The 56,404-nt window shown below is 70.2% G+C and carries 55 protein-coding genes and 1 pseudogene (1 of these 56 cut by a window edge); 39 read left to right on the top strand and 17 right to left on the bottom strand.

All coding sequences use genetic code 11. The features are described from left to right. On the bottom strand, nucleotides 1–7 hold the beginning of the coding sequence (locus tag OKJ99_RS09015) for a cytosine permease (RefSeq protein WP_326015332.1). Its footprint begins 1,439 nt before the window's first position; only the first 7 of its 1,446 coding nucleotides appear in the window; the start codon lies at nucleotides 5–7; its stop codon lies beyond the left edge, outside the window. A gap of 276 nt (nucleotides 8–283) precedes the next feature. Here OKJ99_RS09015 and ftsY point away from each other — a divergent pair, with 276 nt between their 5' ends. Continuing rightward, nucleotides 284–1,510 carry a signal recognition particle-docking protein FtsY gene (ftsY, locus tag OKJ99_RS09010; RefSeq protein ID WP_326015331.1) on the top strand — a complete coding sequence of 409 codons (1,227 nt, stop codon included), beginning with the start codon at nucleotides 284–286 and terminating at the stop codon, nucleotides 1,508–1,510. Between the two features lie 96 nt (nucleotides 1,511–1,606). Here the strand turns inward: ftsY and OKJ99_RS09005 are convergent, their stop codons facing one another. Further along, complete coding sequence (locus OKJ99_RS09005) at nucleotides 1,607–2,272, bottom strand: bifunctional DNA primase/polymerase (RefSeq protein WP_326015330.1); 666 nt, start codon at nucleotides 2,270–2,272, stop codon at nucleotides 1,607–1,609. A gap of 472 nt (nucleotides 2,273–2,744) precedes the next feature. Here OKJ99_RS09005 and nsdA point away from each other — a divergent pair, with 472 nt between their 5' ends. From nsdA to OKJ99_RS08985, 4 genes are all read left to right on the top strand, one after another. Further along, nucleotides 2,745–4,223, top strand: a complete 1,479-nt coding sequence (nsdA, locus tag OKJ99_RS09000; protein WP_326015329.1) for a transcriptional repressor NsdA — start codon at nucleotides 2,745–2,747, stop codon at nucleotides 4,221–4,223. A 330-nt stretch (nucleotides 4,224–4,553) separates the two neighbouring features. Beyond that, nucleotides 4,554–5,912, top strand: a complete 1,359-nt coding sequence (locus OKJ99_RS08995) for an ammonium transporter (protein ID WP_326015328.1) — start codon at nucleotides 4,554–4,556, stop codon at nucleotides 5,910–5,912. After that, nucleotides 5,909–6,247: a P-II family nitrogen regulator gene (locus tag OKJ99_RS08990; RefSeq protein WP_326015327.1), complete on the top strand. Its 339-nt coding sequence runs from the start codon at nucleotides 5,909–5,911 to the stop codon at nucleotides 6,245–6,247. Before OKJ99_RS08995 ends, OKJ99_RS08990 begins: the two co-directional genes overlap by 4 nt. Before the next feature lie 33 nt (nucleotides 6,248–6,280). Beyond that, nucleotides 6,281–8,749, top strand: a complete 2,469-nt coding sequence (locus OKJ99_RS08985) for a [protein-PII] uridylyltransferase (RefSeq protein ID WP_326015326.1) — start codon at nucleotides 6,281–6,283, stop codon at nucleotides 8,747–8,749. A gap of 18 nt (nucleotides 8,750–8,767) precedes the next feature. On the opposite strand, the gene OKJ99_RS08980 is transcribed toward OKJ99_RS08985, so the two are convergent. The 4 genes from OKJ99_RS08980 to OKJ99_RS08965 are packed head-to-tail and all read right to left on the bottom strand — an operon-like array spanning nucleotide 8,768 to nucleotide 12,384. Next, entirely contained in the window at nucleotides 8,768–9,814 is a 1,047-nt protein-coding gene (locus OKJ99_RS08980; protein ID WP_326015325.1) for a glycine betaine ABC transporter substrate-binding protein, read from the bottom strand. Between the two features lie 19 nt (nucleotides 9,815–9,833). Further along, nucleotides 9,834–10,634, bottom strand: a complete 801-nt coding sequence (locus OKJ99_RS08975; RefSeq protein ID WP_326015324.1) for an ABC transporter permease — start codon at nucleotides 10,632–10,634, stop codon at nucleotides 9,834–9,836. Next, nucleotides 10,631–11,740 carry an ABC transporter ATP-binding protein gene (locus OKJ99_RS08970; protein ID WP_326015323.1) on the bottom strand — a complete coding sequence of 370 codons (1,110 nt, stop codon included), beginning with the start codon at nucleotides 11,738–11,740 and terminating at the stop codon, nucleotides 10,631–10,633. The genes OKJ99_RS08975 and OKJ99_RS08970 overlap by 4 nt, the downstream gene beginning before the upstream one ends. Next, nucleotides 11,737–12,384, bottom strand: coding sequence for an ABC transporter permease (locus tag OKJ99_RS08965; RefSeq protein ID WP_326015322.1), 648 nt, complete (start codon nucleotides 12,382–12,384; stop codon nucleotides 11,737–11,739). Before OKJ99_RS08965 ends, OKJ99_RS08970 begins: the two co-directional genes overlap by 4 nt. 377 nt (nucleotides 12,385–12,761) lie before the next feature. On the opposite strand from OKJ99_RS08965, the gene ffh reads away from it, so the two are divergent. After that, nucleotides 12,762–14,321, top strand: coding sequence for a signal recognition particle protein (gene ffh, locus OKJ99_RS08960; protein ID WP_326015321.1), 1,560 nt, complete (start codon nucleotides 12,762–12,764; stop codon nucleotides 14,319–14,321). Nucleotides 14,322–14,491: 170 nt separating this feature from the next. Next, nucleotides 14,492–16,435: an ATP-dependent zinc metalloprotease FtsH gene (ftsH, locus tag OKJ99_RS08955; RefSeq protein ID WP_326015320.1), complete on the top strand. Its 1,944-nt coding sequence runs from the start codon at nucleotides 14,492–14,494 to the stop codon at nucleotides 16,433–16,435. Between the two features lie 63 nt (nucleotides 16,436–16,498). Here the strand turns inward: ftsH and OKJ99_RS08950 are convergent, their stop codons facing one another. Then, nucleotides 16,499–17,362, bottom strand: coding sequence for an SAM-dependent methyltransferase (locus tag OKJ99_RS08950; protein ID WP_326015319.1), 864 nt, complete (start codon nucleotides 17,360–17,362; stop codon nucleotides 16,499–16,501). Between the two features lie 276 nt (nucleotides 17,363–17,638). Between OKJ99_RS08950 and proS the strand changes: the two genes are divergently transcribed. The 15 genes from proS to OKJ99_RS08875 all read left to right on the top strand — a co-directional run bounded on the left by proS (nucleotide 17,639) and on the right by OKJ99_RS08875 (nucleotide 29,250). Beyond that, nucleotides 17,639–19,054 (top strand): proline--tRNA ligase, encoded by a 1,416-nt coding sequence (gene proS, locus OKJ99_RS08945; RefSeq protein WP_326015318.1) that lies wholly within the window; start codon nucleotides 17,639–17,641, stop codon nucleotides 19,052–19,054. Nucleotides 19,055–19,248: 194 nt separating this feature from the next. Further along, nucleotides 19,249–19,845, top strand: a complete 597-nt coding sequence (locus OKJ99_RS08940) for a hypothetical protein (RefSeq protein WP_326015317.1) — start codon at nucleotides 19,249–19,251, stop codon at nucleotides 19,843–19,845. Nucleotides 19,846–20,040: 195 nt separating this feature from the next. Further along, entirely contained in the window at nucleotides 20,041–20,460 is a 420-nt protein-coding gene (gene rpsP / locus OKJ99_RS08935; RefSeq protein WP_326015316.1) for a 30S ribosomal protein S16, read from the top strand. A 2-nt stretch (nucleotides 20,461–20,462) separates the two neighbouring features. Next, complete coding sequence (locus OKJ99_RS08930; protein WP_033321114.1) at nucleotides 20,463–20,702, top strand: RNA-binding protein; 240 nt, start codon at nucleotides 20,463–20,465, stop codon at nucleotides 20,700–20,702. Nucleotides 20,703–20,800: 98 nt separating this feature from the next. Continuing rightward, complete coding sequence (gene rimM / locus OKJ99_RS08925) at nucleotides 20,801–21,379, top strand: ribosome maturation factor RimM (RefSeq protein WP_326015315.1); 579 nt, start codon at nucleotides 20,801–20,803, stop codon at nucleotides 21,377–21,379. Further along, complete coding sequence (gene trmD, locus OKJ99_RS08920) at nucleotides 21,376–22,197, top strand: tRNA (guanosine(37)-N1)-methyltransferase TrmD (RefSeq protein WP_326015314.1); 822 nt, start codon at nucleotides 21,376–21,378, stop codon at nucleotides 22,195–22,197. Before rimM ends, trmD begins: the two co-directional genes overlap by 4 nt. 132 nt (nucleotides 22,198–22,329) lie before the next feature. After that, a complete protein-coding gene (gene rplS / locus OKJ99_RS08915) occupies nucleotides 22,330–22,680 on the top strand; it encodes a 50S ribosomal protein L19 (protein ID WP_326015313.1) in 351 nt (116 codons plus the stop codon). Between the two features lie 78 nt (nucleotides 22,681–22,758). After that, complete coding sequence (lepB, locus tag OKJ99_RS08910; RefSeq protein ID WP_326015312.1) at nucleotides 22,759–23,463, top strand: signal peptidase I; 705 nt, start codon at nucleotides 22,759–22,761, stop codon at nucleotides 23,461–23,463. Then, the gene (gene lepB / locus OKJ99_RS08905) at nucleotides 23,456–24,568 is read left to right on the top strand and encodes a signal peptidase I (RefSeq protein WP_326015311.1); all 1,113 of its coding nucleotides are present in this window, start codon (nucleotides 23,456–23,458) and stop codon (nucleotides 24,566–24,568) included. The genes lepB (OKJ99_RS08910) and lepB (OKJ99_RS08905) overlap by 8 nt, the downstream gene beginning before the upstream one ends. Then, nucleotides 24,465–25,430, top strand: a complete 966-nt coding sequence (lepB, locus tag OKJ99_RS08900) for a signal peptidase I (protein WP_407700664.1) — start codon at nucleotides 24,465–24,467, stop codon at nucleotides 25,428–25,430. Before lepB (OKJ99_RS08905) ends, lepB (OKJ99_RS08900) begins: the two co-directional genes overlap by 104 nt. Nucleotides 25,431–25,523: 93 nt before the next feature. Beyond that, nucleotides 25,524–26,261, top strand: coding sequence for a signal peptidase I (gene lepB / locus OKJ99_RS08895; RefSeq protein ID WP_326015309.1), 738 nt, complete (start codon nucleotides 25,524–25,526; stop codon nucleotides 26,259–26,261). Further along, on the top strand, nucleotides 26,254–26,766 hold the full coding sequence (locus OKJ99_RS08890) for an NUDIX hydrolase (protein ID WP_326015308.1): 513 nt from the start codon (nucleotides 26,254–26,256) through the stop codon (nucleotides 26,764–26,766). Before lepB (OKJ99_RS08895) ends, OKJ99_RS08890 begins: the two co-directional genes overlap by 8 nt. Before the next feature lie 55 nt (nucleotides 26,767–26,821). Next, a complete protein-coding gene (locus OKJ99_RS08885; protein ID WP_008737534.1) occupies nucleotides 26,822–27,130 on the top strand; it encodes a DUF2469 domain-containing protein in 309 nt (102 codons plus the stop codon). A gap of 123 nt (nucleotides 27,131–27,253) precedes the next feature. Next, entirely contained in the window at nucleotides 27,254–27,631 is a 378-nt protein-coding gene (locus OKJ99_RS08880; RefSeq protein ID WP_326015307.1) for a YraN family protein, read from the top strand. Further along, nucleotides 27,631–29,250 carry a YifB family Mg chelatase-like AAA ATPase gene (locus tag OKJ99_RS08875; protein ID WP_326015306.1) on the top strand — a complete coding sequence of 540 codons (1,620 nt, stop codon included), beginning with the start codon at nucleotides 27,631–27,633 and terminating at the stop codon, nucleotides 29,248–29,250. The genes OKJ99_RS08880 and OKJ99_RS08875 overlap by 1 nt, the downstream gene beginning before the upstream one ends. Nucleotides 29,251–29,429: 179 nt before the next feature. Here the strand turns inward: OKJ99_RS08875 and OKJ99_RS08870 are convergent, their stop codons facing one another. Beyond that, on the bottom strand, nucleotides 29,430–29,807 hold the full coding sequence (locus tag OKJ99_RS08870; RefSeq protein WP_326015305.1) for a hypothetical protein: 378 nt from the start codon (nucleotides 29,805–29,807) through the stop codon (nucleotides 29,430–29,432). Nucleotides 29,808–30,053: 246 nt separating this feature from the next. Here OKJ99_RS08870 and dprA point away from each other — a divergent pair, with 246 nt between their 5' ends. The 3 genes from dprA to OKJ99_RS08855 all read left to right on the top strand — a co-directional run bounded on the left by dprA (nucleotide 30,054) and on the right by OKJ99_RS08855 (nucleotide 33,110). Beyond that, a complete protein-coding gene (gene dprA / locus OKJ99_RS08865) occupies nucleotides 30,054–31,220 on the top strand; it encodes a DNA-processing protein DprA (RefSeq protein ID WP_326015304.1) in 1,167 nt (388 codons plus the stop codon). 350 nt (nucleotides 31,221–31,570) lie between these two features. Continuing rightward, nucleotides 31,571–32,413, top strand: a complete 843-nt coding sequence (whiG, locus tag OKJ99_RS08860; RefSeq protein ID WP_326015303.1) for an RNA polymerase sigma factor WhiG — start codon at nucleotides 31,571–31,573, stop codon at nucleotides 32,411–32,413. Between the two features lie 139 nt (nucleotides 32,414–32,552). Beyond that, nucleotides 32,553–33,110 (top strand): TetR/AcrR family transcriptional regulator, encoded by a 558-nt coding sequence (locus OKJ99_RS08855; protein ID WP_326015403.1) that lies wholly within the window; start codon nucleotides 32,553–32,555, stop codon nucleotides 33,108–33,110. A gap of 63 nt (nucleotides 33,111–33,173) precedes the next feature. Here the strand turns inward: OKJ99_RS08855 and OKJ99_RS08850 are convergent. Next, nucleotides 33,174–33,689 (bottom strand): annotated as a pseudogene (locus OKJ99_RS08850) (M23 family metallopeptidase); the annotation flags it as partial. Between the two features lie 287 nt (nucleotides 33,690–33,976). On the opposite strand from OKJ99_RS08850, the gene rpsB reads away from it, so the two are divergent. The 10 genes from rpsB (at nucleotide 33,977) to OKJ99_RS08800 (ending at nucleotide 44,799) form a co-directional block, all read left to right on the top strand. Further along, nucleotides 33,977–34,927, top strand: a complete 951-nt coding sequence (gene rpsB / locus OKJ99_RS08845) for a 30S ribosomal protein S2 (protein ID WP_326015302.1) — start codon at nucleotides 33,977–33,979, stop codon at nucleotides 34,925–34,927. Nucleotides 34,928–35,048: 121 nt separating this feature from the next. After that, nucleotides 35,049–35,885 carry a translation elongation factor Ts gene (gene tsf / locus OKJ99_RS08840; protein WP_326015301.1) on the top strand — a complete coding sequence of 279 codons (837 nt, stop codon included), beginning with the start codon at nucleotides 35,049–35,051 and terminating at the stop codon, nucleotides 35,883–35,885. Nucleotides 35,886–36,055: 170 nt separating this feature from the next. After that, on the top strand, nucleotides 36,056–36,826 hold the full coding sequence (gene pyrH, locus OKJ99_RS08835; protein ID WP_266714648.1) for a UMP kinase: 771 nt from the start codon (nucleotides 36,056–36,058) through the stop codon (nucleotides 36,824–36,826). Between the two features lie 156 nt (nucleotides 36,827–36,982). Then, the gene (gene frr, locus OKJ99_RS08830) at nucleotides 36,983–37,540 is read left to right on the top strand and encodes a ribosome recycling factor (RefSeq protein ID WP_326015300.1); all 558 of its coding nucleotides are present in this window, start codon (nucleotides 36,983–36,985) and stop codon (nucleotides 37,538–37,540) included. Between the two features lie 32 nt (nucleotides 37,541–37,572). Beyond that, nucleotides 37,573–38,769 (top strand): phosphatidate cytidylyltransferase, encoded by a 1,197-nt coding sequence (locus OKJ99_RS08825; protein WP_326015299.1) that lies wholly within the window; start codon nucleotides 37,573–37,575, stop codon nucleotides 38,767–38,769. A gap of 160 nt (nucleotides 38,770–38,929) precedes the next feature. After that, nucleotides 38,930–39,586 (top strand): YceI family protein, encoded by a 657-nt coding sequence (locus tag OKJ99_RS08820; protein ID WP_326015298.1) that lies wholly within the window; start codon nucleotides 38,930–38,932, stop codon nucleotides 39,584–39,586. A 50-nt stretch (nucleotides 39,587–39,636) separates the two neighbouring features. Then, complete coding sequence (gene rlmN / locus OKJ99_RS08815) at nucleotides 39,637–40,743, top strand: 23S rRNA (adenine(2503)-C(2))-methyltransferase RlmN (protein ID WP_326015297.1); 1,107 nt, start codon at nucleotides 39,637–39,639, stop codon at nucleotides 40,741–40,743. A gap of 254 nt (nucleotides 40,744–40,997) precedes the next feature. Further along, a complete protein-coding gene (locus OKJ99_RS08810; protein ID WP_326015296.1) occupies nucleotides 40,998–42,095 on the top strand; it encodes a thiamine ABC transporter substrate-binding protein in 1,098 nt (365 codons plus the stop codon). Beyond that, on the top strand, nucleotides 42,071–43,750 hold the full coding sequence (locus OKJ99_RS08805; protein ID WP_407700662.1) for an ABC transporter permease: 1,680 nt from the start codon (nucleotides 42,071–42,073) through the stop codon (nucleotides 43,748–43,750). The genes OKJ99_RS08810 and OKJ99_RS08805 overlap by 25 nt, the downstream gene beginning before the upstream one ends. Next, on the top strand, nucleotides 43,750–44,799 hold the full coding sequence (locus tag OKJ99_RS08800) for an ABC transporter ATP-binding protein (protein WP_326015295.1): 1,050 nt from the start codon (nucleotides 43,750–43,752) through the stop codon (nucleotides 44,797–44,799). Before OKJ99_RS08805 ends, OKJ99_RS08800 begins: the two co-directional genes overlap by 1 nt. 26 nt (nucleotides 44,800–44,825) lie before the next feature. Here the strand turns inward: OKJ99_RS08800 and OKJ99_RS08795 are convergent, their stop codons facing one another. The 7 genes from OKJ99_RS08795 to OKJ99_RS08765 form a co-directional block, all read right to left on the bottom strand. Then, entirely contained in the window at nucleotides 44,826–45,494 is a 669-nt protein-coding gene (locus OKJ99_RS08795; protein ID WP_326015294.1) for an LAETG motif-containing sortase-dependent surface protein, read from the bottom strand. Nucleotides 45,495–45,660: 166 nt separating this feature from the next. Next, nucleotides 45,661–46,767, bottom strand: coding sequence for an LOG family protein (locus OKJ99_RS08790; RefSeq protein WP_326015293.1), 1,107 nt, complete (start codon nucleotides 46,765–46,767; stop codon nucleotides 45,661–45,663). A gap of 71 nt (nucleotides 46,768–46,838) precedes the next feature. After that, the gene (locus tag OKJ99_RS08785; protein ID WP_326015292.1) at nucleotides 46,839–47,252 is read right to left on the bottom strand and encodes a VOC family protein; all 414 of its coding nucleotides are present in this window, start codon (nucleotides 47,250–47,252) and stop codon (nucleotides 46,839–46,841) included. Between the two features lie 87 nt (nucleotides 47,253–47,339). Beyond that, the gene (locus OKJ99_RS08780; protein WP_326015291.1) at nucleotides 47,340–48,509 is read right to left on the bottom strand and encodes a hypothetical protein; all 1,170 of its coding nucleotides are present in this window, start codon (nucleotides 48,507–48,509) and stop codon (nucleotides 47,340–47,342) included. Then, nucleotides 48,491–49,243 carry an ABC transporter ATP-binding protein gene (locus OKJ99_RS08775; RefSeq protein ID WP_326015290.1) on the bottom strand — a complete coding sequence of 251 codons (753 nt, stop codon included), beginning with the start codon at nucleotides 49,241–49,243 and terminating at the stop codon, nucleotides 48,491–48,493. The genes OKJ99_RS08780 and OKJ99_RS08775 overlap by 19 nt, the downstream gene beginning before the upstream one ends. A 249-nt stretch (nucleotides 49,244–49,492) precedes the next feature. Further along, entirely contained in the window at nucleotides 49,493–50,872 is a 1,380-nt protein-coding gene (locus OKJ99_RS08770; RefSeq protein ID WP_326015289.1) for an aspartate aminotransferase family protein, read from the bottom strand. Further along, complete coding sequence (locus OKJ99_RS08765; RefSeq protein ID WP_326015401.1) at nucleotides 50,857–51,372, bottom strand: Lrp/AsnC family transcriptional regulator; 516 nt, start codon at nucleotides 51,370–51,372, stop codon at nucleotides 50,857–50,859. Before OKJ99_RS08765 ends, OKJ99_RS08770 begins: the two co-directional genes overlap by 16 nt. Before the next feature lie 167 nt (nucleotides 51,373–51,539). Between OKJ99_RS08765 and OKJ99_RS08760 the strand changes: the two genes are divergently transcribed. The 4 genes from OKJ99_RS08760 to OKJ99_RS08745 all read left to right on the top strand — a co-directional run bounded on the left by OKJ99_RS08760 (nucleotide 51,540) and on the right by OKJ99_RS08745 (nucleotide 55,384). Then, on the top strand, nucleotides 51,540–52,991 hold the full coding sequence (locus OKJ99_RS08760) for a gamma-aminobutyraldehyde dehydrogenase (RefSeq protein WP_326015288.1): 1,452 nt from the start codon (nucleotides 51,540–51,542) through the stop codon (nucleotides 52,989–52,991). After that, on the top strand, nucleotides 52,988–53,488 hold the full coding sequence (locus tag OKJ99_RS08755; RefSeq protein WP_326015287.1) for a DUF1990 family protein: 501 nt from the start codon (nucleotides 52,988–52,990) through the stop codon (nucleotides 53,486–53,488). The genes OKJ99_RS08760 and OKJ99_RS08755 overlap by 4 nt, the downstream gene beginning before the upstream one ends. 89 nt (nucleotides 53,489–53,577) lie before the next feature. Beyond that, the gene (locus tag OKJ99_RS08750) at nucleotides 53,578–54,780 is read left to right on the top strand and encodes a polyamine ABC transporter substrate-binding protein (RefSeq protein WP_326015286.1); all 1,203 of its coding nucleotides are present in this window, start codon (nucleotides 53,578–53,580) and stop codon (nucleotides 54,778–54,780) included. A 64-nt stretch (nucleotides 54,781–54,844) separates the two neighbouring features. Continuing rightward, nucleotides 54,845–55,384, top strand: a complete 540-nt coding sequence (locus OKJ99_RS08745) for an HXXEE domain-containing protein (protein ID WP_326015285.1) — start codon at nucleotides 54,845–54,847, stop codon at nucleotides 55,382–55,384. Here the strand turns inward: OKJ99_RS08745 and OKJ99_RS08740 are convergent. Continuing rightward, the coding region (locus OKJ99_RS08740; RefSeq protein WP_326015284.1) for a serine hydrolase domain-containing protein at nucleotides 55,368–56,404 on the bottom strand (1,037 nt) is incomplete at its 5' end. The genes OKJ99_RS08745 and OKJ99_RS08740 overlap by 17 nt on opposite strands.

Here is a 56,404-nt window from a genome sequence, read left to right as displayed (position 1 = left end):
TGCTCATGCGGTGGGGTTCCGTGCCTCTCGCTCGGCTCGGCCGCGGGGGACGGAGAGAGCCGGTGGGGGGTGACGGGCCCGCAGGGCCCTTGTGACGAGTTGTCGCGATGGTCGAGGTGTCGTGATCCGGACGTGGCGTCCTGATCGCGTTGGACTCTACGCGCGTTGATGCGACGACTGCCATCGTACTTTAGTCCGAGTCGAACCCGTCAGAGGCCTTTGTCCTTTGGAGGAAGGCACGAACACGGCTTGGGCGGGGCCCATGACTGATACTGGACGGGTTATGGAAACCGTCATCCTTGCTGTAGTCATCGCCGTGGTCGTGATCGGCGCGCTCGGCGGGCTCGTGATCGGCAGCCGCAAGAAGAAGCAGCTGCCCCCGTCCCCGCCCTCGGCGCCCGACATCACCACCGCCCCGCCCACAGAGCCGCACGTCGGCGACGAGGCCGAGACGCCGCGCGACGAAGCGCGGCGCACGATCGAAGAGGTCGACCTCCCCGCCACCGAACCGGCCGTAGAGGAGGAACCCGAGGCCCCGGCCGCCGAGGCGCCCGCCGCTCCCGAGGTCGAGGTACCGGAGCCCACCGAGGGCCGCCTCGTGCGGCTGCGCGCCCGCCTTTCCCGGTCGCAGAACGCGCTCGGCAAGGGCCTGCTCACCCTCCTGTCCCGCGAGCACCTCGACGAGGACACGTGGGAGGAGATCGAGGACACGCTGCTCACCGCCGACGTCGGCGTGCAGCCCACCCAGGAACTCGTCGACAACCTCCGCGAGCGCGTCAAGGTGCTCGGCACCCGCACGCCGGACGAGCTGCGCGCGCTGCTGCGCGAGGAGCTCCTCAAGCTGCTCGTCCCCGAGTTCGACCGCACCGTGAAGACGGAGGGTCTCACCACCGAGGGGACGACGCCCGGCATCGTGATGGTCGTCGGCGTCAACGGCACCGGTAAGACCACCACCACCGGAAAGCTCGCGCGCGTGCTCGTCGCCGACGGCAAGAGCGTGCTGCTCGGCGCCGCGGACACCTTCCGTGCGGCCGCCGCCGACCAGTTGCAGACGTGGGGCGAGCGCGTCGGTGCGCGCACCGTGCGCGGCCCCGAGGGCGGCGACCCGGCCTCCATCGCCTTCGACTCCGTCAAGGAGGGCATCGAGGAGGGCGCCGACGTCGTCCTGATCGACACCGCCGGCCGGCTGCACACCAAGACCGGGCTGATGGACGAGCTCGGCAAGGTCAAGCGGGTCGTGGAGAAGCACGCTCCGCTCGACGAGGTGCTGCTCGTCCTCGACGCGACGACCGGGCAGAACGGCCTGGTGCAGGCCCGCGTGTTCGCCGAGGTCGTCGACATCACGGGCATCGTGCTGACCAAGCTGGACGGTACGGCCAAGGGCGGCATCGTCATCGCCGTGCAGCGGGAGCTGGGCGTGCCGGTCAAGCTCGTCGGTCTCGGCGAGGGTCCGGACGACCTGGCGCCGTTCGAGCCGGAGGCGTTCGTGGATGCGCTTATCGGCGAGTAGACGCTCCGCTTCGGTGCGGGAGGCCGCGGTCGTGACTGCTCATTTGTGAGCGGGCGCGGCCGCGGCTTTTCTGCGTCCGGAGTCTGAAGACAGCCCCTAGCGGGGCGCTCGGTGTGCCACGTAGGCCAAGGTTCCCAACAGCAGCCTTGCCTGCGGCGGCTGGCTTGCGGTGTCCAGGGACGGCGGGCGCAGCCAGGTCGTCGGGCCGAGGCCGCCGCGGTCCGAGGGCGGGGCCGTGACGTACGAACCGGCGCCCAGCGCGTGCAGGTCGAGGGCGGCGTCGTCCCAGCCCATCCGGTAGAGCAGCGTGGGGAGTTCGGCCGCGGCGCCCGGTGCCACGAAGAAGTGGGCGCGGCCCTGCGGGGTGGCGATGACCGGTCCGAGGGGGAGGCCCATGCGCTCCAGGCGGATCAGGGCGCGGCGCCCCGCGGCCTCCGGTACGTCGATCACGTCGAAGGCCCGGCCGACCGGCAGCAGCACCGCCGCGCCGGGGAACCGGCCCCAGGCCTCGGCCACTTCGTCGAGCGTGGCCCCCGCCGGGACCACCGCGGCCGGGTCGAGGGGATGGGCTCCGGGGGCCGGGCAACCGGCCTTTCCGCAGGAGCACTCGGAGCCGGCGGCGCGGGCGCCGGGCGCCACGTCCCAGCCCCAGAGGCCGGTGAACTCCGCCACCGTGGTGCAGTCCGAAGCGCGGCCGGACGTGCGGCCGCGGCGACGCGTGCCGGTGCGCATCTCGCGCATGCCGCCGATCGTGAAGCCCATGCCCCCTCCAACACATCCTGTGCGCCGGTGGTTACGTGGCGGAATCGGATCGTTACCCGATGCGCACGCCGCTCCGGTCGGACCGGAGCTGATTCGCATTCGGGGTGGTGCGCCCGGTGTTGCGCGCCCCCGCTCACCCTGGTCCGCCTACTTCCGGCTGTCCTATGTCAAGTGAATCGTGTGGGGCCGCTGCTGGGTTCATTCGAAGGGGTGGCGAATGGTGGCGTTTCCGTGTTCGCCCTCGCCGGAGGGGTGATCGTAGGATTACTTTCAGTGCACGGGCCCTGAGGGTACGTGTACTCGTGGGTATGCCGCAGGCAAGTCGGTTTCCTGTTCGAGGAGTGACAACTGCCGGACGGGGAGCCTGGTTTGACGGCATCCTGGTAGGGCTTGCGGGCAAGAGTGCGGAGAACGGCGGTCGACGGGACTTCGCACACAGCGTCATAGGTGACTCAGGGATGGGGGCGTTCCAGTGGGCGGCAGCGGCGGTGGCGTCACGAACGCCGAGAAGCGCCCGAACGAGCTGCTTGGGTCGTGGTTCGTGCGCAGTGGCTGGTCCAAGGGCGAGCTGGCGCGCCAAGTGAACCGACGTGCCCGGCAGTTGGGTGCGAACCACATCTCCACGGACACCTCGCGCGTGCGCCGATGGCTCGACGGGGAGAACCCGCGCGAGCCGATCCCGAGGATCCTCAGCGAGCTGTTCTCCGAGCGCTTCGGCTGCGTCGTCGCCGTCGAGGACCTCGGACTGCGCGCCGCGCACCAGGCGCCCTCGGTGTCCGGCGTCGACCTGCCCTGGACCGGTCCTCAGACCGTGGCGCTCATCGGCGAGTTCTCGCGCAGCGACCTGATGCTCGCGCGCCGCGGCTTCCTCGGCAGCTCGCTCGCGCTCGCCGCGGGCCCCTCGCTGATCGAGCCGATGCAGCGCTGGCTGGTGCCGACTCCCGGCGCCTCGGCCAGGCCGGAGCCGGAGCCGGTCTCGCAGCGCCGGGGGAACCGGCTCTCGAAGCCGGAGTTGGACCTCCTGGAGTCGACCACGGTGATGTTCCGCCAGTGGGACGCCCAGTGCGGCGGCGGCCTGCGCCGCAAGGCCGTCGTCGGCCAGCTCCACGAGGTGACCGACCTGTTGCAGGAGCCCCAGCCGGAGGAGACGACGCGGCGCCTGTTCAAGGTCGCCGCCGAGCTCGCCGAGCTGGCCGGCTGGATGAGCTACGACGTGGGCCTGCAACCCACCGCCCAGAAGTACTTCGTGCTCGCCCTGCACGCCTCCAAGGAAGCGGGCGACAAGCCGCTGGGCTCGTACGTGCTCAGCAGCATGAGCCGGCAGATGATCCACCTCGGCCGTCCCGATGACGCCCTGGAACTCATCCACCTCGCCCAGTACGGCAGTCGCGACTGCGCCAGCCCTCGCACCCAGTCCATGCTGTATGCGATGGAGGCCCGCGCGTACGCGAGCATGGGGCAGCCCGGCAAGTGCAAGCGCGCCGTGCGGATGGCCGAGGACACCTTCACGGACGCCGACGACTGGGACGACCCGGATCCCGACTGGATCCGCTTCTTCTCGGAGGCCGAACTGAACGGCGAGAACAGCCACTCGTACCGGGATCTCGCCTACGTGGCGGGTCGCAGCCCCACGTACGCGTCGATGGCCGAGCCCGTCATGAAGCGCGCCGTCGAGCTGTTCGGGAAGGACGCCGAGCACCAGCGTTCGTACGCGTTGAACCTGATCGGGATGGCGACGGTGCACCTCCTGCAGAAGGAGCCCGAGCAGTCCACGGTGCTCGCGGGGCAGGCCCTGGAGATCGCCAGGAAGGTGCGCTCGGAGCGGGTCAACACGCGGATCCGCAAGACCGTCGACAACGCGACGCGGGACTTCGGTGATGTCGCCGAGGTCGTCGATCTCACCGAACTGCTCGCGCTCCACCTGCCGGAGACCGCCGAAGCGGCGGTCTGACACGGCGGGGGAGCACCCCCCCAAGACGCCGGCCACGGCCACCGTCCCGAAACAGCCCGACTCGGCTCCCCTACGCCAGGTCATCGCGGACGGAGGTCGTGGCCGGTCCCTTTTTCCGGTCCGGTCGCGTCACCGTAACGAGCGCCCCGGACGCAATCCGGCATTTCATCCACCCGTAACACCCGCGACCTCTTCGTCACTGCGGCGAAACACCGAGGGGCCCGAACGGAAACGGCGCTGCGCCAATGTCATGGCGCATAACCGGCCCACCCCTCATGACCGCTCAAGGCTTCGCCCGCACGGGGCCGTACCAACGACGAGGAGACGCCGATGGCTCCAGCCATCACGCTGGCGGCAGACGCACCCACACTGTCGCCCGCCAACACAGGCTTCATGCTGATCTGTTCCGCCCTGGTGATGCTGATGACCCCGGGCCTGGCCTTCTTCTACGGAGGCATGGTCCGCGTCAAGAGCACTCTGAACATGCTGATGATGAGCTTCATCAGCCTCGGGATCGTGACGATCCTGTGGGTTCTGTACGGCTTCTCCGTAGCGTTCGGCACCGACAAGGGCTCGCTCATCGGCTGGGACGGCGACTTCGTCGGGCTCAGCGGGATCGGCCTCACCCAGCTCTGGGACGGCTACACGATCCCGGTCTACGTGTTCGCGGTCTTCCAGCTGATGTTCGCGGTGCTCACCCCCGCGCTGATCAGCGGCGCGCTCGCGGACCGCGTGAAGTTCAGCGCCTGGGCGCTGTTCATCGCGCTGTGGGCCACGATCGTGTACTTCCCGGTCGCGCACTGGGTGTGGGGGACCGGCGGCTGGGCCTTCGAGCTCGGCGTGATCGACTTCGCCGGTGGTACGGCCGTGCACATCAACGCGGGCGCCGCCGCGCTCGGCGTGATCCTCGTCATCGGCAAGCGCGTCGGCTTCAAGAAGGACCCGATGCGGCCGCACTCGCTGCCGTGGACGATGCTCGGCGCCGGCCTGCTGTGGTTCGGCTGGTTCGGCTTCAACGCCGGCTCGTGGCTCGGCAACGACGACGGCGTCGGCGCGCTGATGTTCATCAACACACAGGTCGCGACCGCTGCCGCCATGCTCGCCTGGCTGGCCTACGAGAAGATCCGGCACGGCGCGTTCACCTCGCTCGGCGCCGCGTCGGGTGCCGTCGCCGGTCTTGTCGCGATCACTCCTTCCGGTGGTTCCTGCTCGCCGCTCGGCGCGATCGCCATCGGCGCCGTCGCCGGAGTGCTGTGCGCGATGGCCGTGGGCCTCAAGTACAAGTTCGGCTACGACGACTCGCTCGACGTCGTCGGCGTCCACCTCGTCGGCGGCGTCGTCGGCTCCCTGCTCGTCGGCTTCTTCGCCACGGGCGGCGGCCAGTCCGACGTCGCGGGCCTGTTCTACGGTGGTGGCCTCGACCAGTTCTGGAAGCAGTGCGCCGGCGTCGGCAGCGTCCTCGCCTACTCGCTGATCGTCTCCGCGGTCCTCGCCTTCGCCCTCGACAAGACCATCGGCATGCGGGTCGACGAGGACGACGAGGTCTCCGGCATCGACCAGGCCGAGCACGCCGAGACCGCGTACGACTACAGCGGCGCGGGCGGTGGCACCGCGGCCCGCCAGGCGGTTCCCGCCCCGGCCGCAGCCACCCCGAAGGACCCGCAGAACACGAAGAAGGTCGACGCATGAAGCTGATCACCGCGGTCGTCAAGCCGCACCGGCTCGACGAGATCAAGGAAGCCCTCCAGGCCTTCGGAGTCCAGGGCCTGACCGTGACAGAGGCCAGCGGATACGGCCGTCAGCGCGGGCACACCGAGGTCTACCGTGGCGCCGAGTACACCGTCGACCTGGTACCCAAGATCCGGATAGAGGTCCTGGTCGAGGACGACGACGCCGAGGAACTGCTCGATGTCGTGGTGAAGGCCGCGCGGACCGGCAAGATCGGTGACGGCAAGGTCTGGGCGGTCCCCGTCGAGACGGCCGTGCGGGTGCGCACCGGCGAACGTGGCCCGGACGCGCTGTAACGGATCTTTCATGGACGGAACGGGAGTCGCCGGGTGACGAGCGTGAACGACGTACGTGCTGAATCAGAGGATTCCGGACCCGGCGGCTATGCGGCGGCCCGGCTGCGCCTTCTCCAGGGGGAGGCGCGGTCCGGGCCGCCGCGCCGTGCCGCGCTCGCGGGGCTGACCGACGACTGGCTCGCCGGGCTCTTCGGCGCCGGGGCGCCGGGCGTCTCGCTCGTCGCGGTCGGCGGGTACGGGCGCGGCGAGCTCTCCCCGCGCAGCGACCTCGACCTGCTCCTGCTGCACGACGGCTCGGCGGACCTGGGGGAGGTCGCCGCGCTCGCCGACCGCATCTGGTACCCGGTGTGGGACCTGGGCCTCGCCCTCGACCACTCCGTCCGTACTCCGGCGGAGGCGCGCAAGACCGCGGGTGACGACCTCAAGGTGCAGCTCGGCCTGCTCGACGCCCGGCATCTCGCCGGTGACCTCGGGCTTACGGCGGGCCTGCGCACCGCGGTGCTCGCGGACTGGCGCAACCAGGCGCTCAAGCGGCTGCCCGAACTGCGCGAGCTGTGCGAGGAACGGGCCGAGCGCCAGGGCGAGTTGCAGTTCCTGCTCGAACCCGACCTGAAGGAGGCGCGGGGCGGACTGCGGGACGCCACCGCGCTGCGTGCCGTCGCCGCCTCGTGGCTCGCGGACGCGCCCCGCGAGGGTCTCTCCGACGCGCGGCGCCGGCTCCTCGACGTACGGGACGCCCTGCATCTGGCCACCGGGCGCGCCACCGACCGGCTCGCGCTCCAGGAGCAGGACCAGGTCGCCGCGGAACTCGGCCTGTTGGACGCCGATACGTTGCTGCGGCAGGTGTACGAGGCCGCGCGCACGGTGTCGTACGCCAGTGACGTCACCTGGCGGGAGGTGGGCCGGGTGCTCAAGTCCCGCTCCGCCAAGCCCCGTCTGCGGTCCCTGCTCGGTGGCGGGAAGGCCGCGCCGGTCGAGCGGTCGCCGCTCGCCGAGGGCGTCGTCGAGATGGAGGGGGAGGTGGTGCTCGCCCGTGCCGCCAAGCCCGAGCGCGACCCGGTCCTGCCGCTGCGCGCCGCTGCCGCCGCGGCCCAGGCGGGCCTTCCGCTGTCCCTGCACGCGGTGCGCCGGCTGGCCGCGGCCGCCCGCCCGCTGCCCGCGCCCTGGCCCGCCGAGGCCCGCGAGCAGTTGGTCACGCTACTCGGCGCGGGCCGCCCGACCGTCGAGGTGTGGGAGGCCCTTGAGGCCGAGGGGCTGATCACCCGGCTGATCCCCGACTGGGAGCGGGTGCGGTGTCGGCCGCAGCGCAATGCCGTGCACACGTGGACGGTCGACCGGCATCTCGTCGAGACGGCGGTGCGGGCCTCCGAGCTGACGCGCCGCGTGCACCGGCCCGACCTGCTGCTCGTCGCGGCGCTGCTGCACGACATCGGCAAGGGCTGGCCGGGGGACCACTCGGTCGCGGGCGAGATCATCGCGCGGGACGTCGCCGCACGGATCGGCTTCGACCGGACCGATGTCGCCGTGCTCGCCTCCCTCGTACGGCACCACCTGCTGCTCATCGAGACCGCTACCCGGCGCGACCTGGAGGACCCGGCGACCGTACGGTCCGTCGCGGACGCGGTCGGCTCGGCAGGCACGCTCGAACTGCTGCACGCGCTGACCGAGGCGGACGCGCTGGCGACCGGGCCCGCCGCCTGGTCGTCCTGGCGCGGCTCCCTCGTCACCGATCTGGTCAAGCGGGTCTCCGCGGTGCTCGCGGGGGACGATCCGGGCGCCGAAGGAGCCGCTGCCGCCGCCGAGCCGACGGCCGAGCAGGAGCGGCTCGCGGTGGAGGCGCTGCGCACCGGCGGGCCCGTGCTCGCGCTGCGGGCGCAGACGGATGCGGTGCCGACCGAGAGCGACGGGGCCGAGGAACCGGAGCCGCTCGGCGTCGAGTTGGTGATCGCGGTGCCGGAGCAGGACGGGGTGCTTCCGGCCGTCGCCGGGGTGCTCGCGATGCACCGGCTGACCGTGCGGACGGCGGAGCTGCGGGCGCTGACACCGCCGGAGGGCGTGGAGGGCAGTGCGCTGCTGCTGGACTGGCGGGTCGCCGCCGAGTACGGCTCGCTGCCGCAGGCCGCGCGGCTGCGCGCCGATCTCGTACGGGCGCTCGACGGCTCGCTCGACATCGCGGCGCGGCTAGCCGAGCGGGATGCCGCGTATCCGCGCAGGCGTGGCGTGGTGGCGCCGCCGGCCCGGGTGACGGTGGCCTCCGCGGGCTCGCGGCGGGCGACGGTGATCGAGGTGCGGGCGCACGACGCGCCGGGTCTGCTGCACCGCATCGGGCGGGCCCTTGAGGTGGCCGGGGTGCGGGTGCGCTCGGCGCACGTGTCGACGCTGGGCTCCAACGCGGTCGACGCGTTCTACGTGGCCGGGGCGGACGGGGGGCCGCTGGCTTCGCAGGAGGCGGTGTCCGTGGCGCGGGGCGTGGAGGAGGCGCTGCGGGGGCGGGGCGTGTGAACCCTGGCCCCCGCCGCGTCACTTGCCGATGAAGCCGTTCGTACGCAGGAAGTACAGCGCGGCCTGATCCGCGCTCTTGCCTTCCAGGTCGACCAGGCCGTTGAGCTTGATGATGGTCTTCTCGGTGAGCGCGTCACCGAGCTTCTTCGCGAGCTTCGCGAGCTGCGGATGCTGCTTCGCGGTCTCGTCGCGCACGGTCAGCGCGGCCAGCTCCGTCGTGAAGTGCCCCTTGTCGTCGTCCAGGACCCTCAGGTCCAGGGACTTCAGGCGGGCGTCCGTGGTGAACACCTCGGCGAACTTGCAGGGGCTGCCCTTCGCCACGTTCACGAAGTTCAGCGCGAACGCGTTCTGGTAGACCTGCGGCGCGCCGAACTTGAGCTTGTACGGGCTCTGCTCCAGCGCCCCCAGCTCACGGTCCAGGAACTCCGAGGCGCCGCACAGCGTGGCGTCCTCCGGGTGGTCCTTCGCCAGTTTCGCCAGGTCGCTGATCGAGTCGACCTTCCCGGCGCGGCCCTTCGCGTCGGAGGCGCGGGCCATCGTGTACTGGTTGCCGAACTTCGCCGGGCCCAGCCACTTGATCCTGTGCTTCTTCAGGTCCTCGCTCGATGTGGCCCTGAACTGCGCGGCGCTGCCCTGCACGGGCTTGTCGTGCTGCAGGAACTGGGTCCAGCCGGTGCCGGAGTAGTCCCAGTACATGTCGATGTCGCCGCCTTGCAGGGCGCTGCGCGCGATCGATGTGCCCTGCAGGCCCGTCTGGTCCGTCGTCCGCGCCCCGGCGGCCTCCAGCGCGTACTTCGTGATCTTGCCGAGGATCTGCTGCTCGGTGAACTCCTTGGACCCGACCGTGAAGTGCGTGCCCTTCAGGTCCACGTCCTTGGCGATCGAACCGCTGTCGAGCTGCTTCTTGCCCGCCGTCCGCGGCAGGTTGTCGGACCCGCCCGATCCGCCGGATCCAGCGGTGTCCGTGCAGCCGGTCAGCGCGGCGCCGCCGAGCAGGGCCGCGCACAGTGCGACCGAGACCTTGGCGCGCGCCGTGGCCCGTCGGCTTCGTATGGGTGTCTTCACTTCTCTCACAGGCCCCTTCTCACAGACCGCGCGGGCGCAGCAGGTTCTCGACGATCCCGGCGACCCAGTCCACGAGCAGCGCGAGGACGGCCACGAGCACACTTCCGGTGACCAGGACCAGGTTCCGGCTGGAGTTGATCCCGTTCGAGATCACATCGCCGAGGCCGCCCGCCCCGATGAACGTCGCGAGCGCGACCGTGCCCACGGTGATCACCAGTGCCGTACGGATACCGGCGAGCATCACCGGCACCGCGAGCGGCAGTTCGATCCGGCGCAGCACCTCCCACCGGGTCATGCCCATGCCCTGCGCGGACTCGAGGATCGCGGGATCCACCTGCTGGAGGCCCGCGATGGTGTTGCGCAGCACCGGCAGCACCCCGTACGCGACGAACGCGATCAGCGCGATCTGCGTCACCCCGAGGCTGACGAAGGCCACCGCGAGCAGCACGATCAGGCCGAGCGAGGGGAGCGCCTGCCCGATGCTGGCGACCGCGAGGACGGGACCGGCGAGGGGGCGGGCCCAGCGGCGGGTGAGCAGCACGCCGAGCGGGATGGCGATCACCAGGATGAAGACTGTGGCGACCGCGGTCAGTTCGAGATGCGTGAGGGTGCGGCTGAGCAGGTAGTCCGCGTTCAGGCTGCGCAGCTCGATCTGGTCCTTCTCCTGCGCGGAGACGTACCAGGCGAGCAGTGCGAGGACCACCGCGAGGGCGAGCGGGGTGAGGGCGAGGCGCCACAGCGGCGGCAGTACGCGGGTGCGCTCCGCGGGTTTCGCGTCCCGTGCGGTGGCCGGGAGTCCGTCGACGAGTGCCTGGGTCACGTCCTGGCCCCCTGCAGCAGACCGGAGCCGCCGTTGGTGTGGATCAGCGTCCGCAGGGTGTCCAGGGAGACGACGCCCCGGTAGCGGCCGATGTCGTCCACGACCGTCAGCGCGGACGCGTTCACGGCGAGCATCTCGTCGAGCGCGTCGTACAGGCTCGTGCCCGGGCCGAGCGGGGAGATCAGCGGCAGTCGGGTGCCACCGTCGGAGGGCAGCCAGCCGACCGGGCGGCGGTCCTCGTCGAGTACGACGACGAACTCGCGGTCGCTGTCGGCCGCCGCGTCCTGCTGCTCCTCGGCGCTCGCCGATTCGGGGACGGTGGGCCACAGCGGTACGTCGACGGTCCCGAGCTTGGTCAGCGAGAGACGGCGCACAGCGGCGCCCGCCCCGATGAAGTCCGTGACGAATTCGCTCGCCGGCTCGGCGAGGATCTTCTCCGGGGTGTCGTACTGGACGACGTTGCCGTGCTCGGCGAAGACGGCGATCTTGTCGCCCATCTTCACGGCCTCGTCGATGTCGTGGGTGACGAAGACGATCGTCTTGCGCAGCTTCGACTGGATCTTGAGGAACTCGTTCTGCAGCGCCTCGCGGTTGAGCGGGTCGATCGCGCCGAACGGCTCGTCCATCAGCATCACCTGCGGATCGCCACCGAGCGCGCGGGCGACGCCGACGCGCTGCTGCTGGCCGCCGGAGAGCTGCTTCGGGTAGCGGCCGCGGTACGTGTCCGGGTCCAGGCCCACCATGTCGAGCAGCTCGTCCACGCGCGCGTGGACGCGTTTTTTGTCCCAGCCGAGCAGGCCGGGCACGGTGGCTATGTTCTGGGCGACCGTCTGGTGGGGGAAGAGCCCGGACTGCTGGATCGCGTAGCCGATGCGGCGGCGCAGCTCGTGCACCGGGATCTTCGTGACGTCCTCGTCCGCGAGGTGGATGCGGCCGGACGTCGGCTCGATCAGCCGGTTGATCAGCTTCATCGTCGTCGTCTTGCCACAGCCGGAGGGGCCGACGAAGACCACGATCTTTCCCTCGGGGACCTCCAGCGTGAGGTCGTCCACCGCCGGACGCTCCTGCCCCGCGTAGGACTTGGTCAGCCGGTCGAGCCGGATCATCGGGTGGCCCCCTTCGGAGTGGTCAGGCGGTTGAGCAGGGCGAAGAGCAGATCGAAGAGCAGCGCCAGGACGACGATGGCGAGCGCGCCCTCGAGCGTCAGATAGACGGCGAACGGGGTGCCCGCGCTGGCGAGTCCGTCGAGGATGAGCTTGCCGAGGCCGGGTCCGTTCACGGCGGCGGCGATCGCGGCGATGCCGAGCAGCATCTGCGTCGCGACCCGCAGGCCGGTGAGGACCACGGGCCAGGCCAGCGGGAACTCGATGGTGGCGAGCACCTTCAGCCGGGTCATGCCCATCGCGTTCGCGGACTCCACGACGGCCGGGTCCAACTCGCGCAGGCCGACCACGGTGTTCCGGATGACGGGCAGCAGCGCGTACAGCGTCAGGGCCACCACGGAAGGGCCCGTGCCCAGGCCGAGCGGCGTGATCAGCAGCCCGAACAGCGCGTAGGACGGGATCGTCAGAAGCAGCCCGGCCGCCCCGAGCACGGCGGCGCGCGGCGCCCGTGTCCGGTAGGTCAGGATCGCCACCGGCACGCCGATGAGCACCGCGAGGGCGAGTCCTTCGAGGACCAGCAGGATGTGCGCGAGCGTGGCGTCGAGCACATCGGGCCAGTTGCCCTGGAAGTAGTCGAAGAAGTTCACGCCGGCCTCCCTCGGGGGGCCGGTGGCCTACGTACCGGCCGAGTCGGCCGGTCCATAGAGGGGGCGGGGGAGGTCATCTGTGAGTTCCTGTTCGCGTCGGAGGTGGATACGGCGGTTCGCCGTGCGGCTGGTGGTGGCGGTTTCGGGCGCGACCGGGCACGCCCCGGCCCGGGGCTAAGGAGAGGGGTGGTGTCCAAACCTGCAAGCGCCTACCCAGTCGGGCGCCACTGATGTGCACGGATTTACGGAACCGCTGGGGCCGTAATTATGGACCCGCGGGACGCATCGGGACCGGGCCACAGACCACGGCGCCGCGGGCGGATACCCTGGAGGGCGACCTGTCCCTATAGCCCCCGACCCGAGGATTCGCGACCGCCGTGTTCGACACTCTCTCCGATCGCCTCGCAGCGACATTCAAGAATCTCCGCGGCAAGGGGCGCCTCAGCGAGGCGGACATCGACGCCACGGCGCGCGAGATCCGGATCGCCCTCCTTGAAGCCGACGTGGCGCTGCCCGTCGTCCGCGCCTTCATCAAGCAGATCAAGGAGCGGGCGACCGGCGTCGAGGTCTCCCAGGCCCTGAACCCCGCCCAGCAGGTCATCAAGATCGTCAACGAGGAGCTCGTCGGCATCCTCGGTGGCGAGACCCGCCGGCTGCGCTTCGCCAAGACCGGCCCGACCGTGATCATGCTCGCGGGTCTGCAGGGTGCGGGTAAGACGACCCTCGCGGGCAAGCTGGGCCGCTGGCTCAAGTCCCAGGGCCACTCGCCGCTGCTCGTCGCCTGTGACCTCCAGCGCCCGAACGCCGTGAACCAGCTGAGCGTCGTCGCCGAGCGGGCGGGCGTGGACATCTACGCGCCGGAGCCCGGCAACGGCGTGGGCGACCCGGTCAAGGTGGCCAAGGACTCCATCGAGCACGCCAAGGCCAAGGTCTACGACGTCGTCATCGTCGACACCGCGGGCCGCCTCGGCATCGACCAGGAGCTGATGCAGCAGGCCGCGGACATCCGCGACGCCGTCAGCCCCGACGAGGTCCTCTTCGTCGTCGACGCCATGATCGGTCAGGACGCGGTCAACACGGCCGAGGCCTTCCGTGACGGCGTCGGCTTCGACGGCGTGGTGCTCTCCAAGCTCGACGGTGACGCCCGTGGTGGTGCCGCCCTGTCGATCGCGCACGTCACCGGCAAGCAGATCATGTTCGCCTCCAACGGCGAGAAGCTGGACGACTTCGACGCGTTCCACCCGGACCGCATGGCGTCCCGCATCCTCGGCATGGGCGACATGCTCACGCTGATCGAGAAGGCCGAGCAGACCTTCTCGCAGCAAGAGGCCGAGAAGATGGCCTCCAAGCTGGCCTCCAAGAAGGGCCAGGACTTCACGCTCGACGACTTCCTGGCGCAGATGGAGCAGGTCAGGAAGATGGGCTCCATGTCCAAGCTGCTCGGCATGCTGCCGGGCATGGGGCAGATGAAGGACCAGATCGCCAACCTCGACGAGCGCGACGTCGACCGCACGGCCGCCATCATCAAGTCGATGACCCCGGGCGAGCGCCAGGAACCGACGCTCATCAACGGCTCGCGCCGCGCCCGTATCGCCAAGGGCTCCGGCGTCGAGGTCAGCGCGGTCAAGAACCTCGTCGAGCGGTTCTTCGAGGCCCGCAAGATGATGTCCCGCATGGCCCAGGGCGGCGGCATGCCCGGGATGCCCGGCATGCCGGGCTCGGGTGGCGGCCCCGGCCGGCAGAAGAAGCAGCAGAAGAAGGCCAAGGGAAAGCAGCGCTCCGGCAATCCGATGAAGCGCCAGCAGCAGGAGCAGGAGGAGGCCGCCCGGCGTGCGGCCGCCGCCGAGCAGGGCGGTGCGCTCGGCCTGCCCGGCGCCGGCCAGCAGGACGCCAAGGACTTCGAGCTCCCCGACGAGTTCAAGAAGTTCATGGGCTGACACGTCAGCCGCTGCACGCGTAAGGGGCGTCCGCCATGGCGGACGCCCCTTACGCGTGCCTCCCGCATGTCCACGAGTGGCGGGCCCCTGGCAACTGTGCGGTCATGGGCGGAAGGCCTCGGGGCCGTGACCGCCCCGGAGGACGGCAGGCTGTAGGAGGAGAGGCAGGCGTGGCGAACCCGGTACCCCCGCGCGATCGGACGGATCAGCCCTGGCGTTCCGAGGGCGCGCCGCCCCCTCCGCCCCCGCCGGGGCCCAAGCGCAAGATGCCCGGCGGCTGGGGCGGCCTCATCCTGACGGCCCTGATCGTCTATCTCATCGCCAACCTGGTGCTGTCGTTCTTCAACGAGGGCGACGAGCCGACGGTCTCGTACACCGAGTTCAGCAAGCAGGTCGAGGCCGACAACGTCACCAAGATCTACTCCAAGGGCGACGCGATCCAGGGCGAGCTCAAGAAGGAGAAGCCCACCCCCAAGGACAGCGACAGCAAGCGCAAGAACTACACCAAGTTCACGACGCAGCGCCCGGCCTTCGCCGATGACGACCTCTGGGCCAACCTGGAGAAGCACGACGTCACGGTGACGGCCGAACCCGTCGTCCAGGAGCGCAGCTTCCTGTCCAACCTGCTCATCTCGCTCGCCCCGATGCTCCTCCTGGTCGTGCTGTGGGTGGTCATCGCGCGGCGCATGGGCCAGGGCATGGGCGGCGGCGCGGGCGGCATGCTCGGCCGCAAGCAGCCGCCCAAGCCGGTCGAACTCGAACCGGGCAAGAAGCGCACCACGTTCGAGGACGTCGCCGGCATCGACGAGGTCGAGGGCGAGCTCAACGACGTCGTCGACTTCCTCAAGAACCCCGACGACTACCGCACGATGGGCGCCAAGATGCCGCGCGGCGTGCTCCTCGCGGGCTCGCCCGGCACCGGCAAGACGCTGCTCGCCCGCGCGGTCGCGGGCGAGGCCGGGGTGCCGTTCTTCTCCGCCTCTGCCTCGGAGTTCATCGAGATGATCGTCGGCGTCGGCGCCTCACGCGTACGCGAGCTGTTCGCCGAGGCCCGCAAGGTCGCCCCGTCGATCATCTTCATCGACGAGATCGACACCATCGGCCGGGCCCGCGGCGGTGGCGGCGGCATGGGCGGCCACGACGAGCGCGAGCAGACCCTGAACCAGATCCTCACGGAGATGGACGGATTCACCGGCTCCGAGGGCGTCATCCTCATCGCCGCCACCAACCGCGCCGACGTCCTCGACCCGGCCCTGACCCGCCCCGGCCGCTTCGACCGGATCGTCAACGTGTCCCCGCCCGACCGCGGCGGCCGCGAGGCCATCCTCAAGATCCACACCCGCGACATCCCGCTCGCCCCCGACGTCGACCTTGGCCAGGTCGCCCGTACGACCCCGGGCATGACCGGCGCCGACCTCGCGAACCTGACCAACGAGGCCGCGCTGCTCGCCGTCAAGCGCAAGCAGAAGCAGGTCGGGCAGTCCGACCTCTCCGAAGCGCTCGAAAAGGTCCAGCTCGGCGCCGAGCGGCCGCTGGTGATGCCCGACGAGGAGCGCCGCCGCACCGCCTTCCACGAGAGCGGCCACGCCCTCCTCGGCATGCTGCAGCCCGGCGCCGACCCCGTCCGCAAGATCACGATCGTGCCGCGCGGCCGCGCCCTCGGTGTCACGCTCTCCACCCCGGACTCCGACAAGTACGCGTACACGGAGGAGTATCTGAGGGGCCGCATCATCGGCGCCCTCGGTGGCATGGCGGCCGAACACGTCGTCTACGGAGTCATCACCACCGGCGCCGAGAACGACCTGGAGCAGGTCACCAACATCGTCCGCGGCATGGTCGCCCGCTGGGGCATGAGCGAGAAGGTCGGCCGCCTGTCCGCCCTCCCGAACGACTCCCAGCAGGCGTACGGACTGGCCGCCGCCCCCGGAACCCTCGACACGATCGACGGCGAAATGCGCCGCATCGTGGACGAGTGCTACGAGGAGGCCTGCCAGAAGCTGGGCGACAACCGGGACAAGCTCGACGCGCTGGCCGAGGCGCTCATGGAGAACGAGACGCTGGAGGAGGCGGACGCGTACCGGATCGCCGGCGTCGCGCGCTTCACCAAGGACTGAACCGGCAGCCTGCCGCTCGGGCCCGCACGCCGCACGGCGTGCGGGCCCTCGGCTTGCGGCGTCTCACCGCGTGCGGGCTATCAAGTACCTGAAGACATTGGGCATCCACACGGTCCCGTCGGCGCGCACATGGGCCTGCAACGCTTCCGACACCTCCTTGTCGACCTGTGCCAGATCCGTCGCCTCCACCGCGGCGTCGAACAGGCCCGTCGACAGCAGCCCGCGCACCGCGCTCTCGGCGTCCGCGTACCCGAAGGGACACGCCACCCGGCCGGAACCGTCGGGCCGCAGCCCCGCCCGCTGAGCGACCTCCTCCAGGTCGTCACGTAGCGCCGGGCGCCAACTCCCCGTACTACGTAGTGGGTCGGTGAGTTTTGTGGCCACCCGCAGGACGGACGACGTGGCACAGCGCTCCGGAGGGCCCCAGCCGACCAGCACCACGGCGGCGCCCCGGCCCGCCAGCGGGGCCACGCTCTCCAGGCGCGCGGAAAGCCCCTCGGAGTCCCCGGCCACACACCCGATCGGCTGAAAGTCGGTGATCACGTTGTACGGGGCTCCGCCAGGGTCTGTCGCGGTGAGATCGGCGGCATCGGCCGTCGTGAGCCGGGCGTCCGCGGCCTCCCGCGGCTGGGCCGCGTCGGGCAGCAGCCGTTCCTCGGCCAGGGCGAGGAGCTCGGGATCCGATGGCTCGACGCCGGTCACGGCCGCGCCGCGCGACGCCGCCATCAGGAGCGCGAGCCCGGCGCCGCAGTCGAGCCCGAGGAGCCGGGTGCCAGGGCCGATCTCCAGTCGCTTGTACACCGCTTCGTAGAGCGGCACCAGCATCCGTTCTTGAATCTCCGCCCAGTCACGCGCGCGTGCGCACAAGTCCGTCCGCGGCGCGGGGGCCGTGTGAGGGAGGTGCCGCCGCACGAGCGTAGGTGTCATCGAAAGTGCCCCAATCCACCGAGAGATGCCGAGAGTTGTCGCCGTGTCGCCAGACCGTTCGCGTGGCGTCCGACCGTGTTCGCGCGCTGCTCGCACTCCCCCCGTATGCCAGAAAACTCCGCAACGTCCGCCGCGTCTAGGGGGTGCTTGGCAGGCGCGGCAACAATGCGCGTGTGCACCGTCGTGCGCCCCCGGGCGGTCATATGACGGACGCACGCCGGCATCCGGGCGAAAAGGATTCGAGTGCTCCACGGTCCGCGCCGTAGCATCCGCGCCATGGCCAAACCCCGCGTTCTCACACCCCGGACGGAAGACTTTCCGCGCTGGTACCAGGATCTGATCGCCAAGGCCGAGCTGGCCGACAACGGTCCGGTGCGCGGCACCATGGTCATCCGACCGTACGGCTACGGCCTGTGGGAGCGGATGCAGCGGGAGATGGACGACCGGATCAAGGAGACGGGCGCGCAGAACGCGTACTTCCCGCTCCTGATCCCGCAGTCGTACCTCACCAGGGAGGCCGACCACGTCGAGGGCTTCGCGCCCGAGCTGGCCGTGGTCACGCACGGCGGCGGCAAGGAGCTGGAGGAGCCCGCCGTCGTCCGCCCCACCTCCGAGATGGTCGTCAACGCCTCCTTCGCCAAGTGGGTGCAGAGCTACCGGGACCTGCCGCTGCTCATCAACCAGTGGGCGAACGTGGTCCGCTGGGAGCTCAGGCCCCGCCTCTTCCTCCGTACGACGGAATTCCTCTGGCAGGAGGGACACACGGCGCACGCGACCTACGAAGAGGCGCGCGACTTCGCGGCGCGCATCCACCGACACGTCTACGCGGACTTCATGGAGAACGTCCTCGCGATGGACGTCCTCCTGGGACGCAAGACGCGCAAGGAACGCTTCGCCGGGGCCATCAACACCCTCACCCTCGAAGGGATGATGGGCGACGGCAAGGCCCTCCAGATGGGCACGAGCCACGAGCTCGGCCAGAACTTCGCCAAGGCCTTCAACACCCGCTACCTGTCCAAGGGCGGCACGGAAGAGCTGGTCTGGCAGACCTCCTGGGGCTCGACGACCCGCATGATCGGCGCGCTGGTGATGATGCACGGCGACGACAACGGGCTGCGCGTTCCGCCCCGCCTCGCCGCCACCCAGGTGGTCGTGCTCGCCGTCAAGGACGACGAGGCGGTGCTCCACAAGGTGCGCGAAATCGGCGACGTACTTAAGAAGGCGGGAATCCGTGTCCACGTGGACGACCGCACCGACACCCCCTTCGGGCGCCGCGCCGTCGACTGGGAGCTGAAGGGCGTGCCCGTACGCGTCGAGGTCGGGCCCCGCGACCTGGAGAACGGCACCGGGATGCTCGCCCGGCGCATCCCCGGCGGCAAGACCCCGGTCGCCCTGGAGGCGCTCGTCAAGGTGCTGCCCAAGATCCTGGACGAGGACCAGGCGCTGCTGCTCGCGCAGTCACGGGAACGCCGGCAGCTGCGGACGACCGATGTGGCCACGGTCGCCGAGGCCCTGGAGGCGACCTCCACGGGCGGCTGGGCGCGCATCCCGTGGGCCACTCTCGGGGAGGCGGGCGAGGACGAGCTCGCCGGGCACGGCGTCTCCGTACGGTGCCTGCTCACACCCGAAGGGGCGGTGCCGGACGCGGACGACGCGGCCGGTAACGTCGCGGTCGTGGCACGCGCGTACTAGGGCCAGCCCTGGAGGCCGCCTGCCGAGGGCGTACATGCCACTACGCACCACCTTGTTGTGAGCTGTGCGCCTTCTCCGTACATCTGCGCACCCGCCCTCCTCGGGACGCATCAGTGGGAACTGACTGGTACGTGCAAATTATTTGGGATGCCCCGGAATAGGAACACGGAGGCACCCCGGCTCGTTGTCACGACGTGAGCACGACACCACCTGTTCTCGCCGCAGAACTGGCAGGGGCGTGGGCCGACATTCAGCGGCACCACTCCGAGCTGCCGGATCTTGCCGCGCCCGAATCCCTGATCGGCGAGTCGTCGTCCGCCTGTGGACGCGAGCTCTCCTTCGAGCGACTCCTTCACGAGGCAGTCCACGGCATCGCAGCCGCGCGCGGAATCCGCGACACATCGCGCGCCGGCCGCTATCACAACCGCAGATTCCTGGCCATCGCCGAGGAGTTGGGCCTCGACCATCCCGAGGAGCCGCACCCCAGCAGTGGCTTCTCACTGGTCACGCTCAACCCGGAGGCGAAGCAGCGTTACCGGCAGACGATCGAGCGGATCCAGCGCGCCCTGAAGGCGCACACCGTGGCGACCGCCGCGGACACCAAGCGAAGCTTCCGCGGCCCCGCCGCGCGGCACGGCTCCTCCGGGGGCGGTGTCCGCGTCAAGGCGGTCTGCGACTGCGGGCGCAACGTCCGTGTGGTGCCGTCGGTGCTCGCACAGGCCCCGATCATGTGCGGCGGATGCGGAAAGCCGTTCCGCATCCCGGAGATCGTCGGCGTCGCCGCGGGCTGAGCCCTCCTGGCCGGGTGGCCGAGGGGGGATTCGGCTGCCCGGGAGACGTTGTGGCACAATGGCTAGCTGTACTCGACAGTCGCATAGGACCCCTCTCTCCTCCGGCTGACGCGTCCGTCGGGCACTCGGGTACCGCAACCCCACGCGGCAATCTCGCCGTGCCCACCCACGTCAAGACCAGGAGACACCACTCCCGTGGCAGTCAAGATCAAGCTGAAGCGTCTGGGCAAGATCCGCGCGCCTCACTACCGCATCATCGTCGCCGACTCCCGTACCCGCCGTGATGGCCGGGCCATCGAGGAGATCGGCCTGTACCACCCGGTGCAGAACCCGTCGCGCATCGAGGTCGACTCGGAGCGCGCGCAGTACTGGCTGGGTGTCGGCGCGCAGCCGACCGAGCCGGTCATGGCCATCCTGAAGCTCACCGGTGACTGGCAGAAGCACAAGGGTCTGCCCGCCCCCGCGCCGCTGAAGGTCGCCGAGCCGAAGGCCGCCCGCCCCTCCTTCGAGGCGCTGGCCACCGAGGACGGGCCCAAGGGTGAGGCCATCACTCAGAAGAAGAAGGCTGAGAAGAAGGACGAGGCCGAGGCCGCGTCCGAGTCGACCGAGGCCTGAGCATGCTCGAGGAGGCTCTTGAGCACCTCGTGAAGGGCATCGTCGACAACCCCGACGACGTGCAGGTCGCTTCGCGCGACCTGCGCCGGGGGCGCGTCCTCGAGGTCCGGGTCCACCCCGACGACCTCGGCAAGGTGATCGGCCGTAACGGCCGCACCGCTCGCGCTCTGCGTACTGTCGTGGGTGCCATCGGCGGCCGTGGTGTCCGCGTCGACCTCGTCGACGTCGACCAGGTTCGCTGAGAACAGTTGAACACCGGCTCGGGCCGGGGAGGGCTTACGAGCCGTCCCCGGCCTTAGTCGTATGAGCCCTCTGGTGGGCTGACAGGAGAGTTTCCGACGTGCAGTTGGTAGTCGGGCGCATCGGTCGCGCCCACGGCATCAAGGGTGAGGTCACCGTCGAGGTGCGCACCGACGAGCCCGAGCTGCGGCTCGGCCCCGGCGCGCGACTTGCCACCGACCCGGCCTCCACAGGGCCGCTCACCATCGAGACCGGCCGGGTGCACAGCGGCCGGCTGATGCTGCGCTTCGAGGGTGTACGGGACCGGACCGGGGCCGAGGCGCTGCGCAACACCCTCCTGATCGCCGAGGTGGACCCCGAGGAACTGCCCGAGGAAGAGGACGAGTTCTACGACCACCAGCTCATGGACCTCGACGTCGTCATGGCCGACGGCACCGAGGTCGGCCGGATCACGGAGATCTCGCACCTGCCCTCGCAGGACCTGTTCATCGTGGAGCGGCCCGACGGCAGCGAGGTCATGATCCCGTTCGTCGAGGAGATCGTCACCGAGATCGACCTCGAGGAGCAGAAGGCCGTCATCGACCCGCCGCCCGGCCTGATCGACGACCGCGCCGAGATCGCGTCGTCGCGCGACGAGGAAGAGGGCGAAGCGCGCGAAGAGGGGGACGGGTCCGCATGAGGCTCGACGTCGTCACGATCTTCCCCGAGTACCTGGAGCCGCTGAACGTCTCCCTCGTCGGCAAGGCACGTGCGCGTGGTCAACTCGACGTCCATGCGCACGACTTGAGGCAGTGGACCCACGACCGGCACAACACGGTCGACGACACCCCCTACGGCGGCGGCCCCGGCATGGTCATGAAGACCGAGCCGTGGGGCGACTGCCTCGACGACGTGCTCGCCGAAGGGTACGAGGGCGGCGCCCAGGGGCCCGTCCTGGTCGTCCCCACGCCCTCCGGGCGCCCCTTCACCCAGGAACTCGCCGTGGAGCTCTCCGAGCGCCCCTGGCTGGTCTTCGCGCCCGCGCGCTACGAGGGCATCGACCGTCGTGTCATCGACGAGTACGCGACGCGTATGCCGGTCTACGAGGTCTCCATCGGCGACTACGTCCTCGCGGGCGGAGAGGCCGCCGTGCTCGTGATCACGGAGGCCGTGGCGCGCCTGCTGCCCGGAGTCCTCGGCAACGCCGCGTCGCACGAGGACGACTCCTTCGCGCCCGGCGCCATGGCCGACCTCCTGGAGGGGCCCGTCTACACCAAGCCTCCGGAGTGGCGCGGCCGGGACATCCCCGACGTGCTGCTCAGCGGCCATCACGGCAAGATCGCGCGGTGGCGCCGCGACGAGGCGTTGCGCCGCACCACGCACAACCGGCCCGATCTCATCGAGCGCACCGACCCCAAGGCCTTCGACAAGAAGGACCGCGAAATGCTCTCGATCCTGGGCTGGGGGCCGCGTCCCGACGGGCGATTTGGGCCGACGCCCGAGATCGTGGAAGAATAGGCCGCTGCTGTACGTCCAGCCTGCGCCCCTGCCACAGGGGGAACGACGCAAGGCCCGACGCGAACAGCTACCGAAACTCATCATTTACCTCCCGTCGATGACCTGTGGCATCGGCGAAGAAAGCAGACGATCATGGCAAACCTGCTCGATTCCCTTGACTCCGCGTCGCTGCGCGACGACGTCCCGGCCTTCCGCCCGGGTGACACCGTCAACGTCCACGTCCGCGTCATCGAGGGCAACCGCTCCCGTGTGCAGCAGTTCAAGGGCGTAGTCATCCGCCGCCAGGGCGCCGGCGTCCGCGAGACCTTCACGGTCCGCAAGGTCTCCTTCTCCGTCGGCGTCGAGCGCACCTTCCCGGTGCACACGCCGATCGTCGAGAAGATCGAGCTCGTCACCAAGGGTGACGTCCGCCGCGCCAAGCTGTACTACCTCCGTGACCTGCGCGGCAAGGCCGCGAAGATCAAGGAGAAGCGCGAGCGCTGAGCCGCTCGGCGCCCCTCGAGGGCGCCGGCGTATCTCGCCTGCGGCGTCCACAGGGCAGCCGGATAGCATCTGGCCTCGATGGACACCGAAGCACAGCATGAGGAGCGCGACCGCTCCTCCGAGCCCCATGAGAACACCTCACAGGGCGAGGAGGACCGGTCGCGCTTTTCGTTGCTCTCCGGGGTGGCCGACTGGCTGCCGGGCGGCCGCATCACCCTGACCCTGCTGCTGTGCCTGGCGTGCCTGCTGGCCTTCAGCGTCTTTGTGATGCAGCCGTTCCAGATCCCGAGCGGCTCCATGGAGAGCACATTGAGGGTCGGGGACCGCGTTCTCGTAAATAAGTTGGCGTACCGTTTCGGTGCCGAGCCGACCCGTGGCGACGTGGTCGTCTTCGACGGCAGCGGGTACTTCGGGGACGGCGACTACATCAAGCGCGTCGTGGGCACGGGGGGAGACCGGGTGGTCTGCTGCGACAGCAAGGGGAGGATCGAGGTGAACGGGAAGTCCGTTGACGAGCGCTCCGTGCTGCACGCCGCGGACGCGCCTTCGGAGGTGCCGTTCGACATCGTGGTTCCCGAAGACACCCTCTTCCTGCTTGGTGACCATCGCAGCGACTCCCGTGACTCCCGCGACTACTTGGGCGCACCCGGCGGCGGGTTCGTCCCCGTGGACCAGGTGATCGGCAAGGCCAAGTGGATCGCGTGGCCGACCGGACACTGGCACTCCTTGTCCCGTGCGGACGTCTACGCGCGTGTGCCCGCACCCGGCGGCGCCCATGGGTAGGCGGGGCAAAACGCGCAGCCACCGCGGCGACGAGCGGCTGCCCACCGGCAGTCGGCCCACCAGCGGCCCCGAGCAGCAGGGGAGGGCCGAGCGGCGCAGGCTCGCGCGCAAGGTGAAGCGCCGTCGAAGGCGCTCCGTGCTCAAGGAGATACCCCTCCTCATAGGCGTGGCCCTGGCCATCGCCCTCGTTCTGAAGACGTTCCTGGTGCAGGCCTTCGTCATCCCGTCGGGCTCCATGGAACAGACGATCAGGATCGGCGACCGGGTCCTGGTCGACAAGCTCACTCCCTGGTTCGGCGCGCAGGTGCAGCGCGGTGACGTCGTCGTCTTCAACGACCCGGGGAAGTGGCTCGAGCAGGAGGCCGGTCAGAAGAAGGAAGCCCCGGTCGGCGTGAAGCAGGTCAAGGAAGGCCTGACCTGGATCGGGCTGCTGCCGTCCGACAACGAACGCGACCTCATCAAGCGCGTCGTCGGCGTCGGCGGCGACACCGTGAAGTGCTGCGACACCCAGGGCCGTGTCACGGTCAACGGGACACCGCTCGAAGAGCGTGCGTACATCCATCCCGGCAACGCTCCCTCGAAGTTCGACTTCTCGGTGAAGGTGCCCAAGGGGCGCCTGTTCGTGATGGGGGACCATCGCGCCAACTCCGCGGATTCCCGCTATCACCTCACCGAGGCCTTCAACGGGACCGTGTCCGAGGAGTCCGTCGTCGGGCGGGCCCGGTTCATCGGGTGGCCGATCGGTCACTGGACCTCTCTGTCGGAGCCGCCGACCTTCGCCGCCGTGGCCGACGCGCAAGGGGGCGGGGCGACCGCTGCCTCGGAAACGTCGCATAGGGTGGCCTCCACGTACGGTGCCGGACCGGGCTCGAACGCTTCGGATTCGGACGGATTTATCCCCCTCCCGACCCCTGCGGAACTCCCGCTCGTTATGGGAGTGGTGGGCCTGCATCGGATACGGGTCAGGCAGCGGCACGGAGTGAGGAGTGGATGTGGGGGACTTGGCGGTCGGCGCACGGTCAGGGCATGGTCCCGAAGAGGAGCCCGGGCGATCCGACGACGCGGCGGGTCCGGGTCCCGCGGGCCGGGTGCCCGAGGCGGGTGACGCCTCGGCGGCCGATCCCAGGAGCGAGGCGGAGTCGAGCGGCGGGTCCAAGGGCGGACCCAAGAAGCAGCGTTCCTTCTGGAAGGAACTGCCGCTCCTCATCGGCATCGCGCTCATCCTCGCGCTCGTGATCAAGACGTTCCTGGTCCAGGCGTTCTCGATCCCTTCGGCGTCGATGGAGAACACGCTGAAGATCGGCGACCGGGTCCTGGTCGACAAGCTCACCCCGTGGTTCGGTTCGGAGCCGGAGCGCGGCGAGGTCATCGTCTTCCACGACCCGGCGAGCTGGCTGGAGGGCGAGCCGACGCCGGAGCCGAACGCCGTGCAGACGGTGCTCAGTTGGGTCGGTCTGATGCCGTCCGCCAACGAGAAGGACCTCATCAAGCGCACCGTCGGCGTCGGTGGCGACACCGTCGAGTGCAACGGCACGGGCCCGCTCAAGGTCAACGGCAAGGCGCTGAACGAGCCCTACGTCTACCCGGGCAACACCCCGTGCAGCGACGACAACGCCGGTGGAACGTTCAAGGTGAAGGTTCCCGAGGGCAAAGTTTGGGTCATGGGTGACCACCGCCAGGACTCCATGGACTCGCGCTACCACCAGAACGACAAGAACGGCGGCTTCGTCCCCGTGGACAACGTCGTGGGCCGCGCCATCGTCGTAGCCTGGCCGCCCACGCACTGGTCGACGCTGCCGGTGCCGGACACCTTCGACCAGTCGGGTCTGGGCGCCGTGGCGAACGTGGCTCCGGGCGCGCTCGGACTCGCGGGAGCGGCACCGCTGGTGCTGTGGCGCAGGCGCAAGATCAATCAGCGTGTTACCGAGGGCAACACCAGGGTTTCTGCGGCTGGTGGCGCCCGGTAGGGTGCCGTCCCAGATCGCCGATCTTCCGTGGTCCGCACCGTTCCGGGGCTGGTTCGACGAGATCGACTTCTCCGAACCGCGGGAGCAACTGGGATGAGCAGGACGCGTCGTACGAATGAGGGTCACGGCAAGGTCGGCAGCGCGCTGTCCGGCATAGCCGTGGCCCTCGGCTGTGTGTTGTTCCTCGGCGGGTTCGTCTGGGGCGCGATCCTGTACCAGCCCTACACCGTGCCCACCGACTCCATGGACCCGACGATCAAGGCGGGTGACCGGGTGCTCGCGGAGCGGATCGACGGCAGCGAGGTCAAGCGCGGTGACGTCGTCGTCTTCCAGGAGGCGTCCTGGGGAAACGTTCCGATGGTCAAGCGCGTGGTCGGTGTCGGCGGTGACAAGATCGCCTGCTGCACGGAGCAGAAGCTGACCGTGAATGGCAAGCAGATCGACGAGCCGTACCTTCCGAAGGGCGAGAGCGCCTCGCTCACCGGCATCAGGACCACGACCGTCCCGCAGGGCCGGCTCTTCCTGCTCGGTGACCACCGCGCCGACTCCCTGGACTCCAGCGCGCACATCGGCGACAGCGAGAACGGCTCGGTGGAGCGCGGCGCCGTGCAGGGCCGGGTGGACGCCCTGGCGTGGCCCATGGCCGGGATGCAGAAGCCCACCGGGTTCGAGGCACTGGCGGGCGGCATCTCGCAGCCGGGGCCGGTGAAGGCGGTGCTCGCGGCCATCGTGGCGGGCGCGGTGCTGGTGCTCGGCGGAGCGGCGTACGGGCCGATCGCGAAGCGCTCGGGGCGCTCGCGCGGCGCGTCCCCGGAGCCCGCCCGTGTCTGACCCCGGCCGCGAACTGCGCAAGGTCGCCCGCGTCGTGCTGCTCGACCCGGAGGAGCGGATCCTGCTCCTGCACGGGCACGAGCCGGGCGACACGGCGGACGACTGGTGGTTCACGCCGGGCGGCGGCCTGGAGGGCGATGAGACGCGTGAAGAGGCCGCCCTGCGGGAACTGGCAGAGGAGACCGGTATTACCGACGTCGAACTGGGGCCTGTGCTGTGGCAGCGGATCTGCTCCTTCCCCTTCGACGGTCGGCGCTGGGATCAGGACGAGTGGTACTTCCTGGCCCGTACGAGGACGGCCTCGGCGGAGCTCGGGGAGCTCAAGGGGATGGGCCTGACCGACCTGGAGCGCCGCAGTGTCGCGGGAGCACGCTGGTGGACGTGCCGGGAACTGTCCGAGGCGCATGAGACGGTGTATCCGACCAGACTCGCCGGGCTGCTGAAGCGGCTGCTCGACGAAGGTCCCCCGAGCCGGCCCGAGGTCCTCGACACGGAAATCGTCTAGAGGCGTACGAGGCTGGCGCACAATAGGGGGACGCACGGCTGAAGGGGAACATGCCATGAGCGCCGAGGACCTCGAGAAGTACGAGACCGAGATGGAGCTGAAGCTCTACCGGGAGTACCGCGACGTCGTCGGTCTGTTCAAATACGTGATCGAGACCGAGCGGCGCTTCTACCTCACCAATGACTACGAGATGCAGGTGCACTCGGTCCAGGGTGAGGTGTTTTTCGAGGTGTCGATGGCGGATGCCTGGGTCTGGGACATGTACAGGCCCGCTCGATTCGTGAAGCAGGTCCGGGTACTCACGTTCAAGGACGTGAATATCGAGGAGCTGAACAAGACCGATCTGGAGCTTCCCGGCAGTTGACGGGTGAGCGGTGGCGGGTGACGGGTGGCGGGTGACGGGGTTTTCCACAACCCGTAAGTAGTTCACCAAGATCCACTTCTTTCCTGCCCGGGCCTCAGCGTGGGTACCGGAGGTGGTGCCGACATGAACGCACGGGGAGCACTGGGGAAGTACGGCGAGGATCTGGCCGCGAGGCGGCTGACCGAGGCCGGGATGACGGTGCTCGCGCGCAATTGGCGCGCGGGCAGGTCCGGCGAGATCGACATCGTGGCGCGGGACGGCGACGCGGTCGTCGTGTGCGAGGTCAAGACCCGCAGCGGACCGAGCGGCGAGGCCGGGGCTTTCGAGCACCCGATGGCCGCGATCACGCCGGTCAAGGCGGCGCGGTTGCGCGATCTCGCCGAGCGCTGGGTGCAGGAGCACGGGGGAGCGCCGCCCGGCGGCGTCCGCATCGATCTCATCGGCGTGCTGCTGCCGGAGCGCGGAGCGCCCCGCGTCGAGCATGTGCGAGGGGCGTTCTGATGGGCTTCGCGCGTACGTGTTCCGTGGCCCTCGTGGGAGTCGAGGGCGTCGTCGTCGAGGTGCAGGCGGATCTGGAGCCGGGCATCGCCGCGTTCACGCTGGTGGGGCTGCCGGACAAGAGCCTGGTGGAGAGCCGCGACCGGGTCAGGGCGGCGGTGGTCAACTCCGGGGGCGAGTGGCCGCAGAAGAAGCTCACGGTGGGGCTGAGCCCGGCGTCCGTGCCCAAGGGCGGCTCGGGTTTCGATTTGGCCGTCGCCTGCGCCGTGCTCGGCGCCGCGGAGCGGATCGATCCGAAGATCCTCGCCGACATCGTGATGATCGGGGAGCTGGGCTTGGACGGGCGGGTGCGGCCGGTGCGCGGCGTGCTCCCGGCCGTGCTCGCGGCGGCCGACGCCGGTTACGAGCAGGTGGTGGTCCCCGAGGGCACGGCGGGGGAGGCGGCCCTCGTGCCGGGGGTATCGGTCCTCGGTGTGCGCAGCCTGCGTCAGCTCATCGCCGTGCTCACGGACGAGCCGGTGCCGCAGGAGGAGGCGGACGAGTCGGGGCGGCCCGATCCGCTGCTCGCCGGCCTGAGCATGCCCGGCAGCGGTGTGGGCACGGGCCTCGGCGGCTCCGCGCACGACGGGCAAGGACTCGATCTCGCGGAGGTCGTCGGGCAGTTGTCCGCCCGCACGGCGATCGAGGTCGCGGCGGCAGGCGGACACCACGTGATGCTGTCGGGGCCGCCGGGTGCGGGCAAGACGATGCTGGCCGAGCGGCTGCCCGCCATCCTGCCGCCCCTCACCCGTGAGGAGGCCCTGGAGGTCACGGCGATCCACTCGGTCGCGGGAATGCTGCCGCCGGGCAAGTCGATGATCGACACCGCGCCGTACTGCGCCCCGCACCACTCGGCGACCATGCAGTCCCTCGTTGGGGGCGGCCCGGGGGTGGCCCGGCCGGGCGCGGTGTCGCTGTCGCACCGGGGCGTCCTGTTTCTCGACGAGGCCCCCGAGTTCAGCGGGCAGGCGCTCGAAGCGCTGCGACAGCCATTGGAAGCGGGACATGTGACGATCGCGCGCAGCGCCGGGGTGGTGCGGCTGCCGGCGCGGTTCCTGATGGCGCTTGCCGCGAACCCCTGCCCCTGTGGGCAGTACCGGGCGCTGGGCGGCGAGTGCGACTGCCCGCCGGCCACGGTCCGCCGCTACCAGGCCAGGCTCTCGGGGCCGCTGCTGGACCGGGTCGACCTCCGCGTGGAGGTCGACGCCGTCACACGCAAAGAGCTGGCGGGGTACGGACAGCGGGGCGAGAGCACCAAGGTCGTCGCGGACCGGGTGCGGGAGGCCAGGGAGCGGGCGGCGGCCCGGTTCGCGGACACCCGATGGCGGACCAACAGCGAGGTCCCGGGCCACGCCTTGCGCACCCGCTGGCCCGCCGCGCCCGGCGCCCTCGACGAGGCGGAGCTCGACCTGGAGCGCGGCTTCCTCACGGCGCGCGGTCTCGACCGGGTGCTGAGGGTGGCCTGGACCGTGGCCGACCTCGCCGGCCGGGACCGCCCGTTCGCCCAGGACGTGGCACTCGCCCTGCAACTGCGGACCGGGATCTCGCGTGGGGTGCCGATGACGATCGGGGCGGGTTCGTGACAGGGGGCGGGGGCGGGGCCGAGGGCTCGGAGGCCGAGGCTGAGCGTGCGGGTTTGGAGATCGGGGACGTGGCCTGGGCCGGGGGCCAGAGCTCGGAGGCCGAGGCCGGGTGTGCGGGTCTGGAGGTCGGGGCCGGGGCCTGGGGCGAGAGCTCGGAGACCGGGGCCGAGTGTGCGGGCTTAGGGGACGGGGCTGAGGCCGGGTGTGCGGGCTTGGAGGTTGGGGCCGGGGATGGAGCCGAGGGCGAGGGCGAGGAGGAGGGCTGGGAGGCTGAGGCCAGGTGTGCGGCCTTGGAGGCCGGGGCCTGGGCCGGGGACGGGGCTAGGGGCGAGAGCTCGGAGGCCGAGGCCGAGTGTGGGGGCTCGGGGGCCGGGGCCGAGTATGCGGGCATAGGGGGCGGGGCTGAGGCCGAGCGTGCGGGCTTGGAGGTCGGGGACGAGGCTGAGCGTGCGGGCTTGGAGGCCGGGGACGGGGCCGAGCGTGCGGGCTTGGAGGTCGGGGCCGAGGCCAGGTGTGCGGGCTTGGAGGTCGGTGAGGTCGGAACCGGGGACGAGCATGGGGGCTTGGAAGCCGGACGGCTCGCGCCGGGCATGGGCGTGGGCTTGGGGCAGGGCGGGGCCGGTCGGCTCGTGTGGGGTGTGGAGCCGGGGCGGGAGGTGGTCGCTCCGGGTGGTGTGTGTGGGGCGGCCGAGGTGTCGGCCGGTGCGGGGCGGGGTCCCGCGTGGGGTGTTGGTGCTGAGGTGTCGGCCGGTGTGGGCCGAGGGCCCGCGTGGGGTGTTGGTGCTGAGGGAGGGTGGGGCGTGATGGGTGTGGAAGGTGGGGACGATGTGCGGCTCGCGCGGGTGCGGCTCACGCGGATCGTGGAGCCGGGCTGGGAGGTGGCGGGGCAGTGGCTGCGCGAGTTCGGGGCCGTGGAGACGGTGCGGCGCATCGAGGCGGGCGGGACGGAGGAGCCGCTGCCCGGGGTGCGGGCCGGACGCTGGGAGGGGCTTGTCGCGCGGGCCGCGGACGCGCCGCCCGCCGAGCGGGATCTGACGCGGGCGGCGGCGGCCGGGGCGCGGTTCGTGTGCCCGGGGGATGCCGAATGGCCGGGACAGTTGGACGACCTGGGAGACGGGCGGCCGGTGGGGCTCTGGGTGCGGGGCGGGCCCAACCTGCGGATGTGGGCGCTGCGCTCGGTCGCCGTGGTGGGCGCGCGGGCCTGCACGGACTACGGGGTACGGATGGGCGCGAGTCTCGGGGCCGGGCTCGCCGAGCGGGGTTGGGTCGTGGTCTCGGGCGGGGCCTACGGGGTCGACGCCGCCGCGCATCGTGGGGCACTCGGAGCGACCGGGGCGACGGTGGCCGTGCTCGCCTGCGGCATCGACCGGATCTATCCGCGGGGGCACACCCAGTTGATCGACCGGGTCGCGGAACAGGGACTCGTGATCGGGGAGTTGCCGCCCGGGGACCATCCGACGCCCAGCCGGTTCATCCTCCGGAACCGGGTGATCGCCGCGCTCACCAGAGGCACCGTCGTGGTGGAGGCGGCCTACCGCAGCGGAGCGCTGGGCACGGTCCGTTGGGCGCAGCGCCTCGGGCGGCACGCGATGGGCGTTCCGGGGCCCGTGACCAGCAGTGTCTCCGCGGGAGTGCATGAACTGCTGCGCAAGGAGGCGGTGCTGGTGACCGACGCGGCGGAAGTCGTGGAGCTGGTCGGGGAGATGGGCGAGCTCGCACCCGAGCGCCGTGGCCCTGTGCTGCCCCGCGATCTGCTGCCGACCGGCGCGGCGCGGGTGCTCGCCGCGCTTCCCGCGCACGGGGTGTGCAGCGTCGCCGAGGCCGGCCGCGGCGCGGGGACGAGCCAGGACGAGACGATCGGGAGGTTGTACGAACTGCGCTCTTTGGGGTTCGTCGAACGACACGGCGATGGCTGGCAGTTGACACGCCAGGCGATCGAATCGGTCTTTCCCGGAGGGGAGCTGTTCTGACGCGGTGCGTTGCGCCGTCCGGATGACACCCCGATGACCTTGGCAATTCCGGCAGTTGGCGCCCTGTCGTGATCGGTCGGGGTGACGGAACCGGCCACGCGAGTCGACGAAGGGAACGTATCTGCGCAACGGTGATCTCACACCCTTCGCACACTGCGACGCTCCAGTCACGCTACGCTCACCAGGATCCGGGTTCGTCCCCTCCATCCGGAATCAGGTGGGTAGCTCGGTACCAGTCATCACCAGACGGGCAACACGGCATCTTCACAGGCAGAGCGATCACAGCGACCAGTACGTCAAGCACCCTCGGTTTCCTGGGGACGCAGCAGCAGAACGGCACAAGGCGGCGCATGCCACAACACACCTCAGGGTCCGACCGGGCGGCGGTTCCCCCCGCCGCGCGCGGCTCCAGCGTGCGGCCTCCGGCTCCCTCCTCCCTTGAGGAGCTGTGGAGGTCGTACAAGGCGACGGGCGACGAGCGGCTCCGGGAGCAGCTGATCCTGCACTACTCGCCGCTGGTGAAATACGTGGCGGGCCGCGTCAGCGTGGGGCTGCCGCCCAATGTGGAGCAGGCGGACTTCGTCTCGTCCGGGGTCTTCGGGCTCATCGACGCGATCGAGAAGTTCGACATCGAGCGGGAGATCAAGTTCGAGACGTACGCGATCACCCGGATTCGCGGCGCGATGATCGACGAACTGCGCGCGCTCGACTGGATTCCCCGGTCCGTGCGGCAGAAGGCGCGCAACGTGGAGCGCGCCTACGCCACCCTCGAGGCCCAGCTGCGGCGCACTCCTTCGGAGAGCGAGGTGGCCGCGGAGATGGGGGTCGCGCTCGAGGAACTGCATGCGGTTTTCAGTGCGTTGTCGCTGGCGAACGTGGTGGCGCTGGAGGAACTGCTGCACGTCGGGGGCGAGGGCGGTGGGGACCGGCTCAGCGTCCTGGACACGCTCGAGGACCACGCCGCGGACAATCCGGTGGAGGTCGCGGAGGACCGGGAGCTGCGGCGGTTCCTGGCGCGGGCGATCAATACGCTGCCGGAGCGCGAGAAGACCGTCGTCACGCTCTACTACTACGAAGGCCTGACGCTGGCCGAGATCGGCAATGTGCTCGGCGTCACGGAGAGCCGGGTCAGCCAGATCCATACGAAGTCCGTGCTGCAGCTGCGGGCGAAGCTGGCCAGTTTCGGGCGGTGAGAGGGCGCGGCCCGGCGTTCCGGCGAATCGTGCCTGCCGCGTGCCTGCCTCCGGTCGAGGGCTCTTGAGGCCCGACCGGCTCCCGTCGCGGTCCGCATCTTCGTAAAGTGGAGACGTGCCTAGGATTCGAGCGGCCTCCGTGGCCGAGCACCGGTCGATGCAGCGCGGCGCCCTTCTGGACGCGGCGCGTTCCCTGCTGTCCGAGGGCGGGACGGACGCGCTGACGTTTCCCGCGCTCGCGGAGCGGACGGGGCTCGCGCGCTCGTCCGTCTATGAGTACTTCAAGTCGCGCGCGGCCGTGGTCGAGGAGCTGTGCGAGGTCGACTTCCCGGTGTGGGCCGCGGAGGTCGAGGCCGGGATGGCGCGGGCCGATACGCCCGAGGGCAAGGTCGAGGCGTATGTGCGCGAGCAGTTGGCGCTGGTGGGGGACCGGCGGCACCGGGCGGTCGTCGCCATCTCCGCGAGTGAGTTGGACGCCGGGGCGCGGGAGAAGATCCGGGCCGCGCACGGCGGGCTCGTCGCGATGATCGTCGAGGCGCTCGAGCAGATGGGGCATGCGCAGCCCCGGCTCGCCGCGATGCTGGTTCAGGGTGTGGTGGACGCGGCCGTGCGCAGGATCGAGCTGGGGGCCGCGGAGGAGCCCGGCGTGATCGTGGACGCGGCCGTGGGGATGGCGCTGCGGGGCGTCCGCGGCTGAGCCCGGGGCCCAGCCGAAGAGCGCGCCCGGCCATGCCCCTGATCGCTCCCCCGGCCACTCCCACCCCCACACCGGCAGCAGCCTCGAAGGACCCCCGCGCGTCAGTGCCGGGTCCAGGAGCGTCAGCGGGTCCAGGTATGTGTCGCCCCGGAGCAGGCCCCAGTGCAGGCACGACGGGGCGGCGTGCGGGCAATGGCCTGTGGGGAGTTGGAGGGTGCCCACCACCTCGCCGGCCTTGATGTCCTCGCCCTTGCGGACCGTCGGTGTCACCGGTTCGTACGTCGTGCGCAGCGGTGGGTCGCCGGTGTCCGGGAGTTGCAGGGAGACCACGCCCCTGCCCGCGATCTCGCCCGCGAAGAAGACCCGGCCGTCGACCACCGCGCGTACGGGGGCATCGATGGGGGCCGCCAGGTCGACGCCGCGGTGGCCGGGGCCGTAGGGCGTCGACGGCGGCGCCCAGGCGCGGACCACCGAAGGGCGCTCGCCCACCGGCCACAGGCGGGCGTCCCCCGCTCGCGCCGAGGACGGGAAGGCCAGCGTGACGAGCAGTACGACCGTCACCGTGAGTAGTTTTCGCATGGCGCTCAGGTTCCACCGCGATGCCGTCCCGCGGGGATCATGGCCGGGAAACGTGGACTACCGAGCGGTTGTGGACAGCGGCGTCACCCGGTACCTCGCGGGTCCCGTACACTTCATGTGGCGATCCGGCCCACCGGATCGACTTCGCACGCCCCGACGCCGAGCCTCACAGGCTTCGTGTCAGTGGCCTATCGGTCCCGTACGACCGCCTCGCAAGAGCGCGAGCGTACGCGGCAGGCACACGCAGTGGGCGTCAGGAAACAACCGAGAACACAAGGAGTACGGCCATGGCCGTCGTCACGATGCGGGAGCTGCTGGAAAGCGGCGTCCACTTCGGTCACCAGACCCGTCGTTGGAACCCGAAGATGAAGCGCTTCATCTTCACGGAGCGCAACGGCATCTACATCATCGACCTTCTCCAGTCGCTGTCGTACATCGACCGCGCCTACGAGTTCGTCAAGGAGACCGTCGCCCACGGCGGCACGGTCATGTTCGTCGGCACGAAGAAGCAGGCGCAGGAAGCGATCGCCGAGCAGGCGACCCGCGTCGGCATGCCCTACGTGAACCAGCGCTGGCTGGGCGGCATGCTCACCAACTTCTCGACCGTCTACAAGCGTCTGCAGCGCCTCAAGGAGCTCGAGCAGATCGACTTCGAGGACGTCGCCGCGTCCGGTCTCACCAAGAAGGAGCTTCTCGTGCTCTCGCGCGAGAAGGCCAAGCTGGAGAAGACCCTCGGTGGTATCCGCGAGATGTCCAAGGTGCCCAGCGCCGTCTGGATCGTGGACACCAAGAAGGAGCACATCGCTGTCGGCGAGGCCCGGAAGCTCAACATTCCGGTCGTCGCGATCCTCGACACGAACTGTGACCCCGACGAGGTCGACTACAAGATCCCGGGCAACGACGACGCGATCCGCTCCGTCACCCTGCTCACCCGCGTGATCGCCGACGCCGTCGCCGAGGGCCTCATCTCCCGCTCCGGCGTTGCCACGGGCGACCAGAAGCCGGGCGAGAAGGCCGCCGGCGAGCCGCTCGCCGAGTGGGAGCGCGACCTGCTCGAGGGCGACAAGAAGGACGAGAAGGCTGCCGAGGCCGAGGTCCAGACCTCCGCCGAGACCGAGAAGGTCGCGGACGCCGAGGAGGCCGAGGCTCCCGCAGCCGAGGCCGCCGCCGAGGCTCCGGTCGAGACCCCGGCCGAGGCCCCCGTCGAGGCCCCGGCTGCGGACGCCGAGCAGGCCTGACCCGTACGGGATTCGGTTTCATGAGGTGACGGCGGGGGTCGACTGCGACCCCCGCCTTCACCCGTAACCGTCACCTTCGTTCTCACACTGCTTCAGACTTCGTAGAGAGAAAACCAGGATCATGGCGAACTACACCGCCGCTGACGTCAAGAAGCTCCGCGAGCTCACGGGCGCCGGCATGATGGACTGCAAGAAGGCGCTCGACGAGGCCGACGGCAGCGTCGACAAGGCCGTCGAGGCCCTGCGCATCAAGGGGCAGAAGGGCGTCGCCAAGCGCGAGGGCCGTTCCGCCGAGAACGGCGCGGTCGTCTCCCTCATCGCCGACGACAACACCTCCGGTGTCATCGTCGAGCTGAAGTGCGAGACGGACTTCGTCGCCAAGAACCCGAAGTTCCAGGCCGTTGCCGACCAGCTGGTCGCCCACGCCGCCAAGACGTCCCCCGCCGACATCGAGGCGCTGCTCGCGTCCGAGATCGAGGCCGGCAAGACCGTCCAGGCGTTCGTCGACGAGGCCAACGCCAACCTCGGCGAGAAGATCGTCCTGGACCGCTTCGCGCAGTTCTCGGGCGCGTACGTCTCTGCCTACATGCACCGCACCATGCCCGACCTGCCCCCGCAGATCGGTGTTCTGGTCGAGCTGGACAAGGCCGACGCCGAGCTGGCCAAGGGCATCGCGCAGCACATCGCCGCCTTCGCGCCGAAGTACCTCACCCGTGAGGACGTTCCGGCCGAGATCGTCGAGTCCGAGCGCCGCGTCGCCGAGGAGACCACTCGCGCCGAGGGCAAGCCGGAGGCCGCGCTCCCGAAGATCGTCGAGGGTCGCGTCAACGGCTTCTTCAAGGAGGCCACGCTGCTCGGTCAGCCGTACGCCCTCGACAACAAGAAGTCCGTCGAGAAGGTCCTCCAGGAGGCCGGTGTCACCCTGAAGCGCTTCGCGCGCATCAAGGTCGGCATCTGAGTCCGTACCGCGCCAGACGCGAGACCCGCTAGGGTCGACAGCAGTCGTCCGGGTACGCGCCGGACGACCGCAGTTGTGACGAGGAGGCCATTGCCGCGCATGGGATGCGAACCACCCCACCGGCAGTGGCCTTCTTCGTATGTGTGCCGAGCAAAAGAAGCGAGAGTCCCATGACCACCACCCAGGCCGACAACGGTGACAAGAGCGACGAAGGCAAAGGCGCGGGGCGCTTTCTGCTGAAGCTTTCCGGCGAGGCGTTCGCCGGGGGCGGGGGTCTGGGCGTCGACCCCGACGTGGTGCACGCCATTGCCCGTGAGATCGCGGCCGTCGTACGCGACGGCTGGCAGCTCGCGGTCGTCATCGGCGGCGGCAACTTCTTCCGCGGCGCCGAGCTGCAGCAGCGCGGCATGGACCGCGCCCGCAGCGACTACATGGGCATGCTCGGCACGGTCATGAACTGCCTGGCCCTCCAGGACTTCCTGGAGAAGGAGGGCATCGACTGCCGCGTGCAGACCGCCATCACCATGGGTCAGGTCGCCGAGCCGTACATCCCGCTGCGCGCCGTGCGTCACCTGGAGAAGGGCCGCGTCGTCATCTTCGGCGCCGGTATGGGCATGCCGTACTTCTCCACCGACACCACCGCCGCGCAGCGCGCCCTGGAGATCGACGCCCAGGCGCTGCTCATGGGCAAGAACGGTGTCGACGGCGTCTACGACTCGGACCCGAAGACCAACCCCGAGGCCGTGAAGTTCGACGGGCTCAGCTATGGCGAGGTCATCACCCGCGACCTGAAGGTCGCCGACATGACCGCGATCACCCTGTGCCGTGACAACAAGCTGCCGATTCTCGTCTTCGAGCTCATCACGTCGGGCAATATCGCCCGTGCCGTCAAGGGTGAGAAGATCGGGACCCTCGTAGGCGAACAGGGCACCCGCGCCTGACACCCTTCCGTCCCCCTGGAACCCCGTGTCCTCGAAGGTTCCCCGAGGGATGGACAATGTCCTGCCGGTCGGACACCGTGCAGGAAAGACACACGACGCAGCCGACCGCGCCCCCGTGCCCGGCCGGGCCTCACTCAAGACACGCAGGAGCAAGTGGTGATCGAAGAGACCCTCCTCGAGGCCGAGGAAAAGATGGAGAAGGCCGTCGTCGTGGCCAAGGAGGACTTCGCCGCGATCCGCACCGGTCGTGCGCACCCGGCGATGTTCAACAAGATCGTGGCGGACTACTACGGCGCGCTGACGCCGATCAACCAGCTGGCCTCGTTCTCGGTGCCCGAGCCGCGGATGGCCGTGGTGACCCCGTTCGACAAGAGCGCGCTGCGCAACATCGAGCAGGCGATCCGCGACTCCGACCTCGGCGTCAACCCGAGCAATGACGGCAGCATCATCCGAGTGGTCTTCCCGGAGCTGACCGAGGAGCGCCGCAAGGAGTACATCAAGGTCGCCAAGGCCAAGGCCGAGGACGCCAAGGTCTCCATCCGCTCCGTGCGCCGCAAGGCCAAGGACACGATCGACAAGGCGATCAAGGACGGCGACATCGGCGAGGACGAAGGCCGCCGCGGCGAGAAGGAACTGGACGACACCACCACGAAGTACGTGGCCCAGGTCGACGAGCTGCTCAAGCACAAGGAAGCCGAGCTGCTCGAAGTCTGAGCGAGCGCGGAAGATCGAGGTTCGAGGAATCCGTGAACGACTCTTCCTGGGGTGCGCCGACCGGGCCCGGACAGTGGGGCCCGACCGACGGCCAAGGGTCCGCCCCTGGTCAGGGGCCCGCGTACGGGCAGGTGCCGTCGTACGGCCAAGGACCGTCGTACGACCACGGGCGCGCTCCGGCGGGTCCCGCGTACGAACGGCACACGGTCGATGAGACTCGGCCCATGCCCATCGTGCCCGATATGCCTGATACGCCTTCTGGTGACGGAAGGGGCGACGACCAGGACGACCGGGGGGCCGCTCGGCTGAGTGGTCCTCTGTTCCGCGACGAGGCGCCGCACCGGCCGGAGTCGGCCGAACAGTCTGCGCGGCCCGCGGAGCCTGCGGGCTCCTCGCAGCCCGAACCGCCCAAGAAGAAGAGCGCGGGCCGGGACCTCGGGGCGGCCATAGGCGTCGGTGTCGGGCTCGGCGCGGTGATCGTCGCTTCGCTCTTCATCGTCAAGGCCGTGTTCGTCGGCGTGATAGCGGTCGCCGTCGTCGTCGGCCTGTGGGAGCTGACCTCGCGGCTCGAGGAGCGCAAGGGCATCAGGGCGCCGCTCGTGCCGCTCGCGGTCGGCGGCGCGGCCATGGTGGTGGCCGGCTACGTACGGGGCGCGGAGGGCGCCTGGGTGGCGATGGCGCTGACCGCGCTCGCGGTCCTCGTGTGGCGGATGACGGAGCCGCCCGAGGGGTATCTGAAGGACGTCACGGCGGGGGTCTTCGCGGCCTTCTACGTGCCGTTCCTCGCGACCTTCGTGGCGATGATGCTCACCGCGGACGACGGGGCGTGGCGCGTGCTCACGTTCCTGATCCTGACGGTCGTCAGCGACACCGGGGCGTACGCGGTCGGCTGGCGTTTCGGCAAGCACAAGCTCGCGCCGCGGATCAGTCCCGGCAAGACCCGCGAGGGCCTGCTGGGTGCCGTGTCGTTCGCCATGGTGGCCGGCGTGCTGTGCATGCAGTTCCTGGTGGACGACGGCACGTGGTGGCAGGGCCTCGTCATGGGCGCCCTCGTCGCGGCTAGCGCGACCCTCGGAGACCTCGGCGAGTCCATGATCAAGCGGGACCTCGGGATCAAGGACATGGGGACGCTGCTGCCGGGCCACGGCGGAATCATGGACCGGCTGGACTCCCTGCTGCCGACGGCCCCGGTCGTATGGCTGCTTCTGGTGCTGTTCGTCGGTTCCTGAGGAACACGAGGAACACCCACGTGAGAGCCCCTGTCCGTAACCGGACGGGGGCTCTCCGTATTTTCCCCGGCGGGACTTGTGAAGACCTGTTCGCGAAGGTGGTCGGGTTCGTTGAGGGGGGCTTGCGTGCGTTCTTTACGCTGAAGTAACAACGTGCCTCATGAACATCTTCGGTCGCAGCTTCACATCCCGGCGTGCAGAGGGATCCGCTGCTCCAGGGGCCACCGGCACCGCGGTACTGCCCGACCCGGCCGGCCACGATCCCTCCATGGCGGCGCTCACGGGCACATGGATGGTCGACCCCGCGCACAGCAGGATCGGGTTCTCCGTTCGGCACGCCATGGTGACGACGGTGCGCGGCGCCTTCGCGGAGTACCAGAGCCGCCTCTATTTCGACGGCGACGACCCGTCCCGCTCTTCCGCCGAGCTCGTCCTCGCCACGGCGAGCGTCGACACCGGAGTCGAGCAGCGGGACGCCCACGTAGTCGGCCGTGACTTCCTGAACGCCTCCCAGTACCCGCGGATGACCTTCAAGAGCACCTCCGTGGAACTGGCGGGCGACGACCTCTACCGGATGCACGGAGACCTCACGATCAAGGGCGTCGCCCGCCCCGTCGTCCTCGAACTCACCTACATCGGCTTCGTCACGGACGCCTTCGGCGACGAACGCGTCGGCTTCGACGGCACCACCACCATCAACCGCACCGACTGGGGCCTCACGTACCAGGCCCGCCTCGCCCAGGGCGGCAACATGGTCAGCGAAAAGGTCCGCCTCCAGTTCGACATCGCGGCCATCCGCACCCCGGCTGGCCCCTGAGATCGCGGGGGCGCGGGGCACCCTCGTAGATCTGCGACACTGGATGAGCTATGCCTAAGCCCGGAGAACTGACGTTCGTCGCCCCCCGCGGGGCCAAGAAGCCGCCGCGGCACCTTGCTGATCTTTCGCCTGCTGAGCGGAAGGAAGCCGTTGCCGCGGTCGGTGAGAAGCCGTTTCGCGCCAAGCAGCTCTCGCAGCACTACTTCGCGCGGTACGCGCACGATCCCGCGGAGTGGACCGACATCCCCGCCGGGTCGCGCGAGAAGCTGCGGGACGCGTTGCTGCCGGAGCTGATGACCGTCGTGCGGCATCTGTCGACCGACCAGGACACCACGCGCAAGACGCTGTGGAAGCTGTTCGACGGGACGCTCGTCGAGTCCGTGCTGATGCGGTATCCGGACCGCGTGACGATGTGCATCTCGTCGCAGGCCGGGTGCGGGATGAACTGCCCGTTCTGCGCCACCGGGCAGGCCGGGCTCGACCGGAACCTGTCGACCGCTGAGATCGTGCATCAGATCGTTGACGGGATGCGCGCGCTCAGGGACGGGGAGATTCCCGGGGGGCCCGCGCGGCTCAGCAACATCGTGTTCATGGGCATGGGCGAGCCGCTCGCCAACTACAAGCGGGTCATCCAGGCCATTCGCGCGCTCACCGACCCGGAGCCGGACGGGCTCGGGCTCAGCCAGCGCGGCATCACCGTGTCGACGGTCGGGCTCGTGCCCGCCATCAACCGGTTCACCGACGAGGGCCTCAAGTGCCGGCTCGCGATCTCGCTGCACGCCCCCGACGACGAGCTGCGCGACACCCTCGTACCCGTCAATACGCGGTGGAACGTGCGCGAGGTGCTCGACGCCGGGTTCGAGTACTCGGCGAAGTCCGGGCGCCGGCTGTCGATCGAGTACGCGCTCATCCGGGACATCAATGACCAGGCGTGGCGTGGTGACAGGCTCGGGCGGATGCTCAAGGGCAAGCCGGTGCATGTGAATCTGATTCCTCTCAACCCGACGCCCGGTTCCAAGTGGACCGCCTCGCGGCCCGAGGACGAGAAGGCCTTCGTCGACGCCATCGCCGCGCACGGCGTCCCGGTGACCATCCGGGACACCCGTGGCCAGGAGATCGACGGAGCCTGTGGACAGCTGGCGGCCACCGAGCGGTAGCCTGGCCGGGTAAGTACGACAACTACATCTGCATTTCCGACAGGGGAGCGCCACAGCGCTGAGAGTGCGGCAACCGACGGCAGGCATCGCGTCGACAGGCCGCAGACCCTCTGGACCTTGCCCGGGTCATTCCGGGTAGGAAGTTCGGACACCACTCAAGCTGTTGTGCCCTGCCCGGAGCCTTGGCCGATTTGGCCGGAAGGTTCCGGGCAGGGCCGCGTCTTCTCCTGGTCATCTCCAGGAGGAATGAAGTAGTGAGCAAGAAGAAGTCGGCCACCACCGCGTACGTCGCCGTGGTCGTGGGGCTCGGGCTCGTCACGTTGTCCGCGTGCGGGTCGTCCGGTGGTGGCTCCGGTGCAGCGGGCGGGGACTCCAGGACCGTGACCCTCGTGAGTCACGATTCGTGGGCCGTCTCGAAGGGCGTACTGAAGGACTTCGAGAAGAGCTCCGGTTACAAGGTCAGGGTCCTCAAGGACGGGGACGCCGGCGAGGCCGTCAACAAGGCGATCCTGTCCAAGGACAATCCGCAGGGCGACGTCTTCTTCGGCGTCGACAACACCCTGCTCTCGCGGGCGCTCGACAACGGGATCTTCTCCTCGTACCGGGCCAAGGGGCTTGACGAGGTGAGGAGCGAGTACCGGCTCGACAAGGGGAAGGACCGCGTCACCCCCGTCGACACCGGGTCGCTCTGCGTCAACTACGACAAGGCGTACTTCAAGAAGCACGACCTCGCGCCGCCGTCGTCCTTCGCCGATCTCACCAAGCCGGCCTACAAGAACCTGCTGGTCACGGAGAACGCGTCCACGTCATCGCCCGGTCTCGGCTTTCTGCTCGGGTCCGCCGCGAAGTACGGCGACGACGGCTGGCAGCCGTACTGGAAGAAGCTGAAGGCCAACGGGCTCAAGGTCGTCGACGGCTGGGACCAGGCGTACAACGAGGAGTTCAGCGGGAGCGCCGGCGGGAAGAAGGCCGGCGGGGACCGGCCGCTCGTCGTGTCGTACGCGTCCTCGCCGCCCGCCGAGGCCGTGTTCGCCGATCCGCAGCCGAAGACCTCGCCGGTCGGGGTCGCGAAGGGGACGTGCTTCCAGCAGGTCGAGTTCGCGGGGCTGCTCGACGGGGCGAAGAACGAGAAGGGCGGCAAGGTGCTGCTCGACTTCTTGGTCTCCAAGAAGTTCCAGGAGGACATGCCGCTCAACATGTTCGTCGACCCCGTGACGGAGAACGTCACCGCGCCCGCCGACTACACCAAGTACGCGGTGAAGATCGACGATCCCGGGACCATGAGCCCGCGCAAGATCGCGGACAACCGGGACGACTGGGTGAAGTCGTGGACGTCGCTCGTACTGAAGTAGTCGTCAAGAGGAGGACCGGGAACGCGGCGCGGCTCGGGCTCATGGCCCTGCCCGTCGTGTTCTTCGGGCTGTTCTTCGCCTACCCGGTCGTCGCGATCGTCGAGCGCGGCCTGCACGTCGACGGCGGCTGGCAGCTCGGCCGGATCCTGGACGTGCTCGGGCAGTCCGACATCCGGCACGTCCTGTGGTTCACGGTGTGGCAGGCGCTCGCGTCGACCGCGCTGACGCTGCTGATCGCGCTGCCGGGGGCGTATGTCTTCGCCCGGTTCGAGTTTCCCGGCAAGCAGGTGCTGCGGGCCGTCGTCACCGTGCCGTTCGTGCTGCCGACCGTCGTCGTGGGCACCGCCTTCCTCGCGCTCGTCGGGAACGGCGGGCTGCTCGACGAGGTGTGGGGCGTCCGGCTCGACACGACGGTGTGGGCGATTCTGCTCGCGCATGTCTTCTTCAACTACGCCGTTGTCGTACGGACCGTTGGTGGGTTGTGGGCGCAGCTCGATCCTCGGCAGGAGGAGGCCGCGCGGATGCTCGGCGCCTCGCGGTTCGCGGCGTGGCGGAGGGTGACGCTGCCGGCGCTCGGGCCCGCTGTGGCCGCTGCGTCGTTGATGGTGTTCCTGTTCACGTTCACGTCCTTCGGCGTGGTGCAGATTCTGGGCGGGCCCGGGTTCTCGACCCTTGAGGTCGAGATCTATCGGCAGACCGCGCAGATCTTTGATCTGTCCACCGCTGCTGTGCTGACCATCGTGCAGTTCCTTGCCGTCGGCCTGATCCTCGGTGTGCACGCGTGGACCGTGCGGCGGCGGGAGAGCGCGCTGCGGCTCGTCGACGCGGCGCACACGGCGCGCAGGCCGCGCGGGGCCGGGCAATGGGCGCTCCTCGCTGGTGTGTTGGTGTCCGTCGCCCTGCTGATCGTGCTGCCGCTGGGTGTGCTTGTGGAGCGGTCGCTCGATGCTCCGGGCGGATACGGGTTCGGGTACTACCGGGCGCTCATGGACGCCGACGGCGGGACCTTCCTCGTGCCGCCGATCGACGCGATCTGGAATTCGCTGGAGTACGCGCTCGCCGCCACGGCCATCGCCGTGGTGATCGGTGGGCTTGCCGCTGCCGCCCTTACGCGGAGGGCCGGGCGGCTCGTGCGCGGGTTCGACGCGTTGTTGATGCTGCCGCTGGGGGTGTCGGCGGTGACCGTCGGGTTCGGGTTTCTGATCACGCTCGACGAGCCGCCGCTCGACCTGCGCTCCACGTGGATCTTGGTGCCGCTCGCACAGGCGTTGGTCGGGGTGCCGTTCGTGGTGCGGACGATGCTGCCGGTGCTGCGGGCCGTCGACGGGCGGCTCCGGGAGGCCGCAGCCGTGCTCGGCGCCTCGCCGCTGCGGGCCTGGCGGGAGGTCGACCTGCCGATGGTGCGGCGGGCACTGCTGGTCGCGGCCGGGTTCGCGTTCGCCGTGTCGCTCGGTGAGTTCGGGGCGACCGTGTTCATCGCGCGGCCCGACAATCCGACGCTGCCGGTCGCCGTGGCCCGCCTGCTCGGGCGGGCCGGTGACCTCAACTACGGGCAGGCGATGGCGCTCTCGACCGTGCTGATGGTCGTCTGCGCGGCCTCGTTGCTCGTCCTTGAACGGATTCGGCCCGCCAAGGCCTCGACCGGGGAGTTCTGATGTCGCTGCTGGAGTTGGACGACGCGACCGTACGGTTCGGTGGGCACGCCGTGCTCGACGACGTGGACCTGGAGGTCGCCGAGCACGAGATCGTGTGCGTGCTCGGGCCGAGCGGCAGCGGCAAGTCGACGCTGCTGCGGGCCGTCGCGGGGCTGCAACCCCTGGACGGCGGGCGGGTGTTGCTCGGCGGCGCCGACCAGGCGGGAGTGCCCGCGCACAAGCGGGGCGTCGGCCTGATGTTCCAGGACCACCAGCTGTTCCCGCAGCGTGACGTGGGGCAGAACGTCGCCTTCGGGCTGCGTATGCACGGGGCGGGCAAGCACGAACAGGCCGAGCATGTACGGGAGTTGCTGGGGCTCGTCGGGCTGCCCGGCGCCGAGCGGCGGCCGGTCGGTGCGCTGTCCGGAGGGGAGCAGCAGCGGGTCGCGCTCGCGCGGGCGCTCGCTCCGAGCCCGCGGCTGCTGATGCTGGACGAGCCGCTCGGGCAGCTCGACCGAACGCTGCGTGAGCGGCTCGTCGTCGAACTGCGGGAACTCTTCGGCGAGTTGGGGACGACCGTGCTCGCCGTCACGCACGACCAGGGCGAGGCCTTCGCGCTCGCCGACCGGGTCGTGGTGATGCGGGACGGGCGGATCGCCCAGACCGGTACGCCTCTTGAGGTGTGGCAGAACCCGGCGGACGAGTTCGTGGCCCGCTTCCTCGGCTTCGACAACGTGGTGGAGGCGACGGTCACCGGGGCGGTCGCGGACACGCCTTGGGGCAAGGTTCCGGTGCCGGACGGCTCGGAGCAGGGGGTCTGCCGACTCCTCGTCCGGCCCGCGGGCGTACGCCTCGTCCCTGCCGCCGAAGCCCAGTTGACCTGTGCCGTCACCGCGCGCACCTTCCGCGGTACGCACGTCGCCCTGCACCTTCAGCCGGGGGACGCGCCCCGCCTGGAAGCGGCCTGCGCGCTGCGCGAGGCGCCGGAGCCGGGGGACGAGGTCGGGGTCGCCTTCGACGCGGCGGACATCGTGGTGCTGGGAGCGGGCGTCGCTCGGGTGACCGGCTGAGCCGCCGAACGACGCCCGCGCCAGGCCTACTTCTGCGTCGATCCCTTGCGGCGGAGCGCGAAGACCACGCCGCCGCCCGCGACGACCAGGAGGGCCGCGATGCCGGCGATCACCGGGGTGTTGCTGCTCGACCCGGTCTCGGCGAGGTCCGAACCGCCGGCCGGGGAGGCGGAGCTGCTCGGTGCCGGGGCCGCCGCGGGCGCGCTCTTGGAGGGCGTCGGCTTCGCGGCCGGGGCCGAGGTGCTGGGCGCCGCGGACGTCGCAGGCGTCGACGGCTTCTCCGTCGCGCACGCCGTGGCAGGGGCGGTGACGCCGTCCTTGATGTCGTCGTCGACGTTGAAACGGTCGGTCTTCACGTGGACGCGGTAGGTCGCGCCCGGCTTCCAGTCCTCCTTGAAGGTGATCGTGGCGCCCTCCTTGGAGCCCTTCACGACCTGCGAGCCGACCTGCTCCTCGGAGCCGCCGGACGTACGGAAGACCGTGACGGTCGCTGGGGTGCCGGAGGCGTCCACGTCGGTGACGGAGATGACACCCTGCTGGCCGTCACAGCCGGCCTTGGCGGTGAACTCGCCGATGTTGCACGCCGATGCGGAGCCTGCGACGCCGAGCGTCAGGGCCGTCGCGGCGGCGGCCACGCCGGCGAAGCGGGCCGCTCTGGAGGAGATGCGCTGAGATATGCGGGGGGCTACGGACACAGCTGTCCTTCACATGTACGGGGAAGAGGAGGGGTGTGGCGCGGCGCGAACGCACCTCGAAGCTCAACACCCCCACGGTCACCGCTGGTTTATCGGTGACGGTGACGCACGGTCAATACACGAAGCGCCTCACCGGCGACTCTTGACTCCCGCTTGACCCAACGTGCTAGCCGAGTCGCTCGATCGCCCTGCCCGCCTCCTCGACCGTGTCCACCAGTGCGATCCGGTCCTCCATGGACCGCTCCCGGGCGAGCGCCTGGAGCAGCGGCCAGGTGGGGAGGCGTTCGGTCCAGTGCGCGCGGTCGACGAGGACCATCGGGGTCGGCTCGCCGCGCGACTCGTAGTAGTTGGGCGTCGCGTTGTCGAAGATCTCCTGGACCGTGCCCGCCGCGCCCGGCAGGAAGATCACACCCGCGTTGGAGCGGGCCAGCAGGCCGTCCTCGCGGGTGGCGTTGGCGAAGTACTTGGCGATGTGCTCGGCGAACGCGTTCGGCGGCTCGTGCCCGTAGAACCAGGTGGGGATGCCCACGGAAGGGCCGCCGCCCGGCCAGCGCTCCCGCACGGCGAAGGCCGCGTCCGCCCAGTCGGTGATCGACGGCGTGAACGACGGTGACTTGGCGAGGAGTTGGAGCGCGTCGTCGAGCATGGGGCCGGCGAACGGCGCCGCGTACGCGCCCAGGTTCGCGGCCTCCATCGCGCCGGGACCGCCGCCCGTCGCCACCGAGAACCCGGCGCGCGCCAGCGTCCGGCCGAGCCGCGCCGCGCCCTCGTACGCCTCCGTGCCGCGCGCCATCGCGTGACCGCCCATGACGCCCACCACCCGGTCCCCGACGAGGAGTTCGTCGAGCGCGTCGGACACGGAGTCGTCGTGCACGGCGCGCAGCATCGACGCGAACACGTCGCCGTCGGCCTTGGTCCGCTGGAACCACTCGTACGCGCGGGCGTCGGGAGTGGCCGCGTAGCCGCCCTCGGAGGACAGGCCCTCGAAGAGCTCGGCAGGGGCGTAGAGGCGGCCGCGGTACGGGTCGAAGGGGAGGCCAGGGACCGGCGGGAAGACCAGTGCGCCGCGCGCCCTGACGTCGGCCGCCGCCTGCGGATCCATGGGGCAGCCGAGGAATATGGCGCCCTCGACCTCGGCGCGGTGCAGGCGTTCGGTGCGGGTGGTCAGGTCGACGGCCTGCACCCGGTGTCCGGCCAGTGTGGCGCGCGCGGCCACCACCTCGTCGAACTCCGCGAGGGTCTCGATCTCGCGGTCCGAGGTGGTGGCGGGCACGGACGGTTCAAAGGATTGCTCTGGATTCGGCACCCGCCCATGCTAAGCACGGGCGGGCGGGCGCCCGTTGGTCAGCCCTCGACGACCGACGGGTCCATCCACACGACCTCGAAGGTGTGTCCGTCGAGGTCGTCGAAGGCCCGCCCGTACATGAAGCCGTGGTCCTGCTTCTCGCCGGTCTCGGTGCCGCCCGCGGCGATCGCCCGGTCCACGAGCTCGTCGACTGATCCGCGGCTCTCGGCGCTCAGCGCGAGGAGTGTCTCGCTGCTGCTCTTCGAGTCGACGATCGTCTTCTTGGTGAAGCCCGCGTACTTCTCCTTCGCGAGCAGCATGATCACGATGTGCTCGCTGATCACGATGGAGCTGGTGGAGTCGTCCGAGAACTGGGCGTTGCGCTCGTACCCCAGCTCCGTGAAGAACTTGGTGGACGCAGCCACGTCATTCACGGCCAGGTTCACGAAGATCATCTGCTGGTACTCGCTCATGATGTGTCCGTCGCCTTCTCGCTGAAGTCAGGTGATGTCAGGTGATGTGGTGCGTACGAACATGTAGACGGCCAGTGTCGTCAAAACTCATCGCGTCGTCAGCGGGGCCGCCGAAAGTTCCGCGACGAGCCAGGTCAGCGGCCCGAAAACGGCCAGCAGCGCACAGGCCCTGAGTGCCACCGCCCCGCGCAGCGCCGTGGCGGGCGCGCCGATCCGCAGCAGCGCCTCCGTCGTGTGCCGCCGAGCCTGGCGGGCCTCGAAGGACGCGGTCACCAGCGTCGCCACGGCACAGCCGACGACAAGCACCGCGCCGAGCGTCGCCAGCGGCCCGACGCCGGTCGCCGCCCCCGCGCGCTCCCCGTACACCGTGACCGCCGCGTACGCCCCTGACGCCACCGCGCAGACCACGCCGAGCGGGCGGCCGACGCGCCGTGCCTCCTCCTGGAGCACCCGGCCCGCGAGCAGCCGCACCGCCGAGGGGCGTACGGACTGCAACGCGCGCCCGCACAGATACGTGAGCCCGGGGCCGGCGAGCGCCAGGCCGAGCGCGGTCAGCGTCCACCCGGCGAGCACGCCGGTGGGGCTGCCGGTGAGACCGCCCGGCAGCCGGGAGCCCGCGGCGCCGCGGGCGCTCGCCGCGTACGTCTCCACGGCGAGGCCCGCCGCGAGCATCGCGAAGCCCCACGGCAGCCCGGTCGGAGCGGCCGCCGGTTCCTGCGGCTCCTCGGTGTCCTTGGCCGGACGGGCGAGCCGCGGGCGCAGCGCGAGGGCGCTCGCCGCGGAGGCCGCGAACGGTACCCAGGTCAGCAGGGTGAGCGTGGCGGCGAGCGGCAGGGGACGGTCGGCGGCGAGCAGCCCACGGGCCGCGCCGTCGAACGGGAGGCCCGTCAGGTCGCCCCGCAGATGCAGGAAGAACAGCAGCGCCAGCATCGAGCCGAGCGTGCAGGCGATCGCCGTGGAGATCGCGGCGAGCAGGGAGAGGCGGGCCGGGCCGAGGCCCACGGCGGACAGGCCCGCGCGCGGTTGTGTGCCGGGGTCGGAGCGGGCCACGGCGACCGCGAAGTACACCGTCGCGGCGATCGGCAGCGCGCACCAGGCGAGGCGCAGCAGCGAGTTGGCCGCGGTCTCGGGGTGCCCGAGCGCGTGGCCGAGCGTGCACAGGAGCAGAAAGCCGGTGCCGGCCGACGCGGCGGCGACCAGGAGTCTGCGCAGCTGGACCAGCGGGTGCGCGCCGCGCGCTAGACGGAGAGCGAGCACGCGGCCCGGCCTTCCCCTTCGGGGGCCTTCTCGGGCAGCGGCACGGTGTGCACGCGGCGCCCGTCGAGCAGCGACTCCGTGCGGTCGGCGAGCGCGCCCACCGCGGAGTCGTGGGTGGCGAGGACGACCGTGATGGCGTGCGAGCGGGCCGCGGCGGTGAGGGTGCGCAGGATGTGGGCGCTGTCGGCGCGGTGCAGGGTCGCGGTCGGCTCGTCGGCGAACACCACGTGCGGGGCGTGCGCGAGGGCGCGGGCGATGGCGACGCGCTGGCGCTCGGCGACGGACAGGGCGTGCGGGCGCTTGCGGGCGAGGCGGCCCACGTCGAGCCGGTCGAGCCACTCGTGGGCGGCGGACTTGGCGGAGCGCCGGGGGGTGCCGCGCAGCATCAGGGGGAGGGCCGCGTTCTCCCACACGTTCAGCTCGGGTACGAGGACCGGCTCGGGGTCGATCCAGCCGAACCGGTCGCGGCGCAGCCGTTCGCGTACCAGCGGGCCCATCGTGTGCACGGGCGTGCTGTTGAACCACACCTCGCCCTGGTTCGGCAGGAGCTGACCGGAGAGGCAGCGCAGCAGTGTCGTCTTCCCGCTGCCGCGGGGCCCGGTGACGGCGAGGATCTCGCCCTCGCGGACACCGAGCGAGACGCCGGTGAGAGCGGGGGACCCGCTGTCCGATCCGCTGTGTGCGTAGTGCAGGGCACGCGCCCACAGCACGTCGTTGTCCGGCGGGGCCACCATGACGTACACCTCGGTTCTGATCAGTTGCCTTCCCCCACAGGGCCCTCCTGACGGGTCAGAAGGGCCCTATCGGGGGAACGAAGGCGGGGCCGATCGGTCACTGGGCACCGTAAGGACGCGGGGGCGCGGGCCGGAGAAGGGCACGGCCCGGTCGCGTCCCATCTCACTCGGATGGGTGCAACCGGGCCGTGCCTCAAGCCAGTTGGCGTTCCGTGGACGCCCTGGCTCAGACCGTGGATCGGGTCTTGATCAGATCTTCTCCCAGGCCTCCGTGAGGACCTGTCGGATGATCCCTTCGATCTCGTCGAACGTCGCCTGGTCGGAGATCAGCGGCGGCGAGAGCTGGATGACCGGGTCGCCACGGTCGTCGGCGCGGCAGTACAGGCCGTACTCGAAGAGCTTCTTCGAGACGAAGCCGTAGAGCACGCGCTCCGACTCCTCGTCCGTGAAGGTCTCCTTGGTGGCCTTGTCCTTCACGAGCTCGATGCCGTAGAAGAAGCCGTTGCCGCGGACGTCGCCGACGATCGGCAGGTCGTGCAGCTTCTGCAGCGTGTTGAGGAAGTTCGCCTCGTTGTCGAGGACGTGCTGGTTGAGGCCCTCGCGCTCGAAGATGTCCAGGTTCGCGAGGCCGACGGCGGCGGAGACCGGGTGGCCACCGAACGTGTAGCCGTGCAGGAACGTGTTGTCGCCCTTGTAGAACGGCTCGGCGATCCGGTCGGAGACGATCGCCGCACCGATCGGGGAGTAGCCGGACGTCATGCCCTTGGCGCAGGTGATGATGTCCGGGACGTAGCCGAACTTGTCACAGGCGAACATCGTGCCGAGGCGGCCGAAGGCGCAGATGACCTCGTCGGAGACGAGCAGCACGCCGTACTTGTCGCAGATCTCGCGCACGCGCTGGAAGTAGCCGGGCGGCGGCGGGAAGCAGCCACCGGCGTTCTGCACCGGCTCCAGGAAGACGGCCGCGACCGTCTCCGGGCCCTCGAACAGGATCTCCTGCTCGATCTGGTCGGCGGCCCAGCGGCCGAAGGCCTCCGGGTCGTCGCCGTGGATCGGGGCGCGGTAGATGTTCGTGTTCGGCACCTTGTGCGCGCCCGGGACGAGCGGCTCGAAGGGGGCCTTGAGGGCGGGCAGACCGGTGATGGACAGGGCGCCCTGCGGGGTGCCGTGGTAGGCGACCGCGCGCGAGATGACCTTGTACTTCTGGTGGTTGCCGGTGAGCTTGTGGTACTGCTTCGCCAGCTTCCACGCGGTCTCGACGGCCTCGCCGCCACCGGTGGTGAAGAAGACCTTGTTGAGGTCGCCCGGCGCGTAGTGGGCCAGGCGCTCGGCCAGCTCCACGGCCTTGGGGTGGGCGTACGACCAGATGGGGAAGAACGCCAGCTCGGCCGCCTGCTTGGCGGCGACCTCGGCGAGCTCGCGGCGGCCATGGCCCGCCTGCACCACGAACAGGCCGGAGAGGCCGTCCAGGTACTTCTGGCCCTTGTCGTCGTAGATGTAGGTGCCCTCGCCACGCACGATGGTGGGAACGGGCGCGTTCTCGTACGACGACATGCGGGTGAAGTGCATCCACAGGTGGTCGTACGCGGTTCGGCTGAGGTCCTTGCTCACGGCTATCGGGTTCCCCACATATAGGTCTGCTTCTTGAGCTTCAGGTAAACGAAGCTCTCGGTGGAGCGCACTCCGGGGAGGGCCCGGATGCGTCGGTTGATGACCTCCAGAAGGTGGTCGTCGTCCTCGCAGACGACCTCCACCATCAGGTCGAACGAGCCCGCGGTCATCACGACGTACTCGCACTCCGGCATGTCGGTGAGCGCATCCGCCACGGGATCCAGGTCCCCCTCGACGTTGATGCCGACCATCGCCTGGCGTCTGAAGCCCACGGTGAGCGGGTCGGTGACGGCGACGATCTGCATCACGCCCTGATCGAGCAGCTTCTGGACGCGCTGGCGCACGGCCGCCTCGGAGAGGCCGACGGCCTTGCCGATGGCGGCGTACGGACGCCTGCCGTCTTCTTGAAGCTGTTCGATGATGGCGAGGGAGACGGAGTCGAGCGGCGGATTGCTGCCGTTCCTCGAACTGGGTCCCTTGGGGTCTGCGCTGCGACTGGCCACGGCCTCACTGTGCACGAGGACTCGTCTGTTCCGCAAGCCCGGATCGATGAAATTCGTTGTCTACGAGCTTCAACCTCACTAATTCCGTAGTTCAACAGGGGTGGGGGGTGTCGAAAACGTCGGTCCTCCGTCTAGGGTGGGCGTCTCAATCTTTGGACAGCGAACAGTCAGGAGGGCCGGTAGTGGGCACCAGTGAGCTGGGACGGCTGCGCAAGCTCCGCAACTACATCGGCGGTGAGTTCCAGGACGCCGTCGACGGACGGACCACCGAGGTGGTCAACCCCGCCACGGGCGAGGCGTACGCGACCGCGCCGCTGTCCGGGCAGGCCGACGTCGACGCCGCGATGGCCGCGGCCGAGGCCGCGTTCCCGGCCTGGCGCGACCTGGTTCCGGGGGAGCGCCAGAAGTACCTGCTGAAGATCGCGGACGCGTTCGAGGAGCGCGCCGAGGAGCTCATCGCCGTCGAGTCGGAGAACTGTGGGAAGCCGCTCGGTCTGACCCGCAGCGAAGAGATCCCGATGATGCTCGACCAGATCCGCTTCTTCGCGGGCGCCGCGCGCATGCTGGAGGGCCGCTCCGGCGGCGAGTACATGGAGGGCCTGACCTCCTTCGTGCGCCGCGAGCCGATCGGTGTCTGCGCGCAGGTCGCGCCGTGGAACTACCCGATGATGATGGGCGTGTGGAAGTTCGCGCCCGCGCTCGCCGCCGGTAACACGGTGGTGCTGAAGCCGTCGGACACCACCCCCGCCTCCACGGTCCTGATGGCCGAGATCATCGGCGCGATCGTGCCCAAGGGCGTCTTCAACGTCGTGTGCGGCGACCGCGACACCGGCCGCGCGATGGTCGAGCACAAGACCCCCGCGATGGCCTCCATCACCGGCTCCGTGCGCGCCGGCATGCAGGTCGCCGAGTCCGCCGCCAAGGACCTCAAGCGGGTCCACCTGGAGCTGGGCGGCAAGGCCCCGGTCGTCGTCTTCGAGGACGCCGACCTCGCGAAGGCCGCCGAGGGCATCGCCGAGGCCGGGTACTTCAACGCCGGCCAGGACTGCACCGCCGCCACCCGCGTCCTCGTCCACGAGTCGGTGCACGACGAGTTCGTCACCGCGCTCGCCAAGATCGCCGCCGAGACGAAGACCGGCGCGGCCGACGACGAGGACGTCCTCTACGGCCCGCTGAACAACGCCAACCAGCTGAAGCAGGTCACCGGCTTCATCGAGCGGCTCCCGGCGCACGCCAAGGTCGAGGCCGGCGGCCACCGGGTCGGCGAGCAGGGCTACTTCTACGCGCCGACCGTCGTCTCCGGCCTCAAGCAGGACGACGAGATCATCCAGAACGAGGTCTTCGGCCCCGTCATCACCGTCCAGTCCTTCACGGACGAGGAGCAGGCGGTCGGGTACGCCAACGGCGTCGAGTACGCGCTCGCCTCCTCGGTCTGGACGAAGGACCACGGCCGCGCGATGCGGATGTCCAAGGTCCTCGACTTCGGCTGCGTGTGGATCAACACCCACATCCCGCTCGTCGCCGAGATGCCGCACGGCGGCTTCAAGAAGTCGGGCTACGGCAAGGACCTGTCGGCGTACGGCTTCGACGACTACACGCGGATCAAGCACGTGATGACGTCGCTGGACGCGTGAGCCCGCGAGTGAACCTCACCTACAGCGAGGTCGGCGCGACCCTGGCGGCGGATGAACTGCCGCCGGGGTACGCCCACATGGACCGCCGTGTCCGGATCGGCTCGGGGCAGGAGTGCTTCGAGCGGGCCGGCGCGGCGGTCCTCTCGTGGGGCGCGCAGCGCGGGGCCGGGCTCCGGGTGACACCGGGCGGCGACGTCCGGGAGGGCGCGGACGTGCAGCTGCGGGCGCTGTTCCTGCGGATTCCCTGCCGGGTGGTACGGGTCGTGCGCGAGCCGTCGTGCGTCGGATTCGCCTACGGGACGCTGCCGGGGCATCCGGAGTGCGGCGAGGAGGCGTTCCTCGTCGAGCGGGCGGCGGACGGGGCCGTGTGGTTCCGGATCCGGGCGTTCTCGCGGCCGGGGCGGTGGTACGCGCGGCTCGGCGGGCCGGTGGCGCGGGGCGTGCAGAAGTGGGTGACCGGGCGGTATCTGCGGGCCGTCGCGGACGCGGTCGGGTGAGCGCGGATCGACAAGGTGTCGGCCCCCGGCCGCGGCGCTCGACGCAGCGTCCATTGTGGGGCCAAGTCGTCTCGCGGGAGGCTGAGTTCGTGCCAGTGAACCCGATATCCCACCAGGTCAACCGTCGTTCCCTGCTGCGCGCCCTGGGCGGTGGTGCCGCGGCCGCGACGGTCGGCGCCCTCGCCACGGGCTGTGGGGTGCCCGCCGCGTACGTCTCGCCGGGCGAGCGGGCGGGCCACGATCTGTCCGCCGGCGAGAAGCGGCTCACCTGGGCCAACTGGCCGCTCTACATCGACGTCGACGACGACAACCCGTCGAAGCGGCCCACCCTCGACGCGTTCGAGAAGCGGACCGGGATCCAGGTCAAGTACACCGAAGAGATCAACGACAACGACGAGTTCTTCGGCAAGATCAGCCCGTCGCTGATGAACCACCAGAAGACCGACCGCGACCTCATCGTCATCTCCGACTGGATGTGCTCGCGCTTCGTGCGCCTCGGCTGGGTCCAGGAGATGGACCGCGCGCGCCAGCCGCACGTCACCAAGTACCTCGACCCGCTGCTGCGCTCGCCCGCCTTCGACCCGGGCCGCAAGTACACCGTGCCGTGGCAGTCCGGCATCACCGGCATCGCGTACAACAAGCGGAAGCTGGGCCGCGAGATCAAGCACGTCTCGGACCTGTGGGCGGCCGACCTCGCCGGGCGGGTCACCCTCCTCTCCGGTCTCGACGAGTCCTTCGCCCTCCTCATGCAGGGCAACGGCGTCGACATCACCAAATGGAAGGCCGCCGACTTCGACAAGGTCTGCGACCAGGTCGAGAAGCTGGTGAAGTCGAAGCACATCCGCCGCTTCACCGGCAACGACTACATCAAGGACCTGTCCAGCGGCGACGTCCTCGCCTGCCAGGCGTACAGCGGCGACATCATCCAGCTCCAGGCCGACAACCCGGACATCGAGTTCGTCGTGCCCGAGGAGGGCGCCGAGCTCTGGGCCGAGTCCCTGATGATCCCCAACCTCGCCGACCACAAGGCCAACGCCGAGCGCCTGATCGACTACTACTACCGGCCGGAGGTCGCGGCGGAGCTGGCCGCGTGGGTCAACTACGTCTGCCCGGTGCCCGCGGCGCGCGACGTCCTCGCCTCCTCCAAGGACAAGGAGACGGCCGCGCTGGCCGAGGACCCGCTGATCTTCCCCGACGACCAAATGCGCTCGCGGCTCGCGATCGCGCGTGACATCGGGCCGGGGGAGCGGACCGAGTTCTCGAAGCGGTGGAACAAGATCGCGGGGTTGTGAGGCGCGACGAGTGTCACAACTCGGCCCCCGGGAAGCCGAGTTGAGCCCGCCGTAGGCTCCGGCCATGACCGATGACCAGTCGTCCGTCGAGGCCGCGGTGACCCTGGGGCTGTTCGCCGCCTGGGCGCTGCACGACACCGAAGAGGTGCTCACCACTGCGCGCTGGATCCGGAAGAACGTGCCGCGGCTGCGCGAGCGGTGGCCGGACGTGCCCGAGCGGGTGTGGCGGCTCATGGAGCGCGCCGACGGCCGGGAGTTCACCGCGGCCGTCGGCGTCATGGCGGGGATCGTCGGAGCGGGGGCCGTCGCCGGGTGGGCGAGCGGTGGCCGCAGTGCCACGTATCAGGCCATGTTGAACGGGTTCGGGGCGCACGGGCTGCTGCACATCGGGCAGGCCGTCGCCGTGCGTGGTTACACCCCGGGCGTCGTGACCTCGCCGCTGCTCGTCGTTCCGTTCACGGTGTGGGCGCGGCGGCGGCTGAAGAGGGCCGGGGTGCTGCGGCCGGGCCGGGCCCGTGACGTCGTCGCCGGGGTCGCCTGGGCGGCCGCGGCGACGGCCGTGTCGCACGGGGTGGCGCACCGACTGGTCAGGCCGCGTTCCTGACCGCTGCCATGCTGATGCGCTGGGCGACGGGGTTCATCTCCTCGCCCTTCGCGTCCGTGGAGTTGACCGAGTAGACGGCCGTCCGGGACAGGTCGCGGGTGGCGGCGATTCCGGTGCTGTAGCCGTACCGTGCGCCGGACTTGCCCCAGTACACGTGGCCGCCGATCTCGATCCGCTGGAGGCCGGCGCTCATGGTGGCGCCGTCGATGTCGGCCGGGACCGTGAACATCTCGTCGAGCTGTGGGGTGGGTACGAGTCGGCCCCTGAAGAGGGCGGTGAGCAGTCGCTCCAGGTCGGCGGTCGTGGAGATCATGTCGCCCGCCGCCGACCGGTCGGCCTGGACCCACCGCGTCACGTCGACGAACTCCCCGTCCACGAGCTGGTACCCGCGGTGGTGCGGGCCGTGGATCCGCGGGTCGGTGCCGGGGAAGTACGTGTGCCGCATCCCGGCCGGGCGCAGCACGAGCCGGGCCGCCGTCTCCCCGAAGGAGTCGCCGGTGACCTTCTCCACGAGCAGCCCGAGCAGCGTGTAGTTGATGTTGAGGTACTGCTGCCGCGTGCCCGGCGCGAACGCGGGGCCCTTGGCGAGCGCCGAAGCGGCGACCTGCGCGGGCGTGATGACATCGAAGCGGTGCGCGTACTGGTCCGCGAACGCGTCGCCCCAGCCGTCACCGGCCGGTATCCCGCTCGTGTGGTTGAGCAACTGCCGTACGGAGATGGGCTGCCGGAAGCCGGTGCCGCGGAAGAGCGCGGGGAGGTAGCGCTGCACCGGCGCGTCCAGGTCCACGCGCCCGTCGGCGGCGAGCCGCAGCACCGTGGCCGCCGTCACGACCTTCGTGGTGGAGCCCGCCCGGAACTGTGCGTGCTCCAGGGCCCTCGCGCCGCTGCGCAGGTCCCGTACGCCCGCGGCACCGTGCCAGGAGCCGCCGGTGCCGCCGACCCGGACGAGGACCCGGGTGAGGCTGCGGGTGTGGATGAGGATTCCGCCCGCGCTGGTCAGCACGACCGCGCAGACCAGCA

It is taken from the genome of Streptomyces endophyticus, assembly GCF_035798155.1.
In the GTDB taxonomy this organism is placed as follows: Bacteria; Actinomycetota; Actinomycetes; order Streptomycetales; family Streptomycetaceae; genus Streptomyces; species Streptomyces endophyticus.
Note: the sequence above shows the minus strand (reverse complement) of the source record. Positions and strands in the feature narration are given on the sequence as shown.

Excerpts from the sequence above, each read along its gene's own strand:
- ftsY (WP_326015331.1), top strand. The coding sequence starts at position 284 with ATGGAAACCGTCATCCTTGCTGTAGTCATCGCCGTGGTCGTGATCGGC.
- OKJ99_RS09005 (WP_326015330.1), bottom strand. The coding sequence starts at position 2,272 with ATGGGCTTCACGATCGGCGGCATGCGCGAGATGCGCACCGGCACGCGT.
- OKJ99_RS08995 (WP_326015328.1), top strand. The coding sequence starts at position 4,554 with ATGGCTCCAGCCATCACGCTGGCGGCAGACGCACCCACACTGTCGCCC.
- OKJ99_RS08990 (WP_326015327.1), top strand. The coding sequence starts at position 5,909 with ATGAAGCTGATCACCGCGGTCGTCAAGCCGCACCGGCTCGACGAGATC.
- OKJ99_RS08970 (WP_326015323.1), bottom strand. The coding sequence starts at position 11,740 with ATGATCCGGCTCGACCGGCTGACCAAGTCCTACGCGGGGCAGGAGCGT.
- OKJ99_RS08950 (WP_326015319.1), bottom strand. The coding sequence starts at position 17,362 with ATGACACCTACGCTCGTGCGGCGGCACCTCCCTCACACGGCCCCCGCG.
- proS (WP_326015318.1), top strand. The coding sequence starts at position 17,639 with ATGGCCAAACCCCGCGTTCTCACACCCCGGACGGAAGACTTTCCGCGC.
- OKJ99_RS08930 (WP_033321114.1), top strand. The coding sequence starts at position 20,463 with ATGCTCGAGGAGGCTCTTGAGCACCTCGTGAAGGGCATCGTCGACAAC.
- trmD (WP_326015314.1), top strand. The coding sequence starts at position 21,376 with ATGAGGCTCGACGTCGTCACGATCTTCCCCGAGTACCTGGAGCCGCTG.
- rplS (WP_326015313.1), top strand. The coding sequence starts at position 22,330 with ATGGCAAACCTGCTCGATTCCCTTGACTCCGCGTCGCTGCGCGACGAC.
- lepB (WP_326015312.1), top strand. The coding sequence starts at position 22,759 with ATGGACACCGAAGCACAGCATGAGGAGCGCGACCGCTCCTCCGAGCCC.
- lepB (WP_326015311.1), top strand. The coding sequence starts at position 23,456 with ATGGGTAGGCGGGGCAAAACGCGCAGCCACCGCGGCGACGAGCGGCTG.
- lepB (WP_326015309.1), top strand. The coding sequence starts at position 25,524 with ATGAGCAGGACGCGTCGTACGAATGAGGGTCACGGCAAGGTCGGCAGC.
- OKJ99_RS08885 (WP_008737534.1), top strand. The coding sequence starts at position 26,822 with ATGAGCGCCGAGGACCTCGAGAAGTACGAGACCGAGATGGAGCTGAAG.
- OKJ99_RS08880 (WP_326015307.1), top strand. The coding sequence starts at position 27,254 with ATGAACGCACGGGGAGCACTGGGGAAGTACGGCGAGGATCTGGCCGCG.
- OKJ99_RS08875 (WP_326015306.1), top strand. The coding sequence starts at position 27,631 with ATGGGCTTCGCGCGTACGTGTTCCGTGGCCCTCGTGGGAGTCGAGGGC.
- OKJ99_RS08870 (WP_326015305.1), bottom strand. The coding sequence starts at position 29,807 with ATGCTCGTCCCCGGTTCCGACCTCACCGACCTCCAAGCCCGCACACCT.
- dprA (WP_326015304.1), top strand. The coding sequence starts at position 30,054 with ATGGGTGTGGAAGGTGGGGACGATGTGCGGCTCGCGCGGGTGCGGCTC.
- whiG (WP_326015303.1), top strand. The coding sequence starts at position 31,571 with ATGCCACAACACACCTCAGGGTCCGACCGGGCGGCGGTTCCCCCCGCC.
- rpsB (WP_326015302.1), top strand. The coding sequence starts at position 33,977 with ATGGCCGTCGTCACGATGCGGGAGCTGCTGGAAAGCGGCGTCCACTTC.
- tsf (WP_326015301.1), top strand. The coding sequence starts at position 35,049 with ATGGCGAACTACACCGCCGCTGACGTCAAGAAGCTCCGCGAGCTCACG.
- pyrH (WP_266714648.1), top strand. The coding sequence starts at position 36,056 with ATGACCACCACCCAGGCCGACAACGGTGACAAGAGCGACGAAGGCAAA.
- OKJ99_RS08820 (WP_326015298.1), top strand. The coding sequence starts at position 38,930 with ATGAACATCTTCGGTCGCAGCTTCACATCCCGGCGTGCAGAGGGATCC.
- rlmN (WP_326015297.1), top strand. The coding sequence starts at position 39,637 with ATGCCTAAGCCCGGAGAACTGACGTTCGTCGCCCCCCGCGGGGCCAAG.
- OKJ99_RS08800 (WP_326015295.1), top strand. The coding sequence starts at position 43,750 with ATGTCGCTGCTGGAGTTGGACGACGCGACCGTACGGTTCGGTGGGCAC.
- OKJ99_RS08785 (WP_326015292.1), bottom strand. The coding sequence starts at position 47,252 with ATGAGCGAGTACCAGCAGATGATCTTCGTGAACCTGGCCGTGAATGAC.
- OKJ99_RS08775 (WP_326015290.1), bottom strand. The coding sequence starts at position 49,243 with ATGGTGGCCCCGCCGGACAACGACGTGCTGTGGGCGCGTGCCCTGCAC.
- OKJ99_RS08745 (WP_326015285.1), top strand. The coding sequence starts at position 54,845 with ATGACCGATGACCAGTCGTCCGTCGAGGCCGCGGTGACCCTGGGGCTG.